This is a genomic window from Ferrimonas sp. (genome assembly GCF_048263965.1).
Lineage (GTDB): Bacteria > Pseudomonadota > Gammaproteobacteria > Enterobacterales > Shewanellaceae > Ferrimonas.
On record NZ_JBLXDO010000016.1, the window covers coordinates 48,863 to 89,983 of the forward strand.

41 protein-coding genes are annotated in these 41,121 nt (G+C 59.9%); 21 read left to right on the top strand and 20 right to left on the bottom strand.

Translation table 11 applies throughout. From position 1 onward, the window contains the following. Positions 1 to 100 precede the first annotated feature (100 nt). The 7 genes from ACN0RV_RS14025 to rplU all read right to left on the bottom strand — a co-directional run bounded on the left by ACN0RV_RS14025 (position 101) and on the right by rplU (position 4,571). Entirely contained in the window at positions 101 to 490 is a 390-nt protein-coding gene (locus tag ACN0RV_RS14025; protein ID WP_417348447.1) for a DUF3718 domain-containing protein, read from the bottom strand. Between the two features lie 127 nt (positions 491 to 617). Continuing rightward, complete coding sequence (folA, locus tag ACN0RV_RS14030) at positions 618 to 1,109, bottom strand: type 3 dihydrofolate reductase (protein WP_417348449.1); 492 nt, start codon at positions 1,107 to 1,109, stop codon at positions 618 to 620. 255 nt (positions 1,110 to 1,364) lie between these two features. After that, entirely contained in the window at positions 1,365 to 1,826 is a 462-nt protein-coding gene (locus ACN0RV_RS14035) for a threonine/serine exporter family protein (protein ID WP_417348451.1), read from the bottom strand. Then, positions 1,823 to 2,530, bottom strand: a complete 708-nt coding sequence (locus ACN0RV_RS14040) for a threonine/serine exporter family protein (RefSeq protein WP_417348520.1) — start codon at positions 2,528 to 2,530, stop codon at positions 1,823 to 1,825. Before ACN0RV_RS14040 ends, ACN0RV_RS14035 begins: the two co-directional genes overlap by 4 nt. 162 nt (positions 2,531 to 2,692) lie before the next feature. Continuing rightward, positions 2,693 to 3,859: an Obg family GTPase CgtA gene (cgtA, locus tag ACN0RV_RS14045; protein WP_417348453.1), complete on the bottom strand. Its 1,167-nt coding sequence runs from the start codon at positions 3,857 to 3,859 to the stop codon at positions 2,693 to 2,695. A gap of 125 nt (positions 3,860 to 3,984) precedes the next feature. After that, the gene (rpmA, locus tag ACN0RV_RS14050; RefSeq protein ID WP_028109699.1) at positions 3,985 to 4,242 is read right to left on the bottom strand and encodes a 50S ribosomal protein L27; all 258 of its coding nucleotides are present in this window, start codon (positions 4,240 to 4,242) and stop codon (positions 3,985 to 3,987) included. Between the two features lie 17 nt (positions 4,243 to 4,259). Further along, positions 4,260 to 4,571, bottom strand: a complete 312-nt coding sequence (rplU, locus tag ACN0RV_RS14055) for a 50S ribosomal protein L21 (protein WP_417348455.1) — start codon at positions 4,569 to 4,571, stop codon at positions 4,260 to 4,262. 276 nt (positions 4,572 to 4,847) lie between these two features. Between rplU and ispB the strand changes: the two genes are divergently transcribed. Next, on the top strand, positions 4,848 to 5,816 hold the full coding sequence (gene ispB, locus ACN0RV_RS14060) for an octaprenyl diphosphate synthase (RefSeq protein WP_417348457.1): 969 nt from the start codon (positions 4,848 to 4,850) through the stop codon (positions 5,814 to 5,816). A gap of 91 nt (positions 5,817 to 5,907) precedes the next feature. On the opposite strand, the gene mdh is transcribed toward ispB, so the two are convergent. Further along, positions 5,908 to 6,846, bottom strand: a complete 939-nt coding sequence (mdh, locus tag ACN0RV_RS14065; protein WP_417348459.1) for a malate dehydrogenase — start codon at positions 6,844 to 6,846, stop codon at positions 5,908 to 5,910. A 211-nt stretch (positions 6,847 to 7,057) separates the two neighbouring features. On the opposite strand from mdh, the gene argR reads away from it, so the two are divergent. Further along, positions 7,058 to 7,528: a transcriptional regulator ArgR gene (argR, locus tag ACN0RV_RS14070; RefSeq protein WP_028109695.1), complete on the top strand. Its 471-nt coding sequence runs from the start codon at positions 7,058 to 7,060 to the stop codon at positions 7,526 to 7,528. Between the two features lie 61 nt (positions 7,529 to 7,589). Here the strand turns inward: argR and ACN0RV_RS14075 are convergent, their stop codons facing one another. The 4 genes from ACN0RV_RS14075 to nrfA all read right to left on the bottom strand — a co-directional run bounded on the left by ACN0RV_RS14075 (position 7,590) and on the right by nrfA (position 11,921). Continuing rightward, the gene (locus ACN0RV_RS14075) at positions 7,590 to 8,534 is read right to left on the bottom strand and encodes a Dyp-type peroxidase (RefSeq protein WP_417348461.1); all 945 of its coding nucleotides are present in this window, start codon (positions 8,532 to 8,534) and stop codon (positions 7,590 to 7,592) included. A 212-nt stretch (positions 8,535 to 8,746) separates the two neighbouring features. Further along, entirely contained in the window at positions 8,747 to 9,997 is a 1,251-nt protein-coding gene (locus tag ACN0RV_RS14080; RefSeq protein WP_417348463.1) for an ammonium transporter, read from the bottom strand. Between the two features lie 12 nt (positions 9,998 to 10,009). Then, positions 10,010 to 10,348 carry a P-II family nitrogen regulator gene (gene glnK, locus ACN0RV_RS14085; protein WP_028109692.1) on the bottom strand — a complete coding sequence of 113 codons (339 nt, stop codon included), beginning with the start codon at positions 10,346 to 10,348 and terminating at the stop codon, positions 10,010 to 10,012. 223 nt (positions 10,349 to 10,571) lie between these two features. Then, the gene (nrfA, locus tag ACN0RV_RS14090; protein ID WP_417348466.1) at positions 10,572 to 11,921 is read right to left on the bottom strand and encodes an ammonia-forming cytochrome c nitrite reductase; all 1,350 of its coding nucleotides are present in this window, start codon (positions 11,919 to 11,921) and stop codon (positions 10,572 to 10,574) included. Positions 11,922 to 12,232: 311 nt separating this feature from the next. Here nrfA and narQ point away from each other — a divergent pair, with 311 nt between their 5' ends. Then, the gene (gene narQ, locus ACN0RV_RS14095; protein ID WP_417348467.1) at positions 12,233 to 13,933 is read left to right on the top strand and encodes a nitrate/nitrite two-component system sensor histidine kinase NarQ; all 1,701 of its coding nucleotides are present in this window, start codon (positions 12,233 to 12,235) and stop codon (positions 13,931 to 13,933) included. Further along, complete coding sequence (locus tag ACN0RV_RS14100) at positions 13,926 to 14,549, top strand: response regulator (protein WP_417348469.1); 624 nt, start codon at positions 13,926 to 13,928, stop codon at positions 14,547 to 14,549. The genes narQ and ACN0RV_RS14100 overlap by 8 nt, the downstream gene beginning before the upstream one ends. A 32-nt stretch (positions 14,550 to 14,581) precedes the next feature. Here the strand turns inward: ACN0RV_RS14100 and ACN0RV_RS14105 are convergent, their stop codons facing one another. Further along, positions 14,582 to 14,938 (bottom strand): YacL family protein, encoded by a 357-nt coding sequence (locus ACN0RV_RS14105; protein WP_417348471.1) that lies wholly within the window; start codon positions 14,936 to 14,938, stop codon positions 14,582 to 14,584. A gap of 142 nt (positions 14,939 to 15,080) precedes the next feature. On the opposite strand from ACN0RV_RS14105, the gene ACN0RV_RS14110 reads away from it, so the two are divergent. The 4 genes from ACN0RV_RS14110 to lpoB are packed head-to-tail and all read left to right on the top strand — an operon-like array spanning position 15,081 to position 17,791. After that, complete coding sequence (locus tag ACN0RV_RS14110) at positions 15,081 to 15,293, top strand: SlyX family protein (RefSeq protein WP_417348473.1); 213 nt, start codon at positions 15,081 to 15,083, stop codon at positions 15,291 to 15,293. A 1-nt stretch (position 15,294) separates the two neighbouring features. Further along, positions 15,295 to 15,837 carry a peptide deformylase gene (gene def, locus ACN0RV_RS14115; RefSeq protein ID WP_417348475.1) on the top strand — a complete coding sequence of 181 codons (543 nt, stop codon included), beginning with the start codon at positions 15,295 to 15,297 and terminating at the stop codon, positions 15,835 to 15,837. Further along, positions 15,834 to 17,183: a COG3014 family protein gene (locus tag ACN0RV_RS14120; protein ID WP_417348477.1), complete on the top strand. Its 1,350-nt coding sequence runs from the start codon at positions 15,834 to 15,836 to the stop codon at positions 17,181 to 17,183. The genes def and ACN0RV_RS14120 overlap by 4 nt, the downstream gene beginning before the upstream one ends. 14 nt (positions 17,184 to 17,197) lie before the next feature. Next, on the top strand, positions 17,198 to 17,791 hold the full coding sequence (gene lpoB / locus ACN0RV_RS14125; protein WP_417348479.1) for a penicillin-binding protein activator LpoB: 594 nt from the start codon (positions 17,198 to 17,200) through the stop codon (positions 17,789 to 17,791). 21 nt (positions 17,792 to 17,812) lie between these two features. Here lpoB and ACN0RV_RS14130 read toward each other — a convergent pair whose 3' ends face one another. Continuing rightward, a complete protein-coding gene (locus ACN0RV_RS14130) occupies positions 17,813 to 18,016 on the bottom strand; it encodes a YheV family putative zinc ribbon protein (RefSeq protein ID WP_286341256.1) in 204 nt (67 codons plus the stop codon). A gap of 62 nt (positions 18,017 to 18,078) precedes the next feature. Between ACN0RV_RS14130 and ACN0RV_RS14135 the strand changes: the two genes are divergently transcribed. From ACN0RV_RS14135 to crp, 7 genes are all read left to right on the top strand, one after another. Continuing rightward, positions 18,079 to 19,980, top strand: a complete 1,902-nt coding sequence (locus ACN0RV_RS14135) for an ATP-binding cassette domain-containing protein (protein ID WP_417348481.1) — start codon at positions 18,079 to 18,081, stop codon at positions 19,978 to 19,980. A gap of 3 nt (positions 19,981 to 19,983) precedes the next feature. Beyond that, a complete protein-coding gene (locus tag ACN0RV_RS14140) occupies positions 19,984 to 20,484 on the top strand; it encodes a TIGR02444 family protein (protein WP_417348482.1) in 501 nt (166 codons plus the stop codon). Positions 20,485 to 20,588: 104 nt separating this feature from the next. Beyond that, positions 20,589 to 21,560, top strand: a complete 972-nt coding sequence (locus tag ACN0RV_RS14145; protein WP_417348484.1) for a hydrolase — start codon at positions 20,589 to 20,591, stop codon at positions 21,558 to 21,560. 61 nt (positions 21,561 to 21,621) lie between these two features. Further along, positions 21,622 to 22,569: a DUF3187 family protein gene (locus ACN0RV_RS14150; RefSeq protein ID WP_417348486.1), complete on the top strand. Its 948-nt coding sequence runs from the start codon at positions 21,622 to 21,624 to the stop codon at positions 22,567 to 22,569. A gap of 2 nt (positions 22,570 to 22,571) precedes the next feature. Further along, positions 22,572 to 22,823, top strand: coding sequence for a YheU family protein (locus ACN0RV_RS14155; protein ID WP_417348487.1), 252 nt, complete (start codon positions 22,572 to 22,574; stop codon positions 22,821 to 22,823). A gap of 70 nt (positions 22,824 to 22,893) precedes the next feature. Next, entirely contained in the window at positions 22,894 to 23,808 is a 915-nt protein-coding gene (locus ACN0RV_RS14160) for a phosphoribulokinase (protein ID WP_417348488.1), read from the top strand. A gap of 211 nt (positions 23,809 to 24,019) precedes the next feature. Continuing rightward, positions 24,020 to 24,655, top strand: a complete 636-nt coding sequence (gene crp / locus ACN0RV_RS14165) for a cAMP-activated global transcriptional regulator CRP (protein ID WP_028109677.1) — start codon at positions 24,020 to 24,022, stop codon at positions 24,653 to 24,655. 112 nt (positions 24,656 to 24,767) lie between these two features. Here crp and ACN0RV_RS14170 read toward each other — a convergent pair whose 3' ends face one another. The 5 genes from ACN0RV_RS14170 to ACN0RV_RS14190 form a co-directional block, all read right to left on the bottom strand. Further along, on the bottom strand, positions 24,768 to 25,565 hold the full coding sequence (locus ACN0RV_RS14170) for a DUF1338 domain-containing protein (RefSeq protein WP_417348490.1): 798 nt from the start codon (positions 25,563 to 25,565) through the stop codon (positions 24,768 to 24,770). A 10-nt stretch (positions 25,566 to 25,575) separates the two neighbouring features. After that, positions 25,576 to 27,036: a succinylglutamate-semialdehyde dehydrogenase gene (astD, locus tag ACN0RV_RS14175; RefSeq protein ID WP_417348492.1), complete on the bottom strand. Its 1,461-nt coding sequence runs from the start codon at positions 27,034 to 27,036 to the stop codon at positions 25,576 to 25,578. Between the two features lie 10 nt (positions 27,037 to 27,046). Beyond that, entirely contained in the window at positions 27,047 to 28,069 is a 1,023-nt protein-coding gene (gene astA / locus ACN0RV_RS14180; RefSeq protein WP_417348494.1) for an arginine N-succinyltransferase, read from the bottom strand. Positions 28,070 to 28,108: 39 nt separating this feature from the next. Next, positions 28,109 to 29,320 carry an aspartate aminotransferase family protein gene (locus tag ACN0RV_RS14185; protein ID WP_417348496.1) on the bottom strand — a complete coding sequence of 404 codons (1,212 nt, stop codon included), beginning with the start codon at positions 29,318 to 29,320 and terminating at the stop codon, positions 28,109 to 28,111. Between the two features lie 338 nt (positions 29,321 to 29,658). Further along, a complete protein-coding gene (locus ACN0RV_RS14190; RefSeq protein WP_417348498.1) occupies positions 29,659 to 30,744 on the bottom strand; it encodes an HDOD domain-containing protein in 1,086 nt (361 codons plus the stop codon). A 275-nt stretch (positions 30,745 to 31,019) separates the two neighbouring features. Between ACN0RV_RS14190 and ACN0RV_RS14195 the strand changes: the two genes are divergently transcribed. From ACN0RV_RS14195 to ACN0RV_RS14205, 3 genes are all read left to right on the top strand, one after another. Beyond that, the gene (locus ACN0RV_RS14195; RefSeq protein ID WP_417348500.1) at positions 31,020 to 31,451 is read left to right on the top strand and encodes an autonomous glycyl radical cofactor GrcA; all 432 of its coding nucleotides are present in this window, start codon (positions 31,020 to 31,022) and stop codon (positions 31,449 to 31,451) included. A 311-nt stretch (positions 31,452 to 31,762) separates the two neighbouring features. Further along, on the top strand, positions 31,763 to 32,341 hold the full coding sequence (locus ACN0RV_RS14200) for an anthranilate synthase component II (protein WP_417348502.1): 579 nt from the start codon (positions 31,763 to 31,765) through the stop codon (positions 32,339 to 32,341). An 86-nt stretch (positions 32,342 to 32,427) separates the two neighbouring features. Beyond that, positions 32,428 to 34,908 carry a prolyl oligopeptidase family serine peptidase gene (locus tag ACN0RV_RS14205; RefSeq protein WP_417348504.1) on the top strand — a complete coding sequence of 827 codons (2,481 nt, stop codon included), beginning with the start codon at positions 32,428 to 32,430 and terminating at the stop codon, positions 34,906 to 34,908. Between the two features lie 133 nt (positions 34,909 to 35,041). Here the strand turns inward: ACN0RV_RS14205 and ACN0RV_RS14210 are convergent, their stop codons facing one another. Beyond that, on the bottom strand, positions 35,042 to 36,646 hold the full coding sequence (locus tag ACN0RV_RS14210) for a methyl-accepting chemotaxis protein (RefSeq protein WP_417348506.1): 1,605 nt from the start codon (positions 36,644 to 36,646) through the stop codon (positions 35,042 to 35,044). A 498-nt stretch (positions 36,647 to 37,144) separates the two neighbouring features. On the opposite strand from ACN0RV_RS14210, the gene ACN0RV_RS14215 reads away from it, so the two are divergent. The 3 genes from ACN0RV_RS14215 (at position 37,145) to ACN0RV_RS14225 (ending at position 40,685) form a co-directional block, all read left to right on the top strand. Next, entirely contained in the window at positions 37,145 to 37,852 is a 708-nt protein-coding gene (locus ACN0RV_RS14215) for a TetR/AcrR family transcriptional regulator (protein ID WP_417348508.1), read from the top strand. Positions 37,853 to 38,141: 289 nt separating this feature from the next. Then, positions 38,142 to 38,699 carry a LuxR C-terminal-related transcriptional regulator gene (locus ACN0RV_RS14220; RefSeq protein WP_417348510.1) on the top strand — a complete coding sequence of 186 codons (558 nt, stop codon included), beginning with the start codon at positions 38,142 to 38,144 and terminating at the stop codon, positions 38,697 to 38,699. Between the two features lie 30 nt (positions 38,700 to 38,729). Continuing rightward, positions 38,730 to 40,685: a hypothetical protein gene (locus tag ACN0RV_RS14225; protein ID WP_417348511.1), complete on the top strand. Its 1,956-nt coding sequence runs from the start codon at positions 38,730 to 38,732 to the stop codon at positions 40,683 to 40,685. Positions 40,686 to 41,121 lie beyond the last annotated feature (436 nt).

Here is a 41,121-nt window from a genome sequence, read left to right on the forward strand (position 1 = left end):
GGAATGAAAACACCGGAAGAGGTGCATAGAAAAGCCAGTTGTCACTGACAACTGGCTTAGTCAAAAACCGTCAACGTATTTTAGGACGGGTCATCGGGAACTAGCCGCCGATACGCTCGCGGATGGCGCCGACGATCTGAGAGCCGTCGTGGCCATTGGAGGTGGCCCAGTCCAGCACCGTCTTACCGTCAAACTCAGGTTTTTGCAGGCTCTTGGCGGACAGACGCTTCACCAGGAATACGCCCACGTCGTTGGCGTTGTTGGTAATGGCACTGCGGATCATGGTTTCACCGTTGCAGCGAATGCCGTCGTAGATGTTGCGTACCTTAACATTGGACTCTTTCAGCTTCTTGCGCAGCCGGCTTTTGTTGTCATCGTGCACGTACTGGCAGATGTTGGCGATCAGTTGGTCGTTCGCCTGAACCTGCGGTGTCCAAGCCATGTTCACAACCAGGGCTGCCGCCACCGCCAGACTCAGATGGGTCTTCATCGCACCACTCCTTGTTACTTATCGTTATTAAAAGATTTACATAGGGTAACAGCGACAGCTTACCCCAGATGCTTAACGATGCAAACCGGGAGCATATGGAACCATAACAAGAGGTTAGGAATGTGACTCAGTCGTACACCCGCTCCAGGGTGACGAAGTGGAGCTCACAGGCATTGGCCTCATCGGCGGGCCTGATCTGGCGCTCCAGTTCACGCCACTGCAGCTGCTGATAATCGGGAAAGCGGGTGTCCCCCTCCACTTGCAGCTGGGCCAGGGTCAGGTAGAGCCGGTCCGCCTTCGGCAACAGGCTGGCGTAGAGTTGACCGCCGCCGATGATCATCACCTCCTCCTCGTGGTCCAGCAGTGCCAGGGCCTCATCGATGCTGGCCACCCGGGTCACGCCCTCGGGCTGATACGCCGGGTTGCGGGAGATCACCACATTGTGGCGTCCAGGCAGGGGGCGGCCGATGGAGTCGAAGGTGCGGCGCCCCATCACCACTGGCTTTCCCATGGTGACGGCTTTGAAGTGTTTCAGATCGGCGGGCAGATGCCAGGGCATCTGGTTCTCTTTGCCAATGACCCGATCAAAGGCCATGCAGGCAATCATGGAAAGGCGCATCCGTAGTTCCTAGGGCGTGTTTATCTTTGGTGTTTAGTCTTTGGCCGAGGATGACGGCAATCAATCAAGGCGTTCGACTGCAGACATAGTGGTGTTATGTTGAAGTCGAACAACGCTGAGTGGTTGTCGTCAGTCCGGCCCCGAAGGGCGCTGCCATCTTCCAGAGTGACCGCTCTGCTGCAGCGGACTCCCTGCATCTTAATGCCACAAGTACCAGATGCTGAAGCAAAAACATTCAGCAAAGGTCAACATGCCTTAGATAATGGGTTTGTTCCGGTACCAGATGAGGCCGGGCATCGCCAGCCCCACGCTCAGGGCTCCCAGGATAAACAGGGTCTTCAGGGCGTTGTACACCACGGGCATCAGGCTCTCCGCCGTCACTCCCAGAGCGCTCATCTCCACCAGGCCAATGACGGTGTTAAAGGCAAAGGTACCGGGGATCATGGGGATGATGGCGGCCACCCCAAACAGCTGCATCGGCGCCAGGGTCTCCCTGGACCAGCGTACCGACAGGAAGCCGACCGTCACCGAGGCCGCAAAGGTGGCCCACTCGATGGGGGCCCCCCAGGTCATGCACAGGCCGCGAACCATGTGACCGACCGCCCCGGCCAGGCCGCAGCGCCACAGGAAACGGCCGGGCACGTTGAACACCATGGCAAAGCCCACCGCGGGGATGGCGGCGATGGCGCCGTTGATCACCAGTTGCAGCAGGTTCATATCCACCCCATCCCGGTCAATTGCATCGCCAGGGTGATGCCGATGGCGGCGGAGGCGGTCATCAGGGTCGCCTGCCCCCAGCGGGCCAGGCCGACGTTATAGTGGCCCTTGACCATATCGGCGATGGCATTGAGCAGAGGAAAGCCGGGCACCAGCATCAACACCGCCGCCGCCATGGCCACCTCGGCGTCCGGGGTGGGCCACACCATGGCCGCCAACCGGGCCACCAGGGTGGTGACGAAGGCGGTGGCGGCCCAGTTGATCAGCAGATTGAAGTGGCCCTTGGCCAGTTGCTGGCGCACCACCATGCCGATGCAGGAGGCCAGCACCGTCAGCAGCACCGCAGTATCGTCAGCGCCGAAGAGGTAGGCGAAACTGCCGCAGGAGGGGCCGATGATCGCCACCACCAGCCAGCGGTTCCAGGTTTTGGGTTTGAGTTGACGAAGCTTGCGGCCCACCTGGTCCAGATCCAGCAGGCCCTTCTCTGTCATGACGCAGATGCGCTGCACTTCACACACCATGTCCATGTTCAGGCCATGGTCCCGCAGGCGACGGGTGGTGGTGACACAACGCTGCTTGTAAAGGGTGGTCAGCACCAGGGAGGTGGAGGAGATGGACAGCTCCACGCTCTCGACGCCCAGGGCCACCCCCAGGCGCTGGCCCACGTCTTCCACCAGTTCACTCTCGGCCCCCCAGGCCAACATCAGCTGAGCGGCTCTGACCGCCAGCCGGGTGATCTCATTCTGCTGAGCGAGTTCCAACCCCAGACTCCCCAAAAACACGTCTTACAAACAGGTGTATTCTTCGAATAATACTCTTTTTCGGCCAGCAAAAAGGGGCACGAAGCCCCTTTTTCACTGTTCAGATTAACGCTGGTAGACCACTTCGACGTCGTAATCGTCGTCGTCCCAGTCATCCCAGTCATCGTCGTCCTCTTCGACAACGGCCTGATCCATCTGCTCTTTATGGTGGTGTTCCCACTTGAACTCCACCTCTTCCTCGTCACTCTGCTGCTCCTCTTCACGAGGCATATCGCGCAGCATCGCCATCAGCTCTTGGATCAGGTCATCGGTGCCGGTCCGGGACAGGGCACTGATGGTGCGCACGTCACCGTCCCACTCCAGGCCGTCGACGATGCGCTGCACCAACTCATCCTTCTCTTCGTCCAGCACCAGATCCAGCTTGTTCAGCACCAGGATTCTGGGTTTGGCCGCCAGCTTGGGCGAATAGGTTTCCAGCTCCTTGATGATCGCCTTGGCCCCTTCCACAGGATCGCTCTCATCAATGGGTGCCACGTCAACCAGATGCACCAGGGCACGACAACGCTCCAGGTGCTTAAGGAAGCGAACCCCCAGGCCGGCGCCGTCGGCAGCCCCTTCGATCAAGCCAGGAATGTCCGCCACCACGAAACTCTCTGAGGCGTTGGCCCGGACCACGCCCAGGTTGGGCACCAGGGTGGTGAAGGGGTAGTCGGCAACCTTGGGCTTGGCAGCGGACACCGCCCGAATAAAGGTCGACTTACCTGCGTTGGGCAGACCCAGCATCCCCACATCCGCCAGCAGCAGCAGCTCCAGCTTCAGTTCGCGGTGCTCACCTGGGGTACCCAGGGTCTTCTGCCTCGGGGTGCGGTTGACCGAGCTCTTGAATCTGGTGTTACCCAGACCGTGGTAGCCACCCTTAGCCACCAGCAGCTTCTGACCATGCTTGGTCAGGTCGCCGATCAGCTCCTGGGTGTCGGAGTCCACCGCCCGGGTGCCCACGGGCACGGACAGGACCTTGTCCTCACCCCGCTTGCCGGTGCAGTTGGCGCTGGCGCCATTGGAACCCCGGGTGGCACGGTGACAACGCTCAAAGCGGTAGTCGATGAGGGTGTTCAGGTTCTCATCGGCGATCAGGTAGACATCGCCACCATCGCCGCCATCACCGCCGTCCGGGCCCCCTTTGGGGATGTATTTTTCACGGCGGAAACTCACCACGCCGCTGCCGCCGTCTCCGGCTTCAACCCGGATCAGCACCTCATCTACAAATTTCATCGCTCTAACCCGTCAGGAAAACAGCTAATAGTATACCAAGGATGGGATCATCAGGGATCGCCTCCCCCCCTTGGACGCAAAAAGCCCCGCCGATGGCGGGGCTTGCAGATCGTTCGGTGAACGAATTACTCGGCAACGATGCTCACGAATTTACGGTTTTGCTTGCCTTTCACTTCGAACTTCACCTTGCCGTTCGCGGTGGCGAACAGAGTGTGATCGCGGCCTACGCCTACGTTGTCACCAGCGTGGAACTTGGTGCCACGCTGACGAACGATGATGTTGCCTGCCAGTACAGACTCGCCGCCGTAGCGCTTAACACCAAGGCGTTTGCTTTCTGAATCACGGCCGTTACGAGTAGAACCGCCAGCTTTTTTATGTGCCATTTCTCGTTACTCCGTAATTAGGCGTTGATGCCAGTAATCTTAACTTCAGTGAACCACTGACGGTGGCCCATCTGCTTACGGTGGTGCTTGCGACGACGGAACTTGACGATCTTAACTTTATCGCCACGACCGTGGGTCACAACTTCAGCAACAATCTTGCTGCCATCTACGTAAGGAACACCGACCTTCACGTCTTCGCCGTTAGCAACCAGAAGAACTTTATCGAACTCAATGGTGCTACCGGTTTCAACGTCTAGCTTCTCCAGACGAACAGTCTGGCCTTCGCTAACACGGTGTTGCTTACCACCACTTTGGAAAACCGCGTACATAGTAAAAACTCCGCTTCACACGCCGACCGCGCCATGTTGGGGTCAGGGTGTGGCTTAAAACTTGTTGACAATGGCCGGGCATTCTACGCCAAGGACACAAAACAGGCAAGGCCCACGATAAAAAAGATCGCGAAAGGATCTGGCCGAATTGAGCGACACCTCAATCAATGGGCAAATGCGGCTGTTATGCTCGTGGAATTTGGGTAGAATTCGCTTCCATACTGTGCACATTATACTTACAGCTGCCGAGTTTGGCAGCCTACAGCCGGATATATTATGGACCTGAACGCCATCCGAGACTTGGCCGACAACGATATGAAGTTGGTCAACCAGATGATCTACGAGCAACTCCACTCTGATGTTGTCCTGATCAACCAGCTCTCCTTCTATATCATCAACGGTGGCGGGAAACGGATGCGTCCGTTGCTGACTCTGTTGGCCGCTCAATCCGTAGGCTACGAGGGGGACAACCATATCCGCCTGGCTGCCATCATCGAGTTCATCCACACCTCCACTCTGCTTCACGACGATGTGGTGGACGAGTCCACCATGCGCCGCGGCCGGGAAACCGCCAACGCCCTGTTCGGCAATCAGGCCAGCGTGCTGGTGGGTGACTTCCTCTACACCCGCTCCTTCCAGATGATGACCGACATGAAGAATCATGAGGTGATGGAAGGCCTGGCGGAAGCCACCAACGTGCTGGCCGAGGGTGAAGTGATGCAGTTGATGAACTGCAACGATCCCGACACCACCGAAGAGAGCTACATGCAGGTGATCTACTGCAAGACCGCCAAGCTGTTCGAAGCGGCGACCGGTCTGGCGGCCGTGGTGGCCGATCAGGATGAGGTGATTGTGAAGGCGCTGTCCGATTACGGTCGCTACCTGGGCACCGCCTTCCAGCTGGTGGATGATGTACTGGATTACACCGCCGAAGCGGACGAACTGGGCAAGAACATCGGCGATGACCTGGCCGAGGGCAAGCCTACCCTGCCCCTTATCTACACCATGGGTAAAGGCAGCGAAGAGGAGCGTCAGCTGATCCGCGCCGCCATCGAGAATGGCGGTACCGAGGAGATCGACCCCATCCTGGCAGCCCTCAACCATTGTGGCGCCCTGGAGTACACCATGGCGCGCGCCAACGAGGAAGCGGACAAGGCGATCGCCGCCCTGGCCCCTCTGCCGGCCAGCGACGCCAAGGTGGCCCTGGAGTCCCTGGCCCGCATCGCCGTGGACCGCCGCAGCTAACAGATCAATTGGTATAGGGCTGGCTCACGACCCCACGCGCCAGAGACAAAAAAGGCCCCGACTGGGGCCTTTTTAATCTCTGGCTGACGGCTTAGCCGTTCACAAAGGCCTCGCCCTTGTCGATGTCACCCACCAGGGTCTCCATCATGCCGTCCAGAGCCTTCTGTTCGAACTCGCTCAGGGCGCCATAGCTCTGCACCTCGGCCACACCCTCGCTGCCCAGCAGCACCGGTTGAGCGAAGAAGCGGCTGTGCTCGCCATTGCCTTCCACATAGGCGCACTCCACCACACCCTGCTCACCCTGCAGGGCGCGCACCAGGGAGGTGCCGAACCGGCAGGCCGCCTGGGCCATGGACAGGGTGGCACTGCCGCCACCGGCCTTGGCTTCCACCACCTCGGTGCCCGCATTCTGGATGCGGTGAGTCAGGGAGGCGATTTCCTCATCGGAGAAGGTCACGCCCTCAACCTGGGACAGCAGAGGCAGAATGGTCACGCCGCTGTGGCCGCCAATCACGTTGATCTTCACCTGCTCAGGGGCCAGGCCCTTGGCTTCGGCAATGAAGGTTTCGGAGCGGATCACGTCCAGGGTGGTGACACCGAACAGACGACGCTTGTCGTACACACCGGCGTTCTTCAACACCTCGGCGGCGATGGCCACTGTGGTGTTCACCGGGTTGGTGATCACGCCGATGCAGGCCTTAGGCGCCACTTCGGCCACCTTGCCCACCAGATTACGGATGATGCCGGCGTTCACGTTGAACAGGTCCGCACGATCCATGCCGGGCTTACGAGCCACACCGGCGGAGATCAGCACCACGTCGGCACCTTCCAGGGCAGGGGTAGGATCTTCACCCGCATAGCCCTTGGCGTTCACTGCGGTGGGGATATGGCTGATGTCCACGGCAACGCCTGGGGTTACCGGGGCGATGTCATACAGGGCCAGGTCGCTGCCCTTGGGCAGGTTCAGTTTCAACAAAAGAGCCAGAGCCTGGCCAATCCCGCCGGCCGCGCCGAGTACTGCTACTTTCATGGTGTTCTCCATCTATCCTTTGATGTGACATGGATCGCGTTTGAATGTCTGCGCTCACCATACCCAAACACGGGTTTAAAGGCAATTTTACCAATCTCTTATTGACCCTTAACCCGAGCTCTGCTCCACTGCCATTCCGGGCCTGTAGTTGCCTATCCAGAGGCAAAGAGGCAAAATATGAATAACCCTCTAGAAACAACGAGCTGCCAGAATGAAGTCGACCCGCAATCAGGATGAGCTAATCCGCGTTTTCAAATCCCTGCTGAAAGAGGAGCGTTTTGGCTCCCAGGGCGAGATCGTCAATGCCCTGCAGGCTGCCGGATTCAGCACCATCAACCAGTCCAAGGTGTCACGCATGCTGAGCAAGTTCGGCGCCGTCCGAACCCGCAACGCCAAGCAGGAGATGGTCTACTGCCTGCCCGCCGAACTGGGTGTGCCCACCGCCACCAGCCCACTGAAGAACCTGGTGCTGGACGTGGACCACAACGGTGCCATGATCGTGGTGAAGGCCAGCCCGGGCGCCGCCCAGCTGATCGCCCGCCTGCTGGACTCCATCGGCAAGCCCGAGGGGATCCTGGGCACCATCGCCGGTGACGACACCATCTTTATTGCCCCCACCAAGGCGGACAACATCGATAAGGCGCTGCAGACGGTCAAGGACCTGTTCAACTACAAGGGCTAGTGCTCTGTAGCCGAGACAAAGAAAGGCCCGCATTGTGCGGGCCTTTTTCATGGCTGTCTGTTTAGCCGATAGCGGACTCCATGAAGTCCAGGGAGGGGGCAAAGAACGCCGCACCGGTCACCGCCTGGGTAAAGTTCAGCAGGTGATCATAGTGGCCATGGCCATCGCCGTGGATCATCGATTTCAGCTGAGCCTCGAAGTGAACCGGGGTGCTGCAGCAGCTGATGAAGAACAGGCCCTGCTCCTTCATGGTGCCGTAAGGCATGCTCTGGCGCAGGATCTCCATGGACTTGCCCTGGTCGTCCTTGAGGTTGGTGCGCTTGATGTGGCAGGTCAGGGGCTTGTCCTGGCTGGCGTACTCGACGTTCTCCATCTTGGTACGGCCTATGGTGTCCTCCTGCTGCTTCAGGCTGATGCCGTTCCAGCGATCCATGTTGTGCTGATAACGCTGGATGTGGATGTAGCTGCCGCCACGGAAGGAGGTGTCCTCGTCCCCCACCAGGGCCACTTCACGACGGTGCACGCCCTGAGGGTTCTCGGTGCCGTCCACGAAGCCGGTCAGGTCCCGGTTGTCCAGGTAACGGAAGCTGCGCACCTCCTCCACCAGCTGTACCAGTCCCTTGAGGCGGTGACACACCTCCATGGCGGCCACATGGTTGATGTCCACCCGATCGGAGCGAATGTGGATAAACAGGTCCACCGGCTGCACCGGCGCCTTACGGTCATCCTGCTCGAAGCTGGGGAAGGGGCGCAGCTTGTCAGGACGGGCATCGGGGTAGAGGGTATCCCAGTAGTTGGCGCCCACGGCCACAAAGCCGTTAAAGGCACTGTCCGCGTTCTGATCCACCGAGGCCTGCAACCAGGTGGCGATCTCTGCCAGTACCCCTCTCAGGGCGGGCTCCGCCTGCTCCTCTGCGTTAAACAGCAGATACAACCCGTGAAGGTTGCCCTCTGCACATACCCCTGCTTGCTCCCGAGGCATAGCGCTCCCTGTGTCTGTGGTCATGGTGACTCCGAACTCCGATAACAATACAAAATACCCGGCGATCACCGACGGTGCAATCGCCGCCCATCAGTCTGCCCCATGGCAGGACCTGAGATCTTGCTCTGCCTCATGCCTTGAGTGAAAAAGGATGAATATCAGCCACTCATAAAAAAAGCGCCCTCCAAGGGAGGGCGCAACTGCAGTAGAGAGAGTTGTTGTTGTTTTTATGGAGTTCAGTTCGCTCCCTTGACGGTGACAAACTCAGGGTAGGCGTCGATGCCACAGTCCGCGATGTCCATACCGCGGTACTCCTCCTCTTCAGTGACCCGGATGCCCATGGTCTTCTTCAGCAGGTACCACACCGTCAGACTGGTGGTGAAGACCCAGGCGAAGATGATCAGTGCGCCCAGAGCCTGGGTGCCGAAGCTGGCGTCGCTGTTGGACAGGGGTACCGCCATCAGGCCGAACAGCCCGCAGACACCGTGTACCGAAATCGCTCCCACAGGATCGTCGATCTTCACCTTGTCCATGCCGACGATGGAGAACACCACCAGGCCACCGGACACCAGACCGATCACCGCGGCCAGGGCCAGAGAGGGCGACAGCGGGTCGGCAGTGATGGCCACCAGGCCAGCCAGGGCGCCGTTGAGGATCATGGTCAGATCCGCCTTGCCCCACATCAACTTGCACACAATCAGGGCCGCAATGGCACCGAAGGCGGCGGCGGAGTTGGTGTTGACGAAGATCTTGGCCACGGCGGTGGCGTTCTCGGCGTCAGACACCATCAGCTGAGAGCCACCGTTGAAGCCGAACCAGCCCAACCACAGGATGAAGGTCCCCAGGGTCGCCATCGGCATGTTGGAACCTGGGATGGGGTGCACGCTGCCATCGGCACCGTACTTGCCCTTTCGGGCGCCTAAGAGGAGCACCCCGGCGATTGCTGCTGCCGCACCGGCCATGTGTACGATGCCGGAACCGGCGAAGTCCACAAAGCCCAGCTCAGAAACAAAGCCACCCCCCCAGGTCCAATATCCCTCAACTGGATAGATGAAGCCGGTAAGGACAACAGCAAAAGCCAGAAATGCCCACAATTTCATACGTTCCGCCACGGCACCAGAGACGATGGACATGGCGGTCGCCACAAAGACCACCTGGAAGAAGAAGTCCGACTCCAGGGCATGGTCCGCGTCAGAAGCCTGAGTGCCAATCAACCCGCCCAGGCTGGGCAGCCAACCCGCTTCGACGTTGTCCACGTACATGATGTTGTAGCCCACCAGCAGGAACATGGCGCAGGCGATGGCGTAGAGGCAGATGTTCTTGGTGAGGATCTCGGTGGTGTTCTTGGAGCGGACCAGGCCCGCCTCCAACATGGCGAACCCTGCCGCCATCCACATCACCAGGGCGCCGGACATCAGGAAGTAAAAGGTGTCCAGGGCAAATCTCAGTTCAGACACCGTGGTGCCAAGTTTGGTTAACTCTTCCATCTCTCGTCCCCCTTAAATCGCTTCTGCGTCGAGTTCACCGGTACGAATCCGCACCGCCCGCTCGAGGTCATATACAAAGATTTTTCCGTCGCCGATCTTGCCGGTATGGGCCGCCTGGCTGATCACCTCAATCAGGTGGTCCACCTTGTCGGCCGCGGTGGCAATCTCCAGTTTCACCTTGGGCAGGAAGTCCACCTGGTATTCGGCACCGCGGTAGAGTTCGGTGTGGCCCTTCTGGCGGCCGAACCCCTTTACCTCGGTGACCGTCAGTCCATCCACCCCCAGGTCCGCAATCGCTTCCCGGACATCGTCCAGTTTGAACGGCTTGATAATGACGCTTACCAATTTCATCTTCCCAATCCCTCATCCAGTGCTGATGGCATAGCTATTTCAACTCCTGTGCCAAGTTTCATAGTTCTTTTAAATCATCAACTTAACCAAAACAGAGCAATTGAGACTGACTAAGCATGCACCATTAGGTGCACTTTTATTCTGGCTTCGCCCTGTTTTGGTGCACAAAAAATGCGCACAAAAAAGCCCCGCACCGGGCGGGGCTTGGATGAAGGGGTACCAACTATTCGGTCTTACCCGGGTAGTTCTTGTCCCACTCGGGCACCAGGGTCTTCTTAAAGGTCTCCTTGTCGGCACGGAGTTTGTCCATATCCAGCCCAACCACCGCCTGGGCCTTGGCCTTGGTGGAGATGTCCGGCACCTTCACCTCGGCAGTCACACCGTTCACCGCCAGGATACGGGCCAGCATGGCACGGGCTTCGGCACTGCGCTCCAGGGAGGTACCCAGTACCCGCATCGCCTCGGCCGGGTTATGAGCGTGCACTCCGTGAGACGCAATGGCGTAATCCCAACGCCACTGGGCATGGCGAATGGCGGTCAGGGCGTCCTTCATCTGCGCCTCGGTAGCGCCCGCATCCCAGGCTGCCTTGGCTTCGAAGTGGGCCTTGACCAACTGGTCTTCCGCCTGAATCTTCAGGTCGGTCACCATCTTCTTGTAGTCAGCCACCACCTTCTCCAGCTCCTCTTTGCCCTGCTCATGACACTTGCCACAGGTAAACTCGAAGCGGTCGAAGGGGTTGCCCACATTGTGGTCGGTGTACTTCTTACCCTCGGCATTGGTCACCCGAGGCATGTGGCAATCGGTACAGGAGACATTGTTGCGACCGTGAGGGCCGGTTCGGGCGGTCTCGAAACCGGGGTGCTGGGCCTTCAGCATCGGCGCCTTGGACACTCCATGGGTCCAGTCCTTGAACTCCAGGGCATCGTAGTAGGCCTCCATGTCCTCCACCGAGGTGCCGTTGTTCCAGGGGAAGGTCACCATGATGTCGGGCTTGGAGAAGTAGTACTCCACGTGGCACTGGGCACAGACCATGTTCTGACGGTCAGACTTGGAAGCGGACTCCCAGTCCATGCCGATGGCGGCAAAGCCACGCTCGGCGAAGGGCACCGACATTCTCAGCTTGCCCTTGTTGGTGTGGCAGTTACCACAACCGATCTCGTTGGTGATCTGGTCACCCCGCTTGGCCCACTTTCCGTGGAAATACTCCTTCTCACCCAGGGTATCGATCAGCCTGGGCACATCCGGACTCTTACAGGACCAGCAGGCCATGGGCATGGGCCCATCCTCTTTGCCCGTAGGGGCGCCGGTACGCAGGGTGTTGCGCAGGTCGGTGATGGTGTAGTGGTGCCCCCTGGCCTTGTTGTAATCCTTGGCGAAGCCGTAGCCCGCCCAGAGCACCACCAGCCTGGGGTCTTCGGCCAGCGCATCCACCAGCTCCTTACTCTCCTCGGTCTGCTGCCAACTGGCATGTTGTTTTTTGAATTTGGCGAATTTGCTGCTGTCCGCTTCGGTCACCTCTTTGGCGGAGGCCAAAGGTGCGACCAGACACAACAGTGCTGCAATGAGTTTCATCCTGTTCACGATTGCGCTCCATTATTGCTGTTTTAGATGGCAACCGAGGCGTATCGACCAGAGAGGCCGGAGTGACAAGCTCCGCTCAGTGTCGTTCGATTCCGGTGCAGAACCCTGGACCAACAACCGAACGCCTGACATGGCAACCGCCACCCCAGTCCAAACTCCTACCATCAGAGGCCTGCACGCCCTATGGCTGCCATCTAAGGATAGATAACCTGCCCGATTTCGCCTGTGAATCACTCACTTCTCTTGTCATTCACCTGAGCTTGGCGATAGGCTTGCAACAAACCTCAGCAACAGGGCCCGTCATGCACCGCAACAAAAGCCTATCCACCACAGTGTTGTCACTGATTGTCAGTGTGATTTTCATCTTTGGCGGTGTGGCGGTCTTCTCGGTGATCACCCTGATGTACAGCGTGGATGATGCCAAGGCGATCAACGCCTCCGGCTCCCTGCGGATGCGCTCCTATCAGTTGATCTTCCTGGCCAACGCCGGCAGCACTGTGGTGGATCGTAAGATTGCCGAGTTTGAGGAGATCCTCTACTCCGATGAGCTGAGCAAGGCACGCAGCTGGTACAACCCGGGCTCCACCCATCAGCAGTACGATCAGGTGATCGCCAGCTGGCACCAGATGAAACTCTATGCCCTCAACGGCAACTCTCGCGCCTATGTGAATGAGGTGCGCCAGTTTGTGGATGAGATCGACATGCTGGTGGACATGCTGGAAAGTCAGGCGGAGAAGAAGACCATGCTGCTGCTGGCCACCCAGTTGCTGGGACTGCTGACGGTGATGGCCATGGGCTTCCTGCTGATGCGGGCCGTGGGCGGGCGGGTGCTGCGCCCCCTGCATCAGTTGGAGGAGGCAGCCCTCTCCATCAGCCGGCGCAAGTTCGACCTGGACCTGCCTGACAGTGAATACCACGAGTTGCAGACCCTGAGTGACACCTTCAAGGAGACCGCCGTCGAGCTGGAAACCCTCTACAATAACCTGGAGCAACAGGTGGAGGAGAAGACCCGGGAGCTGGAACAGGCCAACGCCGGTCTGCTGCTCCTCTATCAGACCTCCCTATGGTTCCACCGGGATCGCCTGGGCTCAGACACCATGCAGCAGGCCCTGGAGCGTCTGCAGAGACACACAGGCGCCAATGGAGTCACCCTCACCATCGACGGTCGCAAAGACCTGACCATGACACTGGGGGATCCCAACCGCAACACCCCCATCTCCACCGCCGAGCCCCTGGTGTTTGAGGATGAGCGCCTGGGCACCCTGTCGCTGATTGGCCACGGCCCGTTGCCACCGCAGATGCTGCACAACTTCGCCATCATCGTCGCCCGTGCGGTGCTGCTCAACCGCGCCAGCCAGCAGCGGGAGCGGCTGACCCTGATGGAGGAGCGGGGCACCATTGCCCGGGAGCTGCACGACTCCATGGGCCAGGTGCTTGCCTACATGAAGATCCAGACCTCGCTGCTCAAGCGGGCCATCGCCGCCAACAACCAGGAATTGAGGGACCAGGCGATGGAGGAGATCGTCTCTGGCACCAACCAGGCCTACCAACAGTTGCGGGAACTGCTCTCCACCTTCCGCCTCACCATCTCCGAGCAGGATCTCAAGGCCAGCCTGGAACAGATGCTGGAACCGCTGGAGTCCAGGTCCGAGAGCAAGCTGGTGCTCAACTATCACCTCAACACCCCATCGCTCTCCCCCCAGCAGCATGTGCATCTGCTGCAGCTGAGCCGGGAGGCGGTACTCAATGCCATCAAACACTCCGGGGCGGACACCATCACCCTGAGTGCCCTCGCTCTGGAGGATGACCGTATCGAACTCAGTGTGTGCGATACGGGCATAGGTATCGAAAACGTGAAAGAGAGAGAAAACCATTTCGGAATTGGTATCATGCATGAACGTGCACGCAAGCTGGGTGGGGAACTGAAGTTCATCTCCAACCCCGGTGGCGGCCTGTGCGTGAAGGTAATATTCAGACCACAAGAGGACGATAAGCATGAGTAAGCCCTGGAGCGTGATGGTCGTGGATGACCATCCCCTGCTGCGACGAGGCATCTGTCAACTGCTGACCCTGGATGATCGCTACGACCTGTTTGCCGAAGTGGGCTCGGGCGTGGATGCCCTGGCGGCGGTGGCCGAGGATGAGCCTGACCTGATCCTGCTGGATCTGAATATGAAGGGGATGTCGGGCCTGGATACCCTCAATGCGCTGCGCCAGGAGGAGGTCACCAGCCACATCGTCATCCTGACCGTGTCTGACGCCGCCGAGGATGTGCGCACCCTGATCCAGGCCGGAGCCGACGGCTACCTGCTCAAGGACAGCGAGCCTGAGCAAATTCTGAACCAGGTTGAGCAGGTGATCACCGGTAAGCAGGTGATCACCGAGCGTCTGCAATCCTACCTGCAGAGCTCAGGGGATGAGGATGACAGCTGGTGGCAGGAACTCACCCCCAGGGAACAGGAGATCGCCCGGTTGATTGCCGAGGGGATGAGCAACAAACTGTTGGCGGAGAAGCTGTTCATCAGTGAAGGCACCGTCAAGGTGCACGTAAAGAACCTGCTGAGAAAGACCGATTGCCGCTCCCGGGTTGAGCTGGCAGTAAAGGTATTGCAGAAGTAATCCTGCCTTGGGGCTTACCTGACCGGCAGGCCCTAACGCCCCAGAAACCTATGCCAGCTCTCCAGCAGCTGGCACAGGTCCTCCAGGCCACAGCAGGATTCACTCTCCTGATCGTAGAGCTCCACATCCGGATCCAGCTCCTGATCCTGCTCCATGCCCAGGGCATTGTGGCTCAGCATCACCTCACCCTGCTCCAGGATCAGGGTCCACTCCCCCAGGCCGAAGCGCCGCTCCGCCAGCCCGTTGGCCTGACGCAACTGACCCAGAAGCTGGTCGACCAACTCACGCCGGCCCAACTCTTCCGTCAGCAACTGGCCAAAGGCCTCGTGGCCCATGGACAGCCTTGCCTCCCGCTCTCCGGTGAGGCCGTGTTTGAACTCATATTCCATATCAGGGTCTTATCAAAAGTATCGCGAACTAAAGTGTAACTCAGGGTACCGAGGGCCGCAGTCCAATCCCTGCGCATCCACACATGAAACCCGAGGGGCATTCCTCTATGATAGTGAGTCATCTCTTATTGAGCACAGCAGTATGTCCCTAACCGAACAAAGAATCAGCGAGCTGGAAACCAAGGTGGCGTTCCAGGAGGAGACCATCGACAGCCTCAACCAGACCGTGGTGGAACTGAACCAGCGGTTGGATCTGATGCAGCGCCAGGTCAAACAGCTGGCTGACAAGATGATGGCCACCGGCCCCAGCCAGATCGCAACCCAGGCGGAAGAGACCCCACCACCCCATTACTGATATGAGCCAGACCACCCCCTCCCCAGACTCTCTCACCATCGCCCTGCTGGGCGAAGCGGTGTTGCGCCAGCACGCCGGTGCCGTCCAGCTGCCGGATCCTCAGGTATCCCAGTTGGCCGAGGGGATGCGCCGGAAGATGGACGATCAGGGAGGCGTTGGCATCGCCGCGCCCCAGGTGCACCACAGCCTGGCGCTGATGATCATCGCCTCACGCCCCAACGCCCGTTACCCAGACGCGCCGCAGATGGAGCCCCTGGTGATGGCCAATCCCCGCATCGAAGCTCAGTCCACCGAGCAGGAGATGGGGTGGGAGGGGTGCCTGTCGGTACCCGGTATCCGCGGACGGGTCTGTCGTCCTCTGTGGGTTGAGGTGAGCTTCGATGACCTCTGTGGACAGCGACACCACACTCGCCTGAAGGGGTTTGTGGCGCGGATTTTCTGCCACGAATTTGATCACCTGTGCGGCCTCACCTTCCTCGACCGGGTCGAGGACAACCGCGACCTGATGGCCACCGAGGTGTGGCTCAGGGAGGGGCAGTCATGATCAAACCCTTTGCCCTGGTTGCCCTCGCCAGCCTGACGCTGTCTGGCTGCGCCTCCAATTCGCTGTTCCTGCCCTACCCGGCGCAGATGGGCGAGGTGAAAGCCCAGCTGGACAACGGCAAAGGCCAGGCACTGAAACCCCTGGAGGCCGGGCTGCAGGGGCAGGACCGGCTGCTGTACGCCCAGGAGGCAGGGCGGGTCGCCCAACTGCAGGGCAACTTCGACGCCAGCCGCCGCTACTTTGAACAGGCCTTGAGCCAATACGACCAGCGTGACTGGAAGGCCCTGGTCAGCCTGAGCGACCTCAGCAGCCAGGCCGCCGGCGCCACCATCTCCGACAACCTGATCCCCTACCGGGGCCAGGCCTATGAGCGGGTGCTGGTTCACCAGTATCAGTCTCTCAACTACCTGCTCAGTGGTGACCTCACCGGCGCCACCGTGGAAGCGCGGCGGGCCGATCAGGCCCAGACCCTGGCACTGAGGGCGTACGAGGACAGGGACGAGATAAAGACCCTGCGCAGTGCCGGACTCAACCGTGAGCTGGCCAAGCTGGACTCTCTGGGAGGCAACGCCACCAACTCCTTCATCAACAGCTACACCCTGTATCAGAACGCCATTCTGTTTGAAGCCCAGGGAGAGGACAACGACGCCCTTATCGACCTGCGCAAGGCGCTGCAGGCCTACCCGGACAACAGCCTGCTCGGGGCCGAGTATGTACGCCTCTCCTGTGAACTGGATATTGACTGCGACGGCGCCCGCCGCCAGTTTGGTGCGCCAGCGGAGATGGCCCCGGGCCAGGGCCGGGTGGTGGTGCTGTTGGAAACCGGCTATGTGCCGGCCAGGGAGTCGGTCACCATCCCCTTCACCATCGACGGCTACTATCAGCAGGTCTCCCTGCCCACCTACCGGGGCTTGCCTGCACCCAGCTCAAGGGTCAAGCTGAGCCTGAAGGGATCAGAGTCCTACCAGGGGGAAGCCCAGCTTATCGGTGAGATCGACACCCTGGCGGTGCGGGCCCTGCAGGAGCAGTATCCCGCCATCGTCCTGCGCCAGGCCCTGAGGGTGGCCGCCAAGGCGGGCACCAATGAGTGGGCGGAAAAGAAGGGCGGTGACGTTGGCGCCATCGCCATGCAGATTTTCAATGCCCTGACGGAGCAGGCGGACCGGCGAAGCTGGCTGACCCTGCCCCGCCAGGCGTGGATGTGGCCCAAGGCGGTCACTCCCGGCCAGTATCAGCTGGCCATCGACGGTACCCCGCAGCCGGTGGAAGTCAAAGCGGGACGAACCACCCTGGTCTGGGCGGTGAAGACCGGCCCGGGGATCCGGATGCACTCAGTGATTTTGTAAGAGGAAGACCCAAGATGAAAAGCGTAAAACTGATCGTGGCCATTGCGGCCATCGCCCTGCTCGGCGGCTGTCAGTCCAAGGTGGAGTACCGGGATGCCACAGAAACCGAAACCGTCACCGTAGATTTTGGCTCTTCGGATCTGCAATCCGTGGCCGCCAAGATGGTGGACTCCATGCTGACCACCCCGTCGGTGATCCGACTCACCGGCGACAGCCGCCCCGTGGTGTTCGTTGACAAGATCAAGAACAAAACCTCGGAGCACATCGATACCGAGTCCATCACCGACACCATCAGCACCCGACTGCTGCGCAGTGGCCAGTTCCGCTTCGTCGACATGACCAAGGTGGAATCGGTTCGCAAACAGCTGGACTTCCAGAACAACGGCGGCCTGGTGAACCCTGCGACCGCCATCCAGTTCGGTCGCCAGATCGGTGCCCAGTACATGCTGTATGGCAACCTCTCCAGCATCGTCAAACAGGACGGCTCCACCAAGGATGTCTACTACAAGATGACCATGCGCCTGATGGATCTTGAGAGTGGTCTGATCGAATGGGCGGACGAGAAAGAGATCCGCAAGCAGAAGAACCGCTCCTTCCTGGGACTCTAAAACCAGAGCCCCAGTTCAGGTTTATTCCGGGGTAAACACCCCGATGATCTGACCGGCGCCTGCCTGCTTCTGGGCAGGCGCTTCAGCCTGACGCTGCTGATGGCCGCACTCCACGCACTCCATCACCTCCACCCCGTTCTCGGCGAACAGCATGATGCTGTCCATCGCCTGACACTCTGGGCAGCTGGCCCCGGCAATGAACCGCTTCTTACGGGTTGCTTCCATGATCAATTTTCTCCTTTGGCCTGTGGTACACTTCGGCCACTTCCTATCTGAATACCGAATCCATGATAACGCTAAATCAGGTGCAACTCATCCGCGGCGCCAAGCGGCTGCTGGATAACACCTCACTCACCATCTATCCCGGCCACAAGGTGGCCCTGGTGGGGGCCAACGGCTGTGGCAAGTCCAGCCTGCTGGCCATGCTCACCGGTCAGGTCAGCCCGGATGCGGGGGACCTGAATCTGCCCAAGGGGTGGCGGATGGCCACCGTGGATCAGGAAACTCCGGCCCTGACGGTCAGTGCCCTGGACTACGTCCTGGACGGTGACCGCCACTTTCGTGCCCTGGAGCAGGAGCTGGGCCGTGCCCAGGAATCCGGCGAGGGCAAGGCGATCGCCGCCGCCCATGATGCCTTCGAGGCCTATCATGGCTACCAGGTGCCCGCCCGGGCTGCCGAGCTGCTGGACGGCCTGGGGTTTGATCAGAGCGCCCAGGGGCAATCGGTAAAGAGCTTCTCCGGTGGCTGGCGCATGCGCCTCAACCTGGCCCGGGCCCTGCTGGTCCCCTCAGACCTGCTGCTGCTGGATGAGCCCACCAACCACCTGGATCTGGACACCCTGATCTGGCTGGAAGGATGGCTCAAGCGCTACCCGGGCACCCTGATCCTCATCAGCCACGACCGCGACTTTCTGGATCAGGTTGCCGGCGAGGTGGTGCACATCGAGCACCAGAAGCTGAACCACTACAAGGGCAACTACAGCCAGTTTGAGCGCCAGCGCGCCGAGCAACTGGCCCAGCAACAGGCCCAGTTCGAGAAGCAGCAGCGTCAGCGGGCCCATATGCAATCCTTCGTGGATCGCTTCCGCTACAAGGCCAGTAAGGCCCGTCAGGCCCAGAGCCGGCTCAAGGCGTTGGAAAAGCTCACCGAACTGGCGCCGCTGCACGCCCAGAACAGCTTCAACATAAGCTTTCGCGAGCCCCAGGCCCTGCCCAATCCGCTGATCCAGATGGACCAGGTACAGGGTGGATACGGCGACAAGACGGTGCTGGAGCAGATCAAACTCAACCTGGTGCCCGGCAGCCGCATCGGCCTGCTGGGGCGCAACGGCGCCGGTAAGTCCACCCTGATCAAACTGCTGGCCGGGGAGCTCAAGCCCATGAGCGGTGAACTGGCCCCCAATCCGGCCCTGCAGATCGGCTACTTTGCCCAGCATCAGCTGGAGACCCTGCACCCACAGCAGAGCCCGCTGCAGCACCTGACCCTGATCGCCCCGGACGCCACCGAACAGCAGCTCAGGGACTACCTGGGCGGATACGGCTTCAGCGGCGACAAAGCCAAGGAGCCGGTGGCCCCCTTCTCCGGCGGGGAGAAAGCGCGTCTGGTGCTGGCCCTACTGATCTGGCAGCGCCCCAACCTGCTGCTGCTGGATGAACCCACCAACCACCTGGACCTGGAGCTGAGGGAAGCCCTGACCCTGGCCCTGCAACAGTTCGATGGCGCCATGGTGGTGGTCTCCCACGATCGCCACCTGCTCCGAGCCACCTGCAGTGAGTTCTATCTGGTGGACGGCGGCCGGGTGAAGGACTTCGAAGGGGACCTGGAGGATTACCACCAGTGGCTGATCCAGCAGGCCCGAACCAGCGAAACCGAGGAGACGGGCCCCTCCCAGTCAGAACAGAAGCGAAACCGCAAGCGCCTGGAAGCGGAACTTCGCCAAAAGCTGTCCCCCCTCAAAAAAATCGAAACTGACATCGATAAACGGATGTCAAAGTTGCACACTCGTTTGAACACCATTGAAGAGTCCCTGTCAGACAGTCGCCTCTACACGGATGAGTGCAAATCAGAGCTGAATGGCCTGCTGATGGAACGAGGCGAACTGCAATCCCAGCTTGAAGAGTTTGAGCTGGAGTGGTTGGATATCCAGGAGCAGATGGAAACCATTCGGGACGCCGCGAAGGAGCAATAAAAGATGATCAGTCACGAGAACCTGTGGCAGTTCGGCGACAAAATCTGGCAACAGGAACAAGCCCGCCAGATCTGTTTGCTGATGCAGGATCAGTACCGCATCGACCCCAACCTGCTGCTATTGGCCATCCTGATGGAGCATGAGCATATGTTCCTGGATGGCGCGCGCTTTACCACGCTGCGCAAGGCCAAGGACGAGTGGGAAGATCGCATGGTTGGCCCCTATCGCCAGCTGCGTAAGCTGGCCAAAACCAGCCTGCCGGAAGACAGCTATCGCCAGATGCTGGAGGTGGAACTGGTGATGGAGAAGCGCAGCCAGCGACTGATGGTCAAAGCCCTGCAACACCTCAAGGTGGAGCAGGAGGGAGACAACCTCACCGCTTGCCTGCAGGCCCACGATCTCAATCCCGGGGACCTGCCCTCTGAGCTTCTGGGTCAATTGTCGGAACTGTTCGACCTGGCCAGCCAGATGATCAACCAGCCCCAGTTGCGGGCGGTGCAGTAACCCAGGACCACAGAGTCACAAAGGGCCCCTTGGGGCCCTTTCTCTTTCCCTTTCCCCAAAGGGAGAAGTTCCGCTACTCTAAATCCTCATACCCACGGACATTGATGACACGGATGACGACCCGCTTTGCCCCCAGCCGTTGGTGGCGCAACCCCCACCTGCAGACCATCTGGCCATTGATGGTCAAACCCGCCGCCCTGCCCCTGCTTCGGGAGACGTTTTCTCTCAGCGATGGCGATCACCTGCAACTGGACTGGCTGAATCCGGAAGGGGACGGGCCCCTCTACCTGCTGCTCCACGGCCTGGAGGGCGGCTCCGACTCCCACTATGTCAGGCGGATGCTGCATCGCTTGAATCAGCAGGGGGCGACCGCGGTGGTGATGCATCAGCGCAGTTGCGGCGGCGAGATGAATGCCCTGCCCCGGACCTACCACAGCGGCGAAACCGCCGACCTGGGGCAAATGCTCACCCAGCTGACCCAACGCTTTCCCGACCGGCCCATATTGGCCATCGGCTACTCTCTGGGGGGCAACGTGCTGTGCAAATACCTGGGTGAGCAGGGTGACAACAGCCTGATTCACCGCGGCGTGGCGGTCTCACCTCCCCTGGACCTCTTCGCCTGTGCCCGGCGTATGGAGCAGGGCTTCTCCCGGGTCTATCAGCGCCATCTGCTGACCCGACTGAGAGACAAGATCCATCAGAAGCTGGCCGGTCCCCACGCCGGGGCCATGCCCGTGGGGCCAGGGGAATGTAAAAAGCTCAACACCTTTTACCAGTTTGACCACAGGGTCACCGCGCCTCTGCACGGCTTCGATGGTGCCGATGACTACTACCGGCGTGCCAGCGGCAAACAATTTCTCAAGGGGGTGCGCCGCCCCCTGCTGGTGCTGCACGCCGCCGATGACCCCTTCATGACCCAGGCGGTGATCCCTGCCCCCCATGAACTGGCTCACAGCGTCACCCTGGAGCTCTGTCCCTACGGCGGCCACGTGGGCTTTATCAGTGGCGGTCCCCTGTGGCGACCGGCCTTCTACCTGGAACCCCGGGCGATCAACTTCCTGAACGAATCCTTATAAATCCGGCACTTTGCCCAAGCGCCTCCTACACTAAAACTCAGAGAGTGTGTGGGAGGTGGAGATGAAAGTTGTCTGGTTCCTCGTGGGGTTGATGCTGGCGGCGGCCCCGGCTTATGGCCGTTACTGGGCCGACGGCCCGATGATGGTGCGCTCCCAAGCGCCCCTGAAATCCCTGGTTCTGAGCCCCATCTTCCGCCCCGCCCGCTACACCCAGGGCGACCTCATCGCCGACGCCGCCATCTACGCCGCCAGCATCTGGGCCGTCGACGAAGAGTATGTGATGGACTACTACACCATCCAGTATCGTTTCAGCCTGCAGTGGAGTCCGTCGGATCGCTGGCAACTGGGCGCCTCCATCGCCAGCCACACCACAGACGACGCCCACCTGGACCAACTGAGCCTCTCCTTCCACAAGCTGTTTGGCATCGACCAGAATGGCCGCGCCGAAGTCCCCAAACATCGCAGCTACCTGGAGATCCCCAAGGCGGATCTACTTATCGAGGACTTCAGCGGCCATGCCATCGGCCGCCAGTTGGAGCTCTCTGTGGGTTACTCCCTCTACCGCCACCAGCGTCATGACCTCAGCACCACACTAGTGCTGGCCTATGAGGATGACACCAATCCTCGTAGCGGCGGTGGTTGGGACGGCAGTGTCCAGCTGGATTACCAGTACGCCTGGCGCAGTAATACCGCCTACCTGATGGGCGCCATGGCCTGGACCGACGGTGACGCCCTGTTCGGCTTCGAACTGGAGACCTCGAGCTGGCACTGGGGCTTGGGCTACCGCCGCCAGTTCGCCGACCGCCATCAGGTACTACTGGAGTACAACGCCGCCGAAGGCATACTGCCGGACCTGGGCCAGTTCGCCAAACCGGTCCACGAGATCAACCTGGGCTACCGTTACCAGGTTCGCAATCTGGCCCTGGAAGGGGTTATCATGCAAAACTTCAAATACCCGGACAACAGCGCCGATGTGGCTCTGGTGGCCAAGATCCGATATAAGTTCTGACCATGCTGATCCCCTATGACAAATTGAAACAGAGCCTCTCGGGTGAGGCCCTGACCAACCTGATGCGTGAGTTCCTGCTGCAGCAGATCACCGATCAGGGATTCGACCAGACCGACAGCCAGGCCCTGTCCCAGGCGCTGCCCCAGGTAGAGGCAGCCCTGAAGCGGGGCGAACTGGTGGTGGAGTTCAGCGAAGAGGAGGAATCGGTGGCGATCCGTCCGGCGGACCAGGTGACCGCCAGCGCCTTCGATTGACCCGGCTCTTGACCCGGCGGGGGCAACACTTTTATAACAAAAGACCAATTACAGGGAAGGGCCAAAGGATATGTCAGCCAAGCACCCCATCATCGCGGTTACCGGCAGCAGTGGCGCCGGCACCACCACCACCACCAAAGCCTTTAAACACATCTTTCGCCAGCTGGGCGTGACGGCGGCGCTGGTGGAGGGGGACAGCTTCCACCGCTACACCAGGGCGGAGATGGAACTGGCGATCCGTAAAGCCAGGGAAGACAACAAGAGCATCAGCTACTTCGGCCCCGAGGCCAACGACTTCCCTGCCCTGGGAAACCTGTTCGAGACCTATGGCCAGTCCGGACAGGGCCAGGTAAGGCAATACCTGCACACCTTCGATGAGGCGGTGCCCTTCAACCAGATGCCCGGCACCTTCACCCCCTATCAGCCTCTGGAAGCGGACACCGATCTGCTCTACTACGAAGGGCTGCACGGCGGGGTGGTGACCGATGAGGTGAACGTGGCCAAGAAGGTGGACCTGCTGATCGGCATGGTGCCCATCGTCAACCTGGAGTGGATTCAGAAGATCATCCGTGACACTGGCGACCGGGGCCACAGCAGGGAAAAGGTGATGGGCAGCATCGTCCGCTCCATGGACGACTATGTGAATCACATGACCCCGCAGTTCTCCCGCACCCACATCAACTTCCAGAGGGTTCCCACGGTGGATACCTCCAACCCCTTCAGTGCCAAGGATATTCCCAGCGACGACGAAAGTTTCGTGGTGATCCGCTTCCGGGGTGTAAAAGACGTGGATTTCTCCTACTATCTGCAGATGATTCAAGGTAGTTTTATGTCCAGAATCAACACTCTGGTGGTGCCGGGCGGCAAAATGGGCCTGGCCATGGAGCTGATTCTGACGCCGGTGATCAAAAAATTGATACAGCAGCGTAAACAAACCCTGATCAAGGAACAATTCGAACAGGGGAATAATGGAGAGCTGAGCTAACCTGAAATAACACAGGATCCAGTCAACAGTAATTTTGTTTGACCAAATTGGGTCTTTTCGGGCAGATCATCTTCTTAATCCGAGCTTTTTTTTCAGCGGATATAAAAAACTTGGATCAAGGTCATAGTGCTTTGGGCTAGACCTATTTAACATTTGAACCTAGAATTCTGAGTTGTTTATCTTTTCCTTACCAAACTGAGGGACAGCACTTATGGCGCTAATCGGCAAGCCAAAACCGGATCCAACTCTAGAGTGGTTCCTCTCCCATTGCCACATCCACAAGTATCCTGCCAAGAGCACTCTGATCCACGCCGGTGAAGAGTCCGATACCCTGTACTACATCGTTAAGGGTTCCGTCGCGGTACTGATCAAGGATGAAGAGGGCAAGGAGATGATCCTGTCCTACCTGAATCAGGGTGACTTCATTGGAGAGCTGGGCCTGTTCGAAGAGCAGCCTGAGCGGACCGCATGGGTTCGTGCCAAGTCTCCTTGTGAAATCGCCGAGATCTCCTACAAGAAATTCCGCCAGTTGATCCAGGTAAACCCTGACATTCTGATGAAGCTGTCCGCTCAGATGGCCAACCGCCTGCAAAACACCTCTCAGAAGGTGGGCGACCTGGCCTTCCTGGATGTGGCTGGCCGCATCGCCCAGACTCTGCTGAGCCTGGCCCGTCAGCCCGATGCCATGACTCACCCAGATGGCATGCAGATCAAGATCACCCGTCAGGAGATCGGTCAGATTGTTGGCTGTTCCCGTGAGACTGTGGGCCGCATCCTGAAGATGCTGGAAGAGCAAAACCTGATCCAGGCGCACGGTAAGACCATCGTGGTCTACGGCACCCGTTAAGGACATAGCTCAGAATCGAAAAACCCCGCCAATGCGGGGTTTTTTAATGGCTGAGAGTTGAGAAATAAAAAAGGGCGCCTGGGCGCCCTTTTCTCGTACCCAGCCTCGCCAGCTAGCGAACGTTGGTGGACTCGAAGATCTTGTCCGCCGAAGCCGCCACAAAGCCGGTGTAGAGCTCGCCGTCGGCCATGGGGTAGCGCAGGGCAAACTCATAGAAGCAGGCGGGGATGGTCATCTCGCCGTCGGCGAAGCTCACCGCCACCTTGTCTGCCAGGGTGGAGGATTGCTCCAGCAGCACTTCCGGACTGCCCTTGATCTCACCGCCGGAGCTGTTGAGATCGAAGCCGGACGCCTTCAGTGCCTGGTTGACGCTCTCCAGGGTGCCAAACTCGCTCAAGTGGTTCACGCTGACGGTAAAGTGGTTGGCGCGGAAACCGAAGGCCGCCAGCCAGGCGGCGTACTCGCTCTCCTCCAGCAGGGTGCGGTACTGCTCCTGGGTGGCCTTCCAGGGGGCGCCGCCATAGGCATGAGCCACATCCTGGGTCAGCCCCTGGGGCATCTGCGCCACCAGAGACGCCACGATCTCCTGCAGCTGGGCACTGCACTCCTCCAGCTTCAGCTCAGAGATAAAAACCTTGGGCTGAGTGCTGTCAGGGTGTTCGTAGTGCCGGGCATACAGTTTCTTGGCGTCGAAGTGATACTCCCCTTTCTGCTCGTATCCCAGGGCCAGGAAGTGCTGGGCCAGGTTGTCGATCCCCAGGCCCGGGGCACGGAAGGTACGAAACGCCACATGGTCGTTGATGATCGCCTCACCACCACTGAGCAGTTGATGCACCTTCTCGGCACTGGGGCACTGCTTCAGGTAGTCCTGCCACAGCTGGCCAAACAGGTTTTGAATATCCATTTCCATCTTGCTCCTTTTAGATCTCCAGGCCCGGGGCCAGGGTGGCGGGCATGGCTACCTGATCCGCTTCCACGGAAGCGACCGGGTAGGCGCAGTAATCCGCCGCGTAGTAGGCACTGGCCCTGTGGTTACCGCTGGCGCCGATGCCACCGAAGGGGGCGGAGCCGGCAGCGCCGGTGATCTGCTTGTTCCAGTTGACGATGCCGGCGCGGCTGCGCGCCAGGAAGTACTCCCACTCGTCCCTGCTGTCGGACAGCAGGCCGGCGGAGAGGCCGTAACGGGTGCGGTTGGCCAGCTCAATAGCCTGATCAAACTCGTCGTAGCGAATCACCTGCAACAGGGGACCGAAGTACTCCTCGTCAGGCAGCTCGCCGATAGCGGTGACATCGATGATGCCTGGGCTCACCAGGCCGGTGTCCGCTTGCAGCGGACGCAGTTCCACCAGGGGCTCGCCCCCAAGCTCACGCAGCTTGACCTGAGCGTCCACCATCGCCTGGGCGGCACCGGCGGAGATCATCGACCCCATGAAGGGCTGAGGATCGGCGTCGAACTTGCCGACACGGATCTTATTGGTGGCCTCAATCAGGCGCGCCAGGATGGCGTCACCCTGCCCAGTGCGGGGCAGGTAGAGACGACGGGCACAGGTACAGCGCTGACCGGAGGAGATGAAGGCGGACTGGATGATGTCGTGCACCGCCGCCGCCTCATCCGCCACCTGACGAACGATCAACGGGTTGTTGCCGCCCATCTCCAGGGCCAGGATCTTGCCGGGCTCACCACCGAACTGCTGATGCAGCAGGTGACCGGTGCGGGAGCTGCCGGTGAAGAACAGGCCATCGATCTCCTGGTGGGAAGCCAGGGCCTTGCCGGTCTCCAGCTCACCCTGAACCAGGTTGATGACACCGGCGGGCAGGCCCGCTTCCTGCCACAGCTTCAACATCAGCTCCGCCACCTTGGGGGTCTGCTCCGACGGCTTGAGGACCACGGTGTTACCGGCAATCAGCGCCGGCACAATGTGGCCATTGGGCAGGTGGCCGGGGAAGTTGTAGGGGCCAAACACCGCCACCACACCATGGGGCTTGTGTCTCAGCACCGCACGGCCGGCGGGGGCCTGGCTCTCCTTGGAGCCGGTACGCTCGCCGTAGGCGGTGATGGACAAGCCCACCTTGCCAATCATGGCGGCGGCCTCGGTGCGGGTCTCCCACAGGGGCTTGCCGGTCTCCTCGGCGATGGTCAGGGCCATCTGCTCCTTATTGGCTTCCAGCTGTGCCTTGTAGGCGTTGATGATCTCCAGGCGTCCTTCCAGACCCAGGCTGAACCAGGGGAACTGGGCAGCGCGGGCCGCCTTCAGGGCCGCATCCACCTGCTCCGGAGTGGCGCTCTGGCCCTGCCAGATCACCTCGTTGGTGGCCGGGTTCACCGAGTGCATCTCGTGCCCCAGTCCCTGGGCCCACTGGCCGTTAATCAAATGGCTCATCACTGATTCCTTATCGATTCATGCCCAGGACCCACACGGTGGCCCCGGAGTTCCGGGCCAGTGCGTCGGCATCAGCCTGGCTCAGGAAGATCTCTCCGGCCTCCCTGTCTACCTTGGCACTGGCTCTGATGATGGTCAGATCCTTGAGGTTGGCGTTGGTGACGATCACCTTGTCGTCACCGTCGTGATCACCCACCTTGAGGGTCAGGCTGGCGGATTCGCGAACCGCCTTGATTTCGCTGCGCTGACACTCCACCGTCGGGCCGGCATCGAAGATGTCCACGTAACCCTGACAGCGGAAGCCCTGGCTCTGCAACAACCTCAGGGCAGGCTTGGTGTTCTCATGCACCTCGCCCACCACCGCTTGCGCCTCGGGGCTCAGCAGATTGACGTAGATGGGGTGACGGGGCATCAGTTCGGCCACAAACACCTTGTCACCGATGCCGGTCAGGTAATCTGCGGTGGGGAAGTCGATGCCGAAGAAGTGATCCTCCAGCCACTGCCAGAAGGGGGAGGCCCCACTGGCGTCACTGACCCCGCGCATCTCGGCGATCACCTTGTCACCGAAACGCTCAGGGAAGGCCGCCAGCAGCAGGAAGCGGCACATGGACAGGAAGCGGCCGTTGTCCCCCTTACGCCATTCAGGCTTAAGATAGAGGGTGCACAGCTCCGCTGCCCCGGTGTAGTCGTTACACAGGGTCAGGGTGTTCACTTCCCGGCGGATTTCCAGCTGAGGAGAGACATGCACATCCTTGCCCAGGCGGTAGTGGTAGAAGGCATCTTCGATGCCCACCGCCGCCTCGATGGCACAGGTGCCCACCACCTCACCGGTTTCCGTCTCCTCCAGCACCATCAGGTAGAGCTCGTCCCCCGGTTGCTCCACCGCTTTGGCGAAGCTGCGGACAGAGCGCTGGATCTTACTCTTCAGCAGTTTTTCATCGATTGGCAGCGAGGTGAATCCGTGACCGGAATCCTCGGCAATCTGAAGCAGAGCGGGATAATCCCGCTCGGCGATCGGTCGTACTCTAAGCATGGCCGGTCTCCTCTCCTACTCGCCCTGGCGGGGAGGGAGTTAGCCCTGTTTTACCTTGGCAACCGCTTCCTCGAAGCGGGCCAGACCCAGTTCAATCTCTTCGTCGGTGATCACCAGAGATGGGGTGAAACGCACCACGTTGGCACCGGCCACCAGGCACATCAGGCCGGCTTCGGCAGAGGCCACCAGGAAGTCACGGGCACGGCCCTGGAACTCGTCATTGAGCACGGCGCCGATCAGCAGGCCTTGACCACGCACTTCGGAGAACACCTGGTACTTGTCGTTGATGGCGTTAAGGCCATCGACGAACTTGCGGTGCTTGATGGTCACCCCTTCCAGCACATCCGGGGTGTTCACCACGCCCAGCACCGCGTTGGCCACGGCACAGGCCAGAGGGTTACCACCATAGGTGGAGCCGTGGGTGCCCACCTTCAGGCTGGAAGCAATCTCGGCCTTGGTCAGCATGGCCGCCACGGGGAAACCGCCGCCCAGGGCTTTGGCGGTGGTCAGGATATCTGGGGCCACACCATAGTGCTGGTAGGCGTACAGGGCGCCGGTACGGCCGACACCGGTCTGAACCTCATCGAAGATCAGCAGGGCGTTGTGCTTGTCACACAGGGCGCGCACTCCGTCCATGAACTCCTGGGTGGCGGGGATGATGCCGCCTTCACCCTGGATGGGCTCCATCATCACGGCGCAAGTTTTGTCGGAGATCACCGCTTCCAGGGCGGCCAGATCATTGAACTCGATGTGGTCAACGCCTTCAGGCTTGGGGCCGAAGCCGTCGGAGTAGGCAGGCTGGCCACCCACAGTCACGGTGAAGAAGGTGCGGCCGTGAAACGCCTTGGTGAAGGCGATGATCTGATTCTTCTCTTCGCCGCCGTTCTCCAGGGCCCAGCGACGGGCCAGCTTCAGGGCCGCTTCGTTGGCTTCGGCACCGGAGTTGGCGAAATAGACCCGATCGGCGAAGGTGCTGTCGGTCAGGGTTTTGGCCAGCTGCAGAGCGGGCTCGTTGGTCATCACGTTGGAGAGGTGCCACAGCTTCTCTCCCTGCTCCTTCAGGGCGCCGACCAGGGCGGGGTGGCAATGGCCGAGGCAGTTCACGGCGATGCCGCCGGCGAAGTCGATAAACTCACGACCCTCCTGGTCCCATACCCGGGCGCCTTCGCCACGGACAGGGATAACACTGGAAGGGTTGTAGTTGGGGACCATTACCTGGTCAAACAGGGCGCGGTTAAGCTGTGATTGCATTGTCATGTTCTCCTTGGCCTTACTCTTTGTGCCCCCTGAGTGTGAGACACAAATGTGACCTAATTATCATTCTGATAACAACCAACCATATAAAATTGTCGCTTTGCAGTCAAAATGGCGGAGTGTAGGACAAAGGCGCAAAAAAAGGGTAATTATTCACCATTAAAGAGACTGATACATCCATATATAATGGCCGAACAATAATTAACCCATTGTAATTTAATGGTATCCTAGCGTTTTACTAAGTAATTGCACATTCTGAAGATTTTTACTGACCAAACCCCTCTTTACGTTATCTATGCAGCATAATCGCCGCCTCATTCACCGAAAAAAACCTGTTAACGCCGATTCTGGACCCTAACCCTGGCTTCCGGGATCTGGTAATAGCCACTGATCACCTCCAATCCATCCACCTCTTTCATGACTCTGCCGGACAGAGTCAGGTAGACCACCTCGCCAAAGGCACGGCTCATGGCGCGGGCGGCAGGCTCGGCTCGCAACCAGGGTTGTTCCAGAGAGGCCATCAGCTCAAGCAGGCGTCCCTGATAGCCGACGCCCTCGAGAAAACGGCGACCTATGGCCAGGTGCTGTTGCAGGTGTTCCGCCACAGGCTCGCAGGGCAGGCGCAGGGAACGCAGCGCCTCATATAGCTCGCCACCGGGCTCCAGCCTGGCCTGGTTCATCCACTCTCCCCTCATGCGCTGATAGAGACGGGTGGCTTTGCGGTGAATCAGTATGGGCCCCAGGGCAAACAGACAGGCGTAGATGCGGGCATGGTCGGGGTTCTCCCCCTCCTCTCTGAGCCAATACTCCGCCTTGGATTTCAACAACCGGCACCAGCGCCACAGCTTACGCTGGTGCAACCCCAGGCTCTGGTCCGGTGACCAGCTCCAGTGGTCAAACACCAGGCCGGGCACCAGTTGGGCCAGCTTTTCATAGCCCAGGTAGTTGATCGCCAGGTGCACGTCCTGCAGGCCACTGGCACGACGGTATTCGGAACGGTTGGAGTTGATGTGGCGAATCAGCGCCTGGCTGAGCCAGGGATCCGCTTCAATGAATCGGGTCAGTCGACGAACGTCACCGTCCGGATTGAGCAGCAGCTCCAGCATGTCCAGTTGAGCCACCTCGATGCCCAGCACCTTCTGCAGTCCCTCGGGCTGGGCCATCAAACGCCCCAACTCCGCTTCATAGGCGCGGCAGAAGAACTGCCTCAGCTTTTCCTGCTCCTCATTACGCTTCAGGTTCTTCTGGATCCGCTTAAACTCCGCCGCCCGCTCCACCGCCAGTTTATGGCGCCAGACGAAGGCGACCTCGTCCTCCATGGTGGTCATCGGGGCGTGGACAGGCTCAGAGAGACTCTGATACTGCCAGAACTGCTGTTCAAGCTGCTCCAGCATCTGAGGTTTGGGAAGTTGGGTATTCACTGTTATCTAACGGTTGGACCTTTTTGACTGTTATATCACAAGCACTTAGGAAATTTCCGCCCTGCGGAAGCAGTTTTTCCTCTGAGGAAATTTGCGCGCACCAATAGGGTGCGACCCGGCGAGGCACTTCCGCCGCCCTAACACAGATCCAGATCACAGAAAACCACGCCGCATGAGCGGGTTTCATTGACCACCACGAAATAAGTCATGTGTCAACGGGGTTGGGATGACGTAATCTGAAGCCAGTTCTCACTATCACAATAGGATGTACGAAGATGGTAACAGGAATTCAGATCACTCAATCCGCCGACAACGCCCTGGTAGGCAGCATCTGGCTGATTGACAAGGCCGCAGGTGAAGCTCGCTGTGTAGCCGCGAAAGAGAAGTATGAAGCCGACCAGGTTGTTGCCCTGGCTGACCTGGGTGAGTACGAGTCCCGTGAACTGCCTGTTGAGTCCGCCAACCCTGCCGGTCGTGAAGGTGGTCAGCACCTGAACGTCAACGTACTGCAGCGTGACGTTCTGCAGAAGCTGATGGACGCCCGTGAGCGTGTCGAAGCCGGTTCCGCCAACGACGACGACTACGCCCTGATCAGCGACAACGCTCAGCTGACCATCCGTGTATCCGGCTACGCCGTTCGCTTCAACTCTCTGACTCTGGAACAGCAGCGCGACGTTGTTGCCCGGACCTTCACCGAGAGCCTGTAAGGCCGCCCGCGCGCCCTTAGCCTGTCAACGCCGCTCCCTGAGCGGCGTTGTTGTTTCAACCCCCAATCCCCTCGACCCTGAAGCCCACCTAAGGAGCGGAGCAGACTCAGGCACTGAAGGCACAGCACGGCCAATCGCCAGCCACAAAGCCTGCTGGGCAATCCCGGCTCTCCTTGGAAGAATAATCTGATTAGCCCCCTCTTCCCGCAAAGATCTTTCCCCTGTACAGGACAACCCCTCTATCTAAGATGATCTCTTGGGCCCATGGGGGTAGAATGCCAGCGCTTCGACTAAGCCGACAGGGACCCTTCATGCTGCTGATGCTCGACAACTATGACTCCTTCACCTACAACCTGGTGCAATACTTCCAGCAGTTGGGTGAGCAGGTCGTGGTCCGTCGAAACGACGCCATCAGCCTGGCAGAGATCGAAGCCCTGAGCCCCGACTACCTAGTGATCTCCCCCGGCCCCTGCAGCCCTAACGAAGCCGGACTCTCCCTGTCACTGGTGGAGCACTTCTCCGGCCGACTGCCGATCCTCGGCGTCTGCCTGGGACACCAGACCATAGCCCAGAGCCTGGGCGCCAAAGTGGTAAGGGCCCATCGGGTAATGCACGGAAAAACCTCCAACATTCGCCACCGCAATCTGGGCGTGTTTCAGGGATTACCGGATCCCCTCAGGGTCACCCGCTACCACTCCCTGGTGGTGGACCCAGACACCCTACCCGACAGCCTGGAGGTCACCGCCTGGTGCCACAACCAGCTGGGGCAGCCGGAGGTCATGGGCCTGCGCCACAAAACCCTGCCCCTGGAGGGCGTACAGTTCCACCCCGAATCCGTGCTCACCGAGCAGGGGCTGGCACTGCTGAATAACTTCTTGAAACAAAACTGAACACCCCACGCCGCTCTCCGGGCTGATGCCGCGGAATCACTGTGATATAAATCACGGTCAAACAAACGCCAAGGATCCCTACAACAATGAAAAAATGGATGAGTCTGGGCATCTCCCTCAGCCTGCTCAGCGCCTGTGCGGCCACCACACCCGACACCCCCACCGCTGTCACGCAAACCCAGCCTCAAATCATCGCCCCGGTGCCGACGCTGAACGCGGCACAGCCTCTGACCCTGAAACAGATCATGGCGGACCCGGACTGGTTGGGGAACGCGCCTCAGCAGCCCTTGTGGTCCCTGGATGGCCAACGAATCTACTTCTGGCAGAAGGAGCTGGGATCCAAGCTGAGCCGCGCCTTCGAAGTCAATACCCAGGGAGACACTCAGCCCCTGGCCTTCGCCGACTGGGCCCTGGCCGAGGAGAAAACCCTGAATTCGGACGGCACCCTGGCCGCCTGGCTGTATGAGGGCAACCTGTTTGTGGCCCGCCCCGGCGACCAGCCCCGCCAGCTGACCCTGGACAGCAGTGCCATCGACCAGTTCAGCTTCACCTTGGACAACCAGTTGCTGGTGCGGCGAGGCAACAAGCTGTTTCGCATCGAGCCCCAGAGTGGTCGTACCCTGCTGCACGCAGAGCTGGTATTTGGCCAGAAGCCAGATGGCGCCAAGGTGGCCGACACCTATCTGGCCAAACAGCAGAAGCGGCTGATCCAGTATGTGGACAATCAGTACCGGGATGCCGCCGACCAGAATGCCCGTCAAGCGGAGCGTCGTCAGGCCGACGCCGGCCTGGCACCACACCCCTTCTACCTGAATGCCAGTGAGCGACTGGTGACCCTGAGCCCCTCCCCCGACGGTCGCCATATCCTGGCGGTGGTCACCGACAAGGAGGGCAGCTGGCGCAAAGATCACGACATCATGCCCAACTACCTGGACAAGAAGGGCTATGTGGCCGCCCAGCCTGCCCGGGCCCGGATCGCCGAAGCCGAAGTAAAGGCCCACAGGCTGGTGCTGCTGGACAGCCAAAACGGCAGCGTGACCAACATCAGCTGGGAAGGGCTGACCGGTTTCGATGAGGATGTCCTGGCCAGCGTCAAGGCGGAGAACGCCCAGAGGCGCGGCGACACCTACCAGACCCAGAAGGCGCTGCGGGTGATCACCCTGATGCAGGACTGGGGCTGGCAACAGAGCCCCATCCAGTGGTCTCCCCAGGGCGACAAGCTGGCGGTGATGCTGGAGTCCCAGGCAGACAATAAGGATCGCTGGCTGGCGACGGTGGATCTTGCCAAGGGCAGCCTCACCACAGAGCATCGCCTTCACGATGAGGCCTGGGTGAACTACACCCACAACGAATTTGGCTGGAGCCGGGATGGCCAAAGCCTCTACTACCTCTCCGAGGAAAGCGGCTACTCCCACCTCTACATCAAACCGCTCAAGGGTAAGGCCAGGGCACTGACCCAGGGCGAATTTGTGGTCAGTAACCTGACCCAGAGCCGCGACGGCAAGCGCTTCTTCTTCAAGGCCAACCGCCATCACCCCGGCCAGCACGAGGTGTTCAGCGTGGCCAGTGACGGCGGCGAACTGCGTCAGGAGACCGATCTCAAGGGTGGCCTGGAGTATCGCCTCAGCCCGGATGAAACCCGGCTGCTGCTGACCGCCTCCAGCCGTACCCGGCCGCCGGAGCTGTTCTTGCAGCCCCTGGGCGCTCAGCCCACCCAGCTGACCCACACCACCAGCCAGGCCTTCCTGGATTACCCCTGGCAGGCCCCTGAAGTGGTGGCGATTCCCTCCACCCATCAGGCCAAGCCGGTCTATGCCCGCATCTTCCGTCCCCTGAACGACAGCAAGAAGCACGATGGCAAATACCCGGCGGTGATCTTCAATCATGGCGCCGGTTACCTGCAGAACGCCCACTTCGGCTGGTCCGGATACTTTCGCGAATTCATGTTCCACAACCTGCTGGCCCAACAGGGCTACGTGGTGATGGACATCGACTACCGCGGCTCCAAGGGCTATGGCCGCGACTGGCGCACCGCCATCTACCGCAACATGGGCCACAGCGAAGTGGAAGACATGCTCGACGGCATCGACTGGATGTCCGCTTCTCTGGGGGTCGACCAGCAGCGGGTGGGCACCTACGGCGGTTCCTACGGCGGCTTCCTCACCTTTATGGCGCTGTTCACCGAGCCTGAACGCTTCCAGGCCGGGGCCGCCCTGCGGCCGGTGACCGACTGGGCCCACTACAACTACGGCTACACCTCCAACATCCTCAATACCCCGGATGTGGATCCCATCGCCTATGAGCGCAGCTCCCCCATCGAGTTTGCCCAAGGGTTACAGAAACCCCTGCTGATCATGAGTGGCGTGCTGGACGACAACGTCTTCTTCCAGGACAGTGTGCGCCTGGTGCAGAGGCTGATCGAACTGGAGAAGCCGATGTTTGAGACCGCCATCTACCCGGTGGAACCCCATGGCTTCCGCCAGCCCTCCAGCTGGCTGGATGAGTACCGTCGCATCTACCGCTTGTTCGAGGAGAACCTCAACCCAGGACAAGGGAACACTGATTAATATTTATTCATTTTTGTTGAATGTTTCATCAGCAGAGACTAGGTTGAGAGAGTCACTTGCGATGTGACTACCTTGAATGGTTGTGTTCGTCCTTTTCGCCCCGCCACGGAACTGGCGGGGCGTTTTATTTTCATCAGAGGTGGGAGAAGCGTCCCACCAGGCCATGGAGCTCAGCCATCTCTCCCTCGATCTGGCGGGCCGACTCCAACATCCGCTCCGCAGTCTGGGAGGTTTCCCGGGCCAGGCCACTGACGTTCTGCATGCTGGCGTCCATCTCCTCGGCCACCGCGCTCTGCTCCTCCGCCACCGTAGCCACCTGACGGTTCATGTCGCTTATCACCGATACCGAGCTGACGATCTGCGCCAGAGCGCCGTCCGCCTGCTCCGTCTTGGTCACGCTGCCCTGAGCCTGTTCCCGGCTCTGTCCCATCACCTCCACCGCACTGAGTGCCTGAGACTGCAGGCGCTCCACAATCTCGCGGATCTCCTCGGTGGAGTTCTGGGTCTTCTGAGCCAGGGTGCGCACTTCGTCGGCTACCACCGCAAAGCCCCGTCCCTGTTCTCCGGCCCTGGCCGCTTCGATGGCCGCATTCAGCGCCAGCAGGTTGGTCTGTTCGGCAATGCCGGTGATCACCTCCAGCACCCGGCCGACCTGACGACTCTCCTCCTCCAGTTTGGTCAGTTCACCGGAGGCGCTCTCCACCTGCTCCGCCATCAGGTTGATGGCGCCGGCGGTGTCGGACACCACCACAGAACCGGATCTGGCCTCTTTGTCCGCGTGGGCTGCGGCATCGGACGCCTTGGAGATGTTTTCGGTCACGTGATGAACGGTGCGGTTCATCTCGTTCATGGACTGGGAGATGCGGGCCACCTCGTCAGACTGGCGAGTCATGCCGTCACAGGCTTCCCGCGCCGCATCCCGTACCGTCAGGGCACTGTGCTCCACCTTGCCGGTCACCCCCTGGATTCGGGTCAATAGCTCACTCACCTGACTCAGCATGGAGTTGTAGGCCTGATGCACCCTTTCCAGTTCGTTATCCCGGCCAATGGCCGAAGCGGCAATGGGGTGATTAAACTCCCCTCTGCCCACCCGCTGCAGGGAGTCCGCCAGCTGGGCCAGGGGGCGAATCAGGGTGCGGCTGCCATAGAGCTGGCCGAGCAGCACCATCAACAGGATCCCCAGAGAGGTCCCCAGGGCGACCCGCTGCTGCATCGCCACCGTCGAGTTGGCACTTTGTGCCATCATCCCCACCGCCTGGTGCATATTCTTGAGCACCTCGACGGAGAGGGCTTGAATCTCCGGCAGGGCGGCAGGTTCGGGCATCTGCAGATAGGCCTCCACCCGCTCCCGATAGGTGCGCCAGAGTCCGCCCACCTTCAGCAACTGCTCCCGGATATGGGGCTCGCTCACCGGTGCCAGCTTGCGACTGGGGTCGCCCGCCAGCAGCAGTTGATGGGCCTTCTCGAAGCGGGTTACCGTCTTCTCCAGGGCCGCGGGAGCCAGTCCCCCCTGGACCACCAGCAAGGCTTCCTTGGCATAGCGCTGACTCAGCATCCGCTGGGCCCCGGCGATGTTGATCCGCTCGGCACTGTTGCCCGAGGTGGCGTACAGCATGACGGCGTTGACCGCCGCGAGAAGAAACAGCACCAGGAAGATCACCAGGAACTGTCCCCTTACCGTTTTAATACCCACTAGACGCAGCATGGCATGGAGCCACTGGTTCAGCGTGTTGGCCATGGATTCCTCTCCATTTGTGGCGGCGCACCGCCCCTTTGTTTCATCAGAAAGACAACATTTAAAGTTATCGACTGATGTTCTGCCCCTGTTAACCGCTTTATCGGCCAATGTTGAAAAATGTGAAGCGCATTCGCCTGCGGAGTCAGGTTTTTACCACGCAAAAACCACCAGAAACATGATCGCACTCAAACTTTTCTAAAGGGTGAAAGCGGATTGAGCACAGTACTCAACCGACGAAGGCTGAGGAAAAAAGCTTAGATTGTAATCAGTTGGACCGCTGATACTGGCTATTTCTAGATCCATAAGCAGGTGGCCTTCCATCCCTGAGTCAAAGTGCTCCGTCCAAGGCCTCTTACCTCACCGTTAGCAGGCATCCAACGCCTCGCTTTCGCCGGCCAAGGCCACGGCTGTGCTTTTTCACACACCCGGCTGAAAGCCATTGGCCTGAGAATGATTGCCGTCTAGGGTATAGAAGGAGTGAATCAACGGGATAAATCTATGGGCAGGTACCGCCAGCAAGTCTTTGAAGCCGCACGCACCCTGGTCGCAGAAAAGGGGCTGCTGGAGTTTTCCATGCGCGACCTGGCCAAAGCCTCGCAGATCTCCGTAGGCACTCTCTACCGTGAGATCAGCAACAAGGATGACCTGGTACTGCTGATGGCGGCAGACAACGTGCGCCGCCATGGTGTGGGGCTGGACAGCGCCCTGGAGTTTGGCCTGAATCCCGCCGAGCAGATGATGTTCCTCATCGGCTTCGCCCCCTACTGCATCGACTTCGCCAATCTGGATGCCAGCCAGGATCCCAATGTGGGTACCGACTTCCTGGTGGGCAACTGCGACTTGGTGGCCCAGGCCACTGCCGAAGCCATTGAAGAGTTTCAGGCCAGCTTTCGACACTACCGCCAGCAGGTGGATGAACTGGTCAGCCGATTAAGCGATGGGAGCGCCTTCTCCGACAGCAAGGAGCGAGCCAAGGAGGTGGCCATGGATCTGTCGATCCTCTGTCGTGGCACCCGGGTGATGAGAATTATGCGAACCAACCTGAAGTTCCGTGCCAACCAGATTGAAACAGAAAAGCTCTGTCAGTTGGCCGAACTGATCCTCGGCCAGTTGCACTGGCGCCAGATGAGGCCGCTACTCGACCCCAAGAAGCTGGAACTGGCCTGGAGGACCGCCATGGATCAACAGGGGATGGTGCCACGATGATGGGCCAATCCTGACAGAGTTGCCTCCAGGTTCACCAGGGAAAAACTGTGATCCCCCCTTGGACGGGTGTTCCATTTGGGCCCTGCCCAACCGCCTCAACCGAGACCGCGCCCACACCGCCAGCAACTTCAGAGAAAGCCTCCTCTCGAACACACCCCAAAAGCTGAAGACAGATCACTCCAGGTAAGCTGTTTCGGCCCAGCCTGACCGATCCCGACCTCTTTAGCATCTTGCCCATCTGACTCTCCATATACTGTGATCAGATTTCATCACGAGGAGGAGTCGAATCATGTTGCCATCCGGTTGGATCTTCTATCAATCCGCGCGCCAAGAGCTGTGGCGGCACACCTCCTGGGATATGGCCCCCTGGGATCTCAGGTTTGATGCCCGGTTTGAGTGCAGCAACATCCATGTCTCCGACCCCAGGCTGCGACAAAGTGCCTGCGCCCTGTTGGCTTCCGAGAAAGGTGCCGCCTTTCACTTTGGCCTGGCCAGCGACCGGCAGATACAGGGACAACGGCTGTTCAGTGCCCAGGCTGATCAGGGCTACCTGATCCTGATGTTTGACCAGGCCTACTCCCCCAAAATCGATGAGGTAAGGCACTACGTCCAACAGACGGTGCAGCCCTTTGTGCTGCAACCGGGCGCCAGGGGAACACTGACCCCGCGCACCAAGACCATAGTCAAACTGACCGCTTTGGGCTTCACCACCACAGAGATCGCCAATGCCCTGTTTCTGTCAAACCGAGGGGTCGATTACCACCTCGACCTGGCGAAAAAAACCTTGGGCGCCAGCAACCGCTCTGCGCTGATCTTCTTGGCCATGCAGCAGGACTGGCTCGCCTGAGAATCCACTAACAAAAACTGAGTAATGATGATGAGAAAACTGATTGCCTTAGCGGTCCTGTCCGCTATGGGGCTGGCCGGCTGCGGCTCCGATTCGGACAGCACGCCCCCGCCACCCGCACCGGAACAGCCCACCCCGGCACCACAATACGCCAACCTGGATGTGCACGTGGAACCCAACCGCCAGTTCGACGGCATGGTGCGCATCTACCTGGGACGCTGGTACCCCTGCACCACCGAGCACCCTGAGATGTGCGATCCCGCCATGCCGGCAGACTATGAACTGCCCACCACCGGCAGCCAAACCGGCACCTATGGCAAGCCCAAGGACGAAAACGATCGCAACAAGAACAAGTACTACAACGCCCGCACCCGGGATGACAGCAAGTACTATATGGAGATCGCGGCCAGCGACATCAAAGCCTGGCGTGCCCAGTCCATTCGGGACGACATCTTCGTGCCTGGCCAGTACTCCATCCTGGATGTGATGCTCTATGTCTCCACCATCCGCACCGATCTTGAGGTCACCCTGGGTGAGTGGAACGATGAGCTCAACACCTACGACTACAGCGTCTCCTTCGACGCCAACGGCGACGGTGACTTCGATGACGTCGCCGACGGGGACTACAAGGACAGCGAAGACTGGTACGCCGCCTCCACCTACGACCAGGGGGACAACCTCAAGATCGCCAACCCCGTCCTCGATACCCTGTATGAACGCCTGGATGAGTACTGGGTGCAGCCGGAGATGAACATCCGCTTCCAGCCGGTCTCCCCAATGATGCGGGAGCGGGTCAAGCAGATGCAGAAGGCCGAGGCCGACCGCCTCAAGGCCAACGGTGGCAAGGTGATCCTGCCCAGCCTGGTGCTGGCTTACCTGGATGGCCGCAAAGGCCCGCAACTGCCGGCCAGCAACTTCGAAGTGAAAGCCTACAACCTGCGCCCTGATGTGTATCAGCCTGGGGTGATCACCATCGCCGATGCCATGATGACCGCCTATCACGAGTATGGGGTCGATATCCGCTTCGGCTTCTGGCCAACCCTGTCCACCGGTGCCACCATCGATGCCTACATCATCACCCAGGCCGATGGCGTCAGAAACGGCAGTGAAGGGTTCAGTGGCTGGGGTTGGGTTGCCGGCGAAGCCCAGTCCGCGCTGGATTTCTTCAATGGCCCGGCCTGGCCCAAGGCCCAGGAACTGGTCGAGGGTAGCGCCCCTTACGATAACCCCACCATCTGCCACTTCCTTCGCGATGAGCATGGCCTGCTGACCGAAGAGACCGCCCAGGAGTGCATCGACATGTGGTACTCCGCCTACGGCGGCATCAACCTGCACCGCACCGCCGATGTGTCGGTGATGGTGAACCCCAAGGAGTTTGTCCAGCTGTATTGGGTGGGTCCGGACTATGGCTCCAAGTATGAGATGACGGAGCACAACATCGCTGGCGACGGCAAGTTCCCCATCCACGATGTGGCGCAGGCGGTGGCCCCGCTGCAAAGCAGCCACTTCGGCTGGGGCATTGCCGACTGCGGCCTGTGCCATGGCAAGGAAAACACCCACCTGGACGGCGGCGACTCACCGGTGCTGGGGGAGATCACCGAGCCCTACTTCTGCGCCTCCTGCCACGGCGGCAACGGCGCTCCCCAGGGGCACGGCGCCATAGTGCGCTGTCACTTCTGTCACTCCAAGGACAAGCTGATGCTGAATCACGGCGAGGCCTCCAAGCAGTACCGCTTCGACGAGATCCCCTGTTTTGGCGTCACCCAGAAGGGCAACGAACTCAACGGCGAGATGGGCTCCTGTGCCGACGTGGTCAAGTCCAAAGACCCCTACACCAAAGATATGCTGGATGGTTACTCCCACAACGGCACTACCTATGGCGAACAGGATCCCAGCAAGCAACTGACCCGGGGCAACAGCGACTGGCACACCAGCGAGACCTTCCCGGATCCCTACTCCTGCATGACCTGCCACCCCAATAAGTAATTTGAATGGCTGATCGGTCGCAAAAGAAAAAGCCGCTGCTTCTGATGAAACAGCGGCTTTTCCATTTTGTAGGTCGGAGCCGGCCGATAAGCCGCGATTTTGATGTGAGCGGAGTGGACAATCATCCAACCTGCCACAGCGGTTGCCAGCGGGCACCGCACTCTGATCGCGCATAAGAAAAAAGCCGTTGCACCTTGCGGTACAACGGCTTCTCTATGCTGTAGGTCGGAGCCAGCCCATAAGCCGCGATTTTGACATAAGCGGAGTGGACCTACATCCGGTCTGCCACAACGGTTGCCTGCGGGCTCTTGAGCTTAAGACAAAGAAAAACCCGCATCACCTTTCGGCAATGCGGGTTATCTATGCTGTAGGTCGGAGCCAGCCCATAAGCCGCGATTTTGACATAAGCGGAGTGGACCTACATCCGGTCTGCCAC

What these genes read in the sequence shown, in the direction of transcription:
- astA (WP_417348494.1), bottom strand. Translation starts at nt 28,069, where the DNA reads ATGCTTAGAGTACGACCGATCGCCGAGCGGGATTATCCCGCTCTGCTT.
- folA (WP_417348449.1), bottom strand. Translation starts at nt 1,109, where the DNA reads ATGCGCCTTTCCATGATTGCCTGCATGGCCTTTGATCGGGTCATTGGC.
- ACN0RV_RS14185 (WP_417348496.1), bottom strand. Translation starts at nt 29,320, where the DNA reads ATGCAATCACAGCTTAACCGCGCCCTGTTTGACCAGGTAATGGTCCCC.
- ACN0RV_RS14025 (WP_417348447.1), bottom strand. Translation starts at nt 490, where the DNA reads ATGAAGACCCATCTGAGTCTGGCGGTGGCGGCAGCCCTGGTTGTGAAC.
- ACN0RV_RS14155 (WP_417348487.1), top strand. Translation starts at nt 22,572, where the DNA reads ATGCTGATCCCCTATGACAAATTGAAACAGAGCCTCTCGGGTGAGGCC.
- ACN0RV_RS14130 (WP_286341256.1), bottom strand. Translation starts at nt 18,016, where the DNA reads ATGGAAGCAACCCGTAAGAAGCGGTTCATTGCCGGGGCCAGCTGCCCA.
- ACN0RV_RS14035 (WP_417348451.1), bottom strand. Translation starts at nt 1,826, where the DNA reads ATGAACCTGCTGCAACTGGTGATCAACGGCGCCATCGCCGCCATCCCC.
- glnK (WP_028109692.1), bottom strand. Translation starts at nt 10,348, where the DNA reads ATGAAATTGGTAAGCGTCATTATCAAGCCGTTCAAACTGGACGATGTC.
- ACN0RV_RS14215 (WP_417348508.1), top strand. Translation starts at nt 37,145, where the DNA reads ATGGGCAGGTACCGCCAGCAAGTCTTTGAAGCCGCACGCACCCTGGTC.
- nrfA (WP_417348466.1), bottom strand. Translation starts at nt 11,921, where the DNA reads ATGAAACTCATTGCAGCACTGTTGTGTCTGGTCGCACCTTTGGCCTCC.
- ACN0RV_RS14170 (WP_417348490.1), bottom strand. Translation starts at nt 25,565, where the DNA reads ATGGAAATGGATATTCAAAACCTGTTTGGCCAGCTGTGGCAGGACTAC.
- rpmA (WP_028109699.1), bottom strand. Translation starts at nt 4,242, where the DNA reads ATGGCACATAAAAAAGCTGGCGGTTCTACTCGTAACGGCCGTGATTCA.
- ACN0RV_RS14200 (WP_417348502.1), top strand. Translation starts at nt 31,763, where the DNA reads ATGCTGCTGATGCTCGACAACTATGACTCCTTCACCTACAACCTGGTG.
- astD (WP_417348492.1), bottom strand. Translation starts at nt 27,036, where the DNA reads ATGAGCCATTTGATTAACGGCCAGTGGGCCCAGGGACTGGGGCACGAG.
- ACN0RV_RS14120 (WP_417348477.1), top strand. Translation starts at nt 15,834, where the DNA reads ATGATCAAACCCTTTGCCCTGGTTGCCCTCGCCAGCCTGACGCTGTCT.
- ACN0RV_RS14105 (WP_417348471.1), bottom strand. Translation starts at nt 14,938, where the DNA reads ATGGAATATGAGTTCAAACACGGCCTCACCGGAGAGCGGGAGGCAAGG.
- ACN0RV_RS14195 (WP_417348500.1), top strand. Translation starts at nt 31,020, where the DNA reads ATGGTAACAGGAATTCAGATCACTCAATCCGCCGACAACGCCCTGGTA.
- cgtA (WP_417348453.1), bottom strand. Translation starts at nt 3,859, where the DNA reads ATGAAATTTGTAGATGAGGTGCTGATCCGGGTTGAAGCCGGAGACGGC.
- ACN0RV_RS14210 (WP_417348506.1), bottom strand. Translation starts at nt 36,646, where the DNA reads ATGGCCAACACGCTGAACCAGTGGCTCCATGCCATGCTGCGTCTAGTG.
- ACN0RV_RS14040 (WP_417348520.1), bottom strand. Translation starts at nt 2,530, where the DNA reads ATGTTGGCCTGGGGGGCCGAGAGTGAACTGGTGGAAGACGTGGGCCAG.
- ACN0RV_RS14225 (WP_417348511.1), top strand. Translation starts at nt 38,730, where the DNA reads ATGAGAAAACTGATTGCCTTAGCGGTCCTGTCCGCTATGGGGCTGGCC.
- ACN0RV_RS14135 (WP_417348481.1), top strand. Translation starts at nt 18,079, where the DNA reads ATGATAACGCTAAATCAGGTGCAACTCATCCGCGGCGCCAAGCGGCTG.
- mdh (WP_417348459.1), bottom strand. Translation starts at nt 6,846, where the DNA reads ATGAAAGTAGCAGTACTCGGCGCGGCCGGCGGGATTGGCCAGGCTCTG.
- ACN0RV_RS14150 (WP_417348486.1), top strand. Translation starts at nt 21,622, where the DNA reads ATGAAAGTTGTCTGGTTCCTCGTGGGGTTGATGCTGGCGGCGGCCCCG.
- argR (WP_028109695.1), top strand. Translation starts at nt 7,058, where the DNA reads ATGAAGTCGACCCGCAATCAGGATGAGCTAATCCGCGTTTTCAAATCC.
- ispB (WP_417348457.1), top strand. Translation starts at nt 4,848, where the DNA reads ATGGACCTGAACGCCATCCGAGACTTGGCCGACAACGATATGAAGTTG.
- ACN0RV_RS14145 (WP_417348484.1), top strand. Translation starts at nt 20,589, where the DNA reads ATGACACGGATGACGACCCGCTTTGCCCCCAGCCGTTGGTGGCGCAAC.
- ACN0RV_RS14160 (WP_417348488.1), top strand. Translation starts at nt 22,894, where the DNA reads ATGTCAGCCAAGCACCCCATCATCGCGGTTACCGGCAGCAGTGGCGCC.
- ACN0RV_RS14220 (WP_417348510.1), top strand. Translation starts at nt 38,142, where the DNA reads ATGTTGCCATCCGGTTGGATCTTCTATCAATCCGCGCGCCAAGAGCTG.
- def (WP_417348475.1), top strand. Translation starts at nt 15,295, where the DNA reads ATGAGCCAGACCACCCCCTCCCCAGACTCTCTCACCATCGCCCTGCTG.
- ACN0RV_RS14075 (WP_417348461.1), bottom strand. Translation starts at nt 8,534, where the DNA reads ATGACCACAGACACAGGGAGCGCTATGCCTCGGGAGCAAGCAGGGGTA.
- crp (WP_028109677.1), top strand. Translation starts at nt 24,020, where the DNA reads ATGGCGCTAATCGGCAAGCCAAAACCGGATCCAACTCTAGAGTGGTTC.
- ACN0RV_RS14205 (WP_417348504.1), top strand. Translation starts at nt 32,428, where the DNA reads ATGAAAAAATGGATGAGTCTGGGCATCTCCCTCAGCCTGCTCAGCGCC.
- ACN0RV_RS14110 (WP_417348473.1), top strand. Translation starts at nt 15,081, where the DNA reads ATGTCCCTAACCGAACAAAGAATCAGCGAGCTGGAAACCAAGGTGGCG.
- ACN0RV_RS14080 (WP_417348463.1), bottom strand. Translation starts at nt 9,997, where the DNA reads ATGGAAGAGTTAACCAAACTTGGCACCACGGTGTCTGAACTGAGATTT.
- lpoB (WP_417348479.1), top strand. Translation starts at nt 17,198, where the DNA reads ATGAAAAGCGTAAAACTGATCGTGGCCATTGCGGCCATCGCCCTGCTC.
- narQ (WP_417348467.1), top strand. Translation starts at nt 12,233, where the DNA reads ATGCACCGCAACAAAAGCCTATCCACCACAGTGTTGTCACTGATTGTC.
- ACN0RV_RS14100 (WP_417348469.1), top strand. Translation starts at nt 13,926, where the DNA reads ATGAGTAAGCCCTGGAGCGTGATGGTCGTGGATGACCATCCCCTGCTG.
- ACN0RV_RS14140 (WP_417348482.1), top strand. Translation starts at nt 19,984, where the DNA reads ATGATCAGTCACGAGAACCTGTGGCAGTTCGGCGACAAAATCTGGCAA.
- rplU (WP_417348455.1), bottom strand. Translation starts at nt 4,571, where the DNA reads ATGTACGCGGTTTTCCAAAGTGGTGGTAAGCAACACCGTGTTAGCGAA.